This window comes from Thalassiella azotivora (assembly GCF_054781695.1).
Map to the genome: position 1 here is coordinate 57,672 of NZ_BAAGTX010000018.1, position 44,427 is coordinate 102,098.

Genomic DNA, 44,427 nt, shown 5'->3' on the forward strand with positions numbered 1-44,427 from the left:
ACCAGCGGCGTCCCGGTCACGGGGTCGGCGACGACCCGGGCCTCCAGGTCGAACACCGAGCGCAGCAGCCCCTCGGTGAGCACCTCCTGCGGCGGCCCCTGCGCGACGACGCGCCCGTCCCGGACGGCGACCAGCCGGTCGGCGTACCGGGCGGCGAGGTTGAGGTCGTGCAGCACCATCACGACGGTGCGCCCGCGCTCGGCGTGCAGCCGCCGCACCAGCTCCAGCACGTCCACCTGGTGCGCCAGGTCCAGGTACGTCGTGGGCTCGTCGAGCAGCAGCAGGTCCGTGCCCTGGGCCAGCGCCATGGACAGCCACGCCCGCTGGCGCTGCCCGCCGGACAGCTCGTCGACGCACCGGTCGGCCAGGTCGGTCAGGTCGGTCCACGCCAGCGCCTCGGCGACCACCATCTCGTCGTCGCGCGACCACTGGCGGTACCAGCGCTGGTGCGGGTGACGACCCCGCGACACCAGGTCGGCGACGGTGAGCCCCTCGGGCGCCACGGGCGTCTGCGGCAGCACCCCCAGCCGCTGGGCGACCTGCCGGGCCGGCAGCCGGCTGATGTCGTGGCCGTCGAGGAGCACGTGACCGCCGCGCGGCCGAAGCAACCGCGCCATCCCGCGCAGCAGCGTCGACTTGCCGCAGCCGTTCGGTCCGATCACCGCGGTGACGGAGTGCTCGACGACGTCGAGGTCGAGCTCGTGGACGACGGCGCGCTCGCCGTACCCGAGGGTCAGCGCCCGGGCGCTCAGCGGCGCCGGTGGGCCCGCCGTGGAGGCGGTCGCCGCGACGGCCGACGACCCCGCCGACGACCCGGTCTCGACGGCCCCCGCACCGCCGGTGGGAGCGGCGGACGCGACGGCGGGTGCGGTTAGGGCGGTGGAGGTCATGCGCTGGCCTTCCTCGAAGCGCGGGCGAGCAGCCACAGCAGGTAGGGGGCGCCGACGACGGCGGTGACGATGCCGACGGGCAGCTGGACCGGCAGGAGCTCGCGGGCCACGAGGTCCGAGGCGGTGACCAGCGCCGCGCCGACGAGCGCGGACGCGACCAGCGGTGGCCGCGGGGTGCGGGCGAGCAGCCGGGCGACCTGCGGGCTGACCAGCGCCACGAAGGCGACCGGGCCCGCGGCGGCGGTCGCCAGCGAGGCGAGCAGCACCGAGACCGCCAGCAGGGTGAACCGGACGCGCTCGACGCCGAGCCCCAGCGAGCGTGCGACGTCGTCCCCGAGCTGGAGCACGCCCAGGCGCGCGCCGAGCACCACCGCGAGGGGCAGGAGGACCACGAGCCCGACCACCACGGGCAGCGCCTCCGGCCATCCGCGGGCGTTCAGCGAACCGGTGAGCCAGACCGTGGCCCGGGTGGCGTCCTTGATGTCGGCCAGCACGAGCAGCCAGCTGACGACCGCGAACAGCGCGGACGCCAGCGCCACCCCGACGAGGACGAACCGGTAGCCGTCCACCCCCTGCCGCCACGCCAGGCCGTACACGAGCGCGGCGGCGACGGTGCCCCCGGCGAGCGCCGCAGCGGGCACCCCCACCTGACCGGCCAGACCGCCGGCCAGGCCGCCGGAGCCGGCGAGGACGATCACCGCGACCGCCCCCGCCCCGGCACCGGCGGTCACGCCCAGGAGGTCGGGGCTCGCCAACGGGTTGCGGACGACCGCCTGCATCAGCGCGCCCGCGACCGCGAGGGCGGCGCCCACGACGAGCCCGGTGACGGTCCGCGGCGCCCGCAGACCGGTGACGACGACCTGCTCGAACGGCTCCCCGCCCCCCAGCAGCACCTGCAGCACCCGCCACGGGGTGATCGGGTAGTCGCCGACCGCCATGCTCAGCGACGCGAGCACGGCGACGGCCGCGAGGGCCGCCACGACGACCGCCAGCGGGCGGGGCCGCAGGACCAGGCTGAGGGGCCCGACCCGCGCGGCCCGCCGTCCCCCCAGGCCGGCGGAGGGCGGCGCCGCAGGGTGCCCCGGGGCCGGCGGGGACGTCTGGGAGGACGGCTGCGGGAACGGCTGAGCGGACCGCGTCGCCGTGGCGGGTGCGCTCGACGGGGCGTTCACAGCCGCACCATCCGGCGCCGCCGCACGAGGGCGATGAAGAAGGGCGCGCCGACCAGGGCGAGGACCACGCCGACCTGCAGCTCCCCCGGCCGCACGAGGACGCGGCCGACGACGTCCGCGGCGACGACGAGCACGGCCCCGGCCAGGCCCGCGGTCGGCAGCAGCCAGCGGTGGTCCGGTCCGGTCAGGGCGCGCGCGACGTGCGGGACGACGAGACCCACGAACCCGAGCGGCCCGCACGAGGAGACCGCGGCGCCCACCAGCAGCGTGACCGCGGCGATCCCCACCAGGCGGGTGCGGGCCACGTCCTGGCCGAGCGCGCGGGCGACGTCCTCACCCATCCCGAGCAGGTTCAGCCCGGGCGCGTTGAGCGCGGCCAGCACCATCCCGGCGGCGAAGAAGGGCAGCAGCGGGACGAGCACGTCCAGCCCCCGGCCGGCCACGGACCCGACGGCCCAGAACCGGTAGCCGTCCAGCGTCGTCGCGTCGGAGACGACGACCGCGGTGGTCAGCGCGGTCAGCAGCGCCGTCAGGGCCGTCCCGGCGAGCGCGAGGGTCACCGGCGTCGCGGGCCCCGACCCGCCGGCCGACCCGACGAGGTACACGACGACGGCGGCGAGGGCCGCACCCCCGAAGGCGAACCACACGTAGGTCAGGGGGCTGCTCGCCCCGAGCAGGTAGATGGCCAGGACGACGGCGAGCGCCGCCCCGGCGCTGACGCCGAGGATGCCCGGGTCGGCCAGCGGGTTGCGGGTGTGCCCCTGCATCAACCCGCCCGCGACCCCGAGGGCCGCGCCGACCACGAGGGCGACGAGGGTCCGCGGCAGCCGCAGGGAGCGGACGACCACGGCCTCCTCGGTGCCCGCGTCGGCCCACAGCCCGGTCCACACCTGGGCGGGCGTGAGGCCCCGGGCGCCGACCGCCAGACTGGCGACGACGACGAGCAGGACCAGGAGGCCCAGGACGACGAGCGCCAGCAGCCGGCGGCGGCGGACGGACGGCCCGGCGGGCAGCGCGGGCAGCGCCGGGCCGGAGACGGCCCCGGGGGGCTGCGACGTCCAGGGGCCAGACGACGTCCCGGGTCCTGACGACGGCCCGGGTGCGGGTGACGGCGCGGAGGTCGCCGCGCTGCGCCCGGTGCTCACGAACCCGACCCCCACGCGTCTCGGCCGCAGCGGTCAGCGACCTGGTGAGGCAAGCCTAACCTGAGAACCGGGTGCGGGTCACCGAGGGCTCGGCGACCCGCACCCGGCGAGACAGCGGCTGCTCCGGCCGCCCGGACAGCGCGGACGCCGGCGCGGGTCGGACGTCAGTGCGCGGCGGCGTACGCCTGCTGGATCTCGGCGCTGATCCGGCCGCGGTCGCTGACCTCGTACCCGTTCGCTCGGGCCCACTCGCGCACCTCGGTGGTGGACGCGCCGTTCGCCGAGGCCGACGCGGAGGACGACCGGGCCCGGGACGAGCGGCGCCCGGAGCGCCCGCCGACCTTGCGCGCGTGGCCCACCCACGTGGCCAGGTCGTCACGCAGCTTCGCGGCGTTGTCGGCGTTCAGGTCGATCTCGTAGCTCACGCCGTCCAGCGCGAACGACACCGTCTCCTCGGCGTCACCGCCGTCGACGTCGTCCACCAGGATGACCTGGACCTTCTGAGCCATGGTTTCCCTCCTCACGGGACGCGGCGGCCGGGAATTCTGGGGAATTGACGTGGCCGGCCGCCGCGGTAATCAACGCGCCGATCATGACGGAATACCCGGGCAATGGCAAAAAGAAAGACCCGGACAGCGGACCGGGTCATTCTCGGGGTGGCGTTCAGTCGCCGGCGCCGGACGACGACGTGACGTCCTTTTCGGCACGCGCCCGCTCGTGCTCGCGCCGGTCGAGCTCGGCCATCGCCTGCCGCTCGCTGCGGTCGGCGTTGACCAGGGCCCGGATCACCCACCAGAACAGCAGGCCGACCCCGATGGACGGGACGAGCGCGGCGACAGCCTCCATGCCGTCGAGGATACGCCTGCCGCGGGCGCGCCCGGTCCAGCGGTGGCCACCCCCGCTCAGGACTGCTCGGGCCGTACCAGCGGAAAGAGGATCGTCTCCCGGATACCCAGGCCGGTGAGAGCCATCAGCAACCGGTCGATACCGATTCCGACGCCGCCCATCGGCGGCATTCCGTACTCCATCGCGCGCAGGAAGTCCTCGTCCACGCGCATCGCGTCGACGTCACCCAGGGAAGCCAGCCGGGCCTGCTCCTCGAAACGCGCCCGCTGAACCACCGGGTCGTTCAGCTCCGAGTAGCCGGTGCCCAGCTCGAAACCGCGCACGTACAGGTCCCACTTCTCCACCACGCCGTCCACCTCGCGGTGCGCCTTCACCAGCGGCGACGTCTCCACCGGGAAGTCGCGCACGAAGGTCGGGGCGTACAGGGTGTCGCCGACGGTCGCCTCCCACAGCTCCTCGACGAGCTTGCCGTGGGTGACGTGCTTGGGGTCCAGCTCCACGTCCAGCCGGGCCGCGTGGACCTGGAGGTCGGCCACGGACGTCGACGGCGTGACCTCCTCCCCGAGCGCCTCGGACAGCGACGGGTACATCGACAGCTGCGCCCACTGCCCACCGAGGTCGTACTCCTCACCGTCGGCGAGGGTGACCACCGTGCCGCCCGTCGCCTCCCGGGCGGCGGTCTGCACGAGCTCCTGGGTCAGGCGGGCCATCGCGTCGTAGTCGGCGTACGCCTCGTAGAACTCCAGCATCGCGAACTCCGGGGAGTGCGTGGAGTCCGCGCCCTCGTTGCGGAAGTTGCGGTTGATCTCGAAGACCCGGTCGATCCCGCCGATGGCCGCGCGCTTGAGGAACAGCTCGGGCGCGATCCGCAGGAACAGGTCGATGCCCAGGGCGTTCGAGCGGGTCACGAACGGGCGCGCGGCCGCCCCACCGTGCATCGTCTGCAGCATCGGCGTCTCCACCTCGACGTAGTCGTGGCGGTGGAAGGTGCCGCGCAGGCTGCGCACGACGTCCGCCCGCAGCCGGACCATCTCCCGCGCGCGGTCCCGGACGACGAGGTCGACGTAGCGCTGGCGGACCCGCGCCTCCTCGCTCATCTCCTTGTGCAGCACCGGCAGCGGCCGCAGCGCCTTGGACGCCATCCGCCACTCGTCGGCCATCACCGACAGCTGCCCGCGCCGGGAGGTGATGACGCGGCCGTGGGCGTACACGAAGTCGCCGAGGTCGACGTCCCGCTTCCAGTCGGCCAGCGCGTCCTGCCCGACCACGGCGAGGCTGAGCATCACCTGCAGCCGGGTCCCGTCGCCGTCCTGGAGCGTGGCGAAGCACAGCTTGCCGGTGTTGCGGACGAACACCACCCGGCCCGCGACCCCGACCACGTCGTCCGTCTCGGTACCCGGCTCGAGGTCGGGGTGGGCCTCGACCACCTGGCGCAGGCTGTGCGTGCGCGGCACCCCCACCGGGTACGGGCGACGGCCCGGTGCGTCGGTGAGCAGCCGGTCGCGCTTCTCCCGGCGGACCCGCAGCTGCTCGGGCAGGTCGGGCTCGTCCCCCGCCTCGACACGCTGGACGTCGGCCGCGCCGGTCGCGCTCTGCTGCTCGCTCACGGGGGGCAAGGCTAACGGCGCACCGGGCGGTCCCCCGCCGCGCGTCCCGTCCGCCCGTCGCCCCGCTCCCGGCGCTCAGGTGGCGACGGCCTCGAGGCGGCCGTCGAGCAGGCGGACCGTCGTGTCGACCGACCCGAGCGTGGACGCGTCGTGGGAGACCAGCAGGGTCGCGGCCCGCAGCTCCCGGGTGAGCCGGGTGATGAGCTCCACCACCTGGGTGCCCCGGTCGTGGTCCAGGGCGGACGTCGGCTCGTCGACGAGGAGGACGGCGGGCCGGCCGACGAGGGCCCGGGCGATGGCGACGCGCTGGCGCTGGCCGCCGGACAGCTGCGCCGGCCGCTTGTGCGCCTGGTCGGCCAGGCCGACCACGTCGAGGAGCTCCAGGGCCCGCCGGCGGACGGCGCGGCGGCGTCCGCCACGCAGGTGGGCGTGCAGCTCGAGCTGCTCGAGCGCCGTCAGGGACGCCAGCAGCTGGGGGAGCTGGAAGACCAGGCCGACGCGCTCCAGCCGCAGCCGGGCCGCGTCGGCGCGGGGGGTGGTCGGCGTCAGGACGACGTCACGCCCGAGGCGGACGGTGCCCGAGGTCGGGCGGGTCAGGCCGGCAGCGACGGCGAGCAGGCTCGACTTGCCGGCGCCGGAGGGCCCCAGGAGCGCCGTCGTCGTCCCGGCGGGCACCGACAGGGTGACGTCGTCGAGGGCCGAGAGCGTCGACTCCCCGTCGGGGTAGACGAGGGTGACGCGGTCGAGGTGCAGGTCCACGGTGGGCTCCCGGTTCAGCGGGCCGCGAGGGCGGCGTGGGGGTCGATGCGGGTGATCCGGGCGACCGCGGTCGTGGCGCCCCCCAGACCGAGGACGACGAGCACCGCGGCCGGTCCGAGGGTGGTCGCCGGCGACACGAGCACCGGCACCGCGCCGGCGGCCAGCGCGCCGAGACCGGCGGCGGCAGCGGTCCCGACGGCGACGCCGCCGACGAGGAGCACCGCCGCCTGCCCCACCGCGTCCCGCAGCAGGTAGCCGGTGGACGCCCCGAGCGCCTTGAGGACCGCCACGTCCCCCTGCCGGCCGATCGTCCAGACCGTGAAGAACGCGCCGACCACGAGGGCCGAGATGACGACGAGGAACACCTGGATGGTCGTCAGCGACAGGCTCTCCGCGGCGTAGGAGGCGATGGCGCCGCGCGCGTCGGCGCGCGAGACGGTCGTCGTGCCGAGGGCCTCGTCGGCCCTCCCGAGGTCGGCGGCGTCGAGGTCCGCGGACGCGTCGGCCGTCAGCGCCACGACGGTCGCGACCGGCTCGTCCGCGGAGACGCCCCGGGCGCCGACGGCCTGCCAGTCCCGCAGCGAGGTCCAGACCACCGGCGTGTGCGACAGGTGCTGCTCGGCGGCCGCCACCCGGGCGACCGCCAGGTCCGTGCCGTCGAGCGACACCACGTCCCCCGCCTGCAGGTCGAGCTGCTCGGCGGCCGGGCGGCTGAGCACCACCTCACCGTCGGACGGCGCACCACCCGGGACCAGCCCGCTGCCCGGACGCACGCCGAGCGCGGTGACGGACGCCGTCGTCGTGCGCGACGTCGCGCGGGTCGGGGCGACCCCGAGCGGCTCGGCGGCCCGGACGCCGGCGACCCGGCCCCAGCCGGACCACTGCTCCGGCGTGACCCGCGAGGAGGTCAGGTCCACGGCGTCCCCCGGCCCGGGCATCCCGAAAGCGAGGTGGTCGGCAGGCAGGTCGCTGACGGCGGACGCCGACTCGCGCGCCAGGCCGGCGGTCAACGCCGACAGCGCGGTGACGAGCAGCGCCACCATCGCGACGACGGCGGTGACGAGGGCGAAGCGGCCGCGGGCGTGCCGCAGGTCGGCCAGGGCGACGAGCACGGGTTCCTCCTGGTGGTCGGACGGCTCCAGCCTCGGGCCGCCGGGTCACAGCCGGATCGACCGACCGGCCCCTCGCCCGCGGCCGTCCGGACGAGTGCCGGGTCGTCCTTTCGGCCGATGCCGCGCCCCGGGGCGCGGTTAGCGTGGTGGGGTGCGCCGTCTCGTGCCGCGTCTCGCCGACACCCCGCAGGCCCTGCTGCGCGGCCTGGACGTCCTGCTCGCCGGGCTCGTCGTCCTCGCCGTGCTCCAGGCACCCGCGCCCTCGCGGGGCCCGGCGGCGGCGCTCGCGGCGGCCCTGCTGCTCGGCCACGCCGCGGTGCGGCGGCGACTGGCCGTGCACGACGGCGCCGTCGACGCCCCCCGAGGCGCGTGGTGGCCCGACGTCGCGGCGGTGGGGGCGCTCGTCGGCCTGTGGAGCGCCCTGCTGGCCGTCTCCGGGGCGGCGCTGTGGGCGGCCTTCCCGCTGATGCTCCTGACGGTGCACACCCTCGGGCCGCGCCGGGGCGGCGCCGTCGTCGCCGTGACGACAGCGGTCTGCGTCGCGCACGGCGTGCTCCGCTCCCCCGACCACGGACCCGTCCTCGGCTACGTGCTCGGTCCGGTGCTCGGCGCGCTGGTCGCCGTCGGCTTCGTGCTCGGGCTGGAGGCGATCGTGCGGGAGTCCCAGGCCCGCCAGCGCGCGCTCGACGAGCTCGGGGTCGCCCGCACCCACCTCGCCGAGGCCGAGCGGGCCCGACTCGTCGCGACCGAGCGCGAGCGCCTGGCCCGCGAGATCCACGACACCCTCGCCCAGGGGCTGTCCGCGATCGAGCTGCTGCTGCGCGCCGCGGGCACCACCGTCGGCTCGGACGACGCCCGCACCGCCGCGCTGCTGGGCCGGGCGCGCGCCGCCGCGCAGGACGACCTGGCCGAGGTCCGCCGCGTCGTGCGCGCGCTCGCGCCGCAGGAGCTGACCCGCTCCAGCCTGGTCGAGGCGCTCACCCGGGTCGCGGACCGCGCGAGCACCGGCACCCTCACCGTGCGGGTCCGCACGGTCGGCGAGGCGCGGCCGCTCGCCGTCGCGCTGGAGGCCACCCTGCTGCGGGTCGCGCAGTCGGCCGTGGCGAACGTCGTCCAGCACGCCGGGGCGACCCGGGCGCACGTCACGCTCACGTTCACCGACGAGCACGTCCTGCTGGACGTCGTGGACGACGGGCGGGGCTTCGACCCCGACGCACCACCGGCACCGGCCGGTGGGGGCTTCGGTCTCGTCGCGATGCGCTCACGCGTCCGGGAGCTCGCGGGGAGCCTCTGCGTGGAGAGCTCACCCGGCGGTGGCACCGCCGTCGCCGTCACCCTGCCGGCCCCGGAGCCTGTCGACGTGGCCCCGGCACGGCCCGCGGTCGCCGCCGGTGGCGGGCCCGCGTGATCGACGTCGCGATCGCCGACGACCACCCGGTCGTGCGCACCGGCCTGCGCGCCGTGGTCGAGAGCCAGCCGGGCATGCGGGTGGTCGCCGAGCTCGCGACCGCCGAGGAGCTGCTGCGCTGGGCGGCCACCCACCACGCCGACGTCGTCCTGCTCGACCTGCACTTCGGCCCCGGCCGCCTCGGGGGCGCGGAGGCGGCGCGGAGGCTCGCCGCGAGCGGGGGCCCACCGGTCCTGGTGGTCACGACGTACGGCTCGGACGCCGACATCCTGGCCGCCGTCGAGGCGGGGGCCACCGGCTACCTGCTGAAGGACGCGCCGACCGACGAGCTCGCCCGCGCCGTGCGGGCGGCCGCGTCCGGGCAGACCGCGCTCGGACCCGCCGTCCAGGCCCGGCTGCTGGGGCGGTTGCGGGCGCCGGGGGTCAGCCTCACCTCCCGGGAGGTCGACGTGCTGCGGCTCGTCGCGGCCGGCCGGTCCAACGACGAGGTCGCCCGGGAGCTGTTCATCTCCCGGGCCACGGTCAAGACGCACCTGGCGCACCTCTACGACAAGCTCGGCGTCCGCTCCCGCACCCAGGCCGTCGCCGTCGCCCGGGAGCGCTCCGTCCTCCCCCGGTGAGCGACCGGTGGCCGGCGGGTCAGCCCACCAGGTCCAGCGCGACGTCCAGGACGGGGCTGGAGTGCGTCAGCGCTCCCACCGACAGGTAGTCGACCCCCGTCGCCGCGTACGCCTCCGCCACGTCGAGCGTCAGCCCGCCGGTGGCCTCCAGCTCGACCCGGTCCGGCGTCGCGCCGCGAGCCGCGGCGACCGCCTCGGCCAGCACCTGCGGCGACATGTTGTCGCACAGCAGGAAGCGCGCCCCGGCCTCGACGGCCTCGACGGCCTCCTGCGGCGTCGTCACCTCCACCTGCACCTCGACGTCGGGGTAGCGCTCCCGCACCGCCGCGTACGCAGCGGCCACCGACCCCGCGGCCAGCTTGTGGTTGTCCTTGACCATCGCCACGTCGAACAGGCCCATCCGCTTGTTCGTGCCGCCGCCGCAGCGCACCGCGTACTTGTCGAGGAACCGCAGGCCGGGGGTGGTCTTGCGGGTGTCGAGCACCGTCGCGCCGCTGCCGGCCAGGGCGTCGGCCCAGGCCCGCGCGTGGGTGGCCACACCCGACGCCCGGCAGAGCAGGTTGAGGGCGGTGCGCTCGGCGACGAGCAGCACCTGGGTCCGGCCCCTGACCTCGGCGAGCACGTCCCCGCGGGTCACCCGCGAGCCGTCCGGGACGAGCAGCTCGCACGACGGCACGGGGAGGTCGAGGCGGCGGGCGACGTCGGCGAGCGCGACCGGCCAGACCGCCGAGGCAGCCAGCACACCGTCGGCGCGAGCCACCACGCGGGCGGTGCGCTCCTGCTCGACGGGGATCGTGGCGAGCACGGTGACGTCCCGGCCGGGGTCACCGCCGAGGTCCTCGTCGAGCGCGCGGCGCACCGTCTCGGTCAGGAGGTCGGGGTCCAGTCCCGGCGACCCGCTGGTGTCGGCGGGCGGCGCGGTGACCTCGATGGCGTGGCGTCCCACGGTGCGTCTCCTCCTCGTGGCGGGCGGCGTCCGGTCGGCGACCGGCGAGCCGCCGTGGCGCCCCCAGGGGCGCCGGTCGGGCAGCGGTCAGCGGGTGGCGGTGGCGGCCGGCGCCCCGCGCAGCGGGACGAACCGGTCCACGAGCGCGCCGTCGTCGTCCAGCCGCAGGTGGGTGCGGCCGAGCAGCCCGTCGTCCCGCTGCGGGTGGTCCAGCCGCTCGTGGCCGCCGCGCGTCTCCGGGCGCAGCGCGGCGGCCAGCGTCAGCGCGGTGGCGACCTGGTGCAGGTTGGTCGTCTCCCACTCGGCGGTCGAGGGCACCGAGGGGGCCCCATCAGGGGTGCCCGACAGGCCCGTCGGGACCGCGGCCAGGGCGGCGGCGGCGCGCTCGAGACCGGCGGCGGTGCGCACCACGCCCGGGCCGTCGGTCGCCGCCCGCTGGACGAGCAGCCGGGAGGCCGCCGCGACGAGGGCGGCGGGGCCGGACCGCTCCACCGGGTCGACCCGCCGCGGGCTCCCGGTCGCGAAGCGCGTCGCGACGTCGTCGGCGATGCGGTGCCCGAACACCAGGCCCTCGAGCAGGGAGTTGCTGGCCAGCCGGTTCGCACCGTGGACGCCGGTGCACGCCGTCTCCCCCACCGCGTACAGCCCGGGCACCCGGGTGCGACCGGCGAGGTCCACCGCCACGCCGCCCGAGTGGTAGTGCTGGGCGGGGGCCACCGGCACCAGGTCCTCCGCCGGGTCCAGGCCGTGCTCGGCCAGGCGCGCCACGATCGTGGGGAAGCGCCGGCGCAGCGTCGCCCGGCCCAGGTGCCGCGCGTCCAGCAGCACGTGGTCCGCGCCCGTGGCCGCCATCCGCCGCACGATCGCCTTGGCGACGACGTCGCGGGGCGCCAGCTCGGCGAGCTCGTGCACGCCGGGCATGAACCGGACGCCGTCGGCGTCGACGAGCCAGGCGCCCTCGCCGCGGACCGCCTCGGAGATGAGCGGCTGCTGGCCCTTCGCACCACTGCCCAGCCACAGCACCGTCGGGTGGAACTGGACGAACTCCAGGTCGGCGAGCTCGGCCCCGGCCCGCAGCGCCGCGGCCGTGCCGTCGCCGGTGGCCTCGCGCGGGTTCGTCGTCGAGACGTACACCTGGCCGATGCCGCCCGTGGCGAGCACCACGACGGGCGCCAGGACCGCCCCGACGCCGTCGCGGGTGCCCTCGCCGATGACGTGCAGGCTCACCCCCGCCACGGCGCCCGGCGCGCCGTCGGGGCCGGGCGGGCCGGTCAGGACGTCGAGCACGAGCGCGTGCTCGACCACCTCGATCCCCGGGTCGTCGAGCACCGCCTGCAACGCCGCCACCAGCGCGCGCGAGATCTCGGCACCGGTCGCGTCCCCGCCGGCGTGCGCGATCCGGTCGGCGTGGTGGCCGCCCTCGCGGGTCAGCGAGATGCCGCCGTCCGCGTCGGTGTCGAACCGGGCGCCGAGGTCGACGAGCTCACGGACCCGCGCCGGGCCCTCGGTGACCAGCGCGCGCACGGCGTCCTCGTCGCACAGGCCGACGCCGGCGACGAGCGTGTCGTGCAGGTGCGCCTGCGGGGAGTCGGTCTCCGCGAGCGCGGCGGCGACCCCGCCCTGCGCCCACAGGGTGGAGCCGCTGGACAGGACCGTCTTGGTGACGAGCAGGACCTTGCCGACCCGGCGGCGCAGCCGCAGGGCGGTCGTCAGCCCCGCGATCCCGGACCCGACGACGACGACGTCCGCCGTCGCCGTCCAGCCGGGTGCGGGGGCGTGCAGGCGGCGGGCCAGCCCCGGGCGCTCCGCGGCCGCCCCGGTCGGTCTCACACCCGGACGCCGGAGGGGAACACGCCGTACCCCTCGGGGACGTTCCCCGGGTCCTGCCCCAGGTCGACGACCTTGTTGTCGGCGTCGACGAACACCACGTGCGGACGGCGGGTGCGGGCCTCGACCTCGTCGAGCATCCCGTAGGCGATGATGATCACGGTGTCGCCGGGGTGGACGTGGTGGGCGGCGGCGCCGTTGATGCACATGACGCCGCTGCCGCGCTCGCCCGGGATGACGTACGTGGACAGCCGGGCGCCGTTGGTGACGTCGACGACGTCCACCTGCTGGCCGGGGATGAGGTCGGCCGCGTCGAGCAGGTCCTGGTCGACCGTGAGCGAGCCCACGTAGTGCAGGTCGGCGTCCGTGATCGTGGCCCGGTGGATCTTGCCGAGCAGCATCGGTCGCAGCATGGGTGGCTCTCCTTACGCGTGGGCGGCGGGGGCGCCGACCACGAGGGGAAGGTTGTCGATCAACCGGGTCGCGCCGACCCGGGCGGCCACGGCGAGCAGCGCCTCGCCCCGGTACCACTCGGGCACGTCCTCCAGGGTGTCCGGATGCACCAACGCCAGGTAGTCGACCCTGCTTCCCGGTTCGGCGACCAGGACGTCCCGGGCGGCACGGCGGATGGCGCTGGCGCCCTCCGCCGCGACGTCCCGCCCGGCGTGCAGGGCCCGGGACAGCACGAGCGCGACCTCGCGGTCGAACGGCGTCAGGTAGGTGTTGCGGCTGCTCATCGCCAGACCGTCCGGCTCGCGCACCGTCGGGACGGCCACGATCTCGACGGGGAAGTCCAGGTCCTTGACCATCCGGCGGATCAGCAGGAGCTGCTGGGCGTCCTTCTGACCGAAGAACGCCTGGTCGGGGCGGGTCAGGTGGAGCAGCTTGGCCACGACGGTGAGCACGCCGTCGAAGTGACCGGGCCGCGACGCGCCCTCGAGCACGTCCCCGAGGTGGCCGGCGCTGACCCGCACGCCGGGGTCGCCGTCGGGGTAGACGACGTCCGGGCCGGGCGCGAAGACGAGGTCGACGCCCTCGGCGCCGAGGAGCTGCAGGTCGGCGTCCAGCGTGCGCGGGTACTTCGCGAGGTCCTCGTTCGCGCCGAACTGCAGCGGGTTGAGGAAGATCGTCACCACGACGCTGCCGGCGGTGCGGCGGGCCTGGCGGACGAGCTCGGCGTGGCCCTCGTGCAGGGCGCCCATCGTCATCACCACGGCGACGGGCCCGGCGAGCGCGGAGCGGGCCTCGGCCAGCTCGTCGCGGGTGCGCACCAGGCGGGGGGTCGCGGTCACGGGCCACCACGGTACCGGCGGCCCACCCCTGCCCCCGCGTGACCTGCACCACCCACCCCTTTGCTCACCCAGGCGGGCTTTGCTCACCGGTTGCTCGGTTCAGAGCCCGCAAACCGAGCAACCGGTGAGCAAAGGGGGGTCAGTCGGCGAGGGCGTCCAGGAGGGCCTCGGCCGCCTCCGGGCGCAGCCGTCCGCTGGCCAGGGCCCGCTGGGCGGTCGCCCGGGCGAGGGCCTGGTAGGTCGCCAGGACGTCGGCGGCGTCCGTCGCCGCCGCCACGCCGGCCACGACCGACCGGTGCGCCGCCACCGTCCCGGCGTCGCCGCGCGCTACGGGCCCGGTGAGCGCGTCGTCGCCACGCTGCAGGGCGTTGTCCAGGGCCGCGTGCAGCAACGGCCCGAGCAGCCGGTCGGTGCTCTCCACCCCCGCCCCGCGCAGCAGCTGCGCCGCCTGCGCCACGAGCGTCACGAGGTGGTTGGACCCGTGCGCCAGCGCCGCGTGGTACAGCGCCCGGTGCTCCTCCGCGACGACGACCGGCTCGGCGCCCATCTCCACGACCAGCGCCTGCGCCACCGGCAGCACCGGCCCCGGTGCCGTCACCCCGAAGCAGCAGTCGGGCAGCCGGGACAGGTCCAGCGACGTCCCGGTGAAGGTCATCGCCGGGTGCAGGGCGAGCGGGATCGCGCCGCGGCGCAGCGCCGGCTCCAGGACCGCCGTCCCGTACCGGCCGCTGGTGTGCACGACCAGCTGGCCCGGCTGCCACGCGCCGGTGGCCGCGAGCCCGGCGACGAGGTCGGCCAGGGCGTCGTCCGGGACGCACAGCAGCACCAGCTCGGCGCGCTCGACGACCTCCGGCACCTCCAGCAGCGGGACGCCGGGCAGCAGCGACTCGACCCGGTCGCGACTGGCCTGGGACACCCCGCTGGCCCCGACGACGGCGTGCCCGGCGGCGCGCAGGGCGCTGCCCAGGACGGCACCCACCCGTCCGGCGCCGACGACGCCGACCCCGAGCCGTCCCGGGCGCTGCTGCGGCGGCTGTTCGCTCACCGACGCGAGGCTAGCCGCCGCACCGTCCCGCACTAGGCTCGGCCGCGTGGGACGGCACGACAGGGTGGCGGCGCTGGCGGACCTGCCAGGTGCCAGCGCGGCCCTCGAGGGCGAGGAGCTGGTGGTCGCCGACCTCGGCTGCGGCCAGGGGCGCACGGTGCGGGCGCTGCTCGCGCACGGCCCGGACGTCGTGCACGCCATCGACCACGTCTCCGACCTCGACGACGACCTGCTCACCGACGCGCGCGTGCGCAGCCGGATCGCCGACCTCGACGACCCGCGGCTGCCGCTCGAGCCCGGGACGGTCCACCGGGCCGTGTCCCTCAACGTCGCCGAGCACCTCACCGACCCCGTCGCCCACCTGCTGGCCTGCTACGAGGCGCTCGCCCCCGGCGGGCTGCTCGTACTGGCCCACAGCGACTGGGACACGGCCCTGTTCACCAGCACCGACGACGCGCTGACCCGGGAGCTGGTGGACCGCTTCGTCGCCGTGGTGCCCCGGTGGGCCGAGCGCGCGGACGGCTTCATGGGCCGCAAGCTGCTCGCCCTGGCGGACGCCTCGACGGCTCGCGGTGCGCCGTTCGAGCTCGTGACCGTGGACTCGTGGGCGGACCCGCACCGGCGGTTCGACGACGGGTCGGTGGCGTGGAAGGTCGCGATGGGGATGCTCGCCGCGGCCAAGGAGGACCCCGACCTGGCGGGGCGCGCTGCCGGCTGGGTCGAGGGTCTGCGCAGGCTCGCGGACGCCGGGCAGTTCCTGTTCGCCGTCACCGACGTCGCCCTCGTCCTGCGGCGTGCCTGAGGGCCCGGTCGTGGACGGCCGGCGCCCGTGGCGGGTCGCCTGGGACGACGCCCTGTACGGCGGCGACGGCTTCTACCGGCGCCCGGAGGGCCCGGCGGGGCACTTCCGGACGGCGTCCCACGCGGCCGCGGTACCGCTCGGTCGGGCCCTGGCGCGGCTCGCCAGGGCCGCGGGCTGCACGTCGGTGGTGGACGTGGGCGCCGGCCGGGGGGAGCTGCTGCGCGGCGTCGCCACGGCGGACCCCACGCTGCGGCTCGCGGCGGTGGAACGGGCGGACGCGCCCCCCGGGTGGCCGTCGCAGGTCGCCTGGACCGACCGGCTCCCGGAGCACCTGGACGACGCGCTCGTCGTCGGCTGGGAGCTGCTGGACGTGGTCCCGTGCACGGTGCTGGAGGTCGATGGGGACGGCGTCGCGCGCGAGGTGCTGGTCGGCACCGACGGGTCGGAGCGGCTGGGTGGCGGGGCGGCACCGGAGGACCTGGCCTGGTGCGACCGGTGGTGGCCCCTGGACGCGGCGGAGCCGGGTGACAGGGTCGAGGTGGGCCGAACCCGTGACGAGCTGTGGCGGTCGGTGGTCGACCGGCTGGGGTCCGGGGTGGCGCTCGCCGTGGACTACGCGCACGACCACGCCGCGCGCCCCGCACCGGGGACGCTGACGGGGTACCGGCGCGGGCAGCAGGTGCTGCCGGTGCCGGACGGCGCGTGCGACCTGACCGCGCACGTCGCCCTGGACGCCGTCGCGGCCGGGCTGACGGACGGCGCCACGGCGCCGGTGTCCCGTTCGAGGGCGCCTGCGTCGACGGTGTCGGTGCCGACGGTGCTGACGGTGTTGACGGTGCTGACGACGCAGCGGCAGGCGCTGCGGGCGCTCGGGGTGGACGCCGCCCGGCCCCCGCTCGCGGTCGCGTCGTCCGACCCCGCCGGGTACCTGGCGGGGCTGTCCGCCGCCGGCGAGGCGGCGGAGCTGCTCGACCCGGGCGGGCTCGGCGGGTTCGGCTGGCTCCTGCACGCCGTCGGGGCACCCGCCGTCGAGGGGGTGGCCGGGCTGCTCGGCACGTGACCAGGACCGACACGACCCGGCCCGACCCCCTCGGGTCGGGCCGGGTCCTGTCCGCGGCCGGGTCGACAGTCGGGTCAGCCGCCGGCCAGCCGGTGGTCTGCCGCGGGGTCAGCGGGCGGGACGCAGCTCCTGCGTGCAGCACTTGACGCTGCCGCCGCCCTTGAGCAGCTCGGACAGGTCGACCGGCACCGGGACGTAGCCGCGCTCGGCGACCTGGGCGGCGAGCTTCTCCGCCCGCTGCGGGATGACGACGTGCTCGCCGTCGCTGACGAGGTTGAGGCCCATCACCTCGGCGTCGGTGTCGGACGCGACGACGGCGTCCGGGAACATCCGCCGCAGGATCGCCTGGCTGCCCGCGCTGAACGCCGGCGGGTACCAGGCGATGTTGCCGGCGCCCGGGGTGTCGTCGAGGACCGCGAGGGCGACGTCGAGGTGGTAGTAGCGGGGGTCGACGAGGCGCAGACCGACCACGGGGACGCCGACGGTGTCGGCGAGCTCGGCGTGCCCGCGGGGGTCGGTGCGGAACCCGTAACCCGCCAGGACGACGTCGCCGAGGACGGCGAAGTCGCCCTCGGCCTCGTTGACGTGCTCGGCCTCGGTGACGGACTCCCACCCGAGCTCCGCGGCGTGCGCCCGGTGCCAGGCGACGTGGTGGGCGGCCTCGGCGGTGCGCTCGGCGTTGGCGAAGCGCGCACCGAGCACCCGGCCCCCGACGACCGTGGAGCCGTTGGCCGCGTACACCATGTCGGGCAGCCCGGGCTGCGGCTCGAGCAGGTCGACGCGGTGCCCGAGGCCTCGGTACGTGTCCACGAGGGTCTGCCACTGGGTCAGGGCCAGGTCGTGGTCGACGCGGGTGCCCGCGGTCATCCAGGGGTTGATCTCGTAGAGGACGTCGAAGTGCTGGGGTGCGCACATCAGGTAGTGCCGTGGGGTCGCCATGGTGAACGACGGTAAGGTCAGCGTGGCGCAACGCCAAGCCGCTCCATGGACGTCAGGGGTCAACGATCATGCGTCTTGACGCGACCGACCGTCGAATCATTGCGGAGCTCGTCGAGGACGGTCGGCGCAGCTTCGCCGCCATCGGCGAACAGGTGAACCTCAGCGCACCGGCGGTCAAGCGCCGGGTCGACCGGCTACGGGCGGACGGCGTGCTGCGCGGCTTCACGGCGCTGGTGGACCCCGACGCGCTGGGCTGGACCGTGGAGGCCTTCGTCGAGCTGTTCTGCGAGGGGCGGGTCCCGCCGCCGCGGATCCGGGCGATGCTCGTCGACATCCCGGAGGTGCACGCGGCCTTCACGGTCACCGGCGACGCCGACGCGATCCTGCACATCCGCGCGGCGGACATGGCCCACTTCGAGCGCGTGCTGGAGACGGTGCGGGAGCGGGACCTGGTCCGGATGACCCGCTCGACGGTGGTGCTGTCCCGGCTGTGACGGGCGGTCCGGCCGGTGGCTCAGGCGCCGGGCGGCCGCATCCACTGCTCCGGCCCGGCCGTCGACCGGGCCGCGCGGGCACGCCGGGACTGCTCGAGGAGAAGCTCCCCGGCGGTGGCGGCGTCGAGGTGCGCCACCCGGGGAGACACCGGCCCCGGCGTGGAGTGCACCACGAGCGAGGCGACGTCGAGGCGACGCTGCAGCGGCCCCTGGCTGACGGCGAGCGACTGGGTGCGCTCGTGCGGCACGACGACGAGGTGCCGGGTCAGCCGCCCGCTGCGCAGCACCAGCCCCCGCCCCGTCACGCGGAACCCGTTGCGGCGCCAGGCCACCAGGTCGACCCACCGGGACCTGGGCGGCGCGCAGGTGAAGCCGCCGGCCGCGGTCGTCCCCTCCATCCCCTCGTCGAGGACGTGCTGCGGGCTGTCGACCCCGAGGTCGGGCAGCACCAGGGCGAGCACCGACAAGGCGTCCTGGCGGGTCCCGACCGGCAGCAGCGTGGACTCCGTGCTGTTGCCCATCTCGTCGGCGCCGTAGCCGGCGACGTTGACGTCGACCTTCCACCAGTCCGGCCCGCGCCACAGCAGAGGCTGGGTCAGGCGCACGGCCTGCACCCGGCCGGGTGGGACGGTCTGCGCGCGCGACTCCAGGAGCCCGTGCCGCAGGCGCACGCCGTCCGGCGACTCGGCCACCCGGAAGGCGAACCCGCGCGAGAACGACGACCAGTGCGCTCCGGCGACGCCGAGCACCGCCGGCCCGATGCCGATGAGCACCCCCGGTTGGTCGAAGACGACCACCGCGACGACCAGACCCACCACCGCGACGGCCAGCGCGATGGTGGCGGAGGAGCGCACCAGGCTCATCACCAGGCGGTCGGTGGGGACGTCGAGGACCGGCCGCTCCGGGGCCTCGGGTGCCTCGGAGCCCTCCTCGTACCTCACCCCGGCGGCCCGGGCGAGGAGGGTGTTGCGCAGGCGCTGCGCCTCGGCCTCCCGCAGGTACGCCAGGCGCACCTCGGACCCGGGTCCCCCCGCGACCTCGAGCTTCAGCTCGGACAACCCGAGCAGCCGCGCGAGCAGGGGCTGGACGACGTCCACGGCCTGCAGGCGGTCCAGCCGCGCCTGGCGCTGCTGGCGGAAGAGCACGCCGGTGTGCAGGTGCACCGCCTCGGCCGCCACCTGGTAGCGCATCATCCGCCAGGACAGCCACGAGTACGCCGCCGCGACGAGGGTGGCCGCGAGCAGCAGCCCGCCCGTGACCAGAAGCTCGGTCCGGCCCGGGACGCCGTTGCCGGCGAACAGGTCGTCGGAGCGCTGCTGGACGAAGATCGCCAGCAGGACGGCCAGGACCTTCCACCCGCGCACGACGGGCGTCACCGGGTGCAGCCGGTGCCACTGGCCGTCCGCCTCGGGGGCGCCGTCCGCGCCGCGAGCGCCACTCGCCTCGTGACCCGTCGTGGACGCCGGCGACCCCTCGGCGGGAGGCGGACCGATGGACGACGGGCCATCGGCCGGCGTCGGACCCGGAGGCGGCGTCGGACCCGGGGGCGGCGTCGGACCCGGGGGCGGCGGGAAGGCGAGGGGCGGCGTCGCCGGGGGCGGGAGGTCCACCTCCGGCTCGCGGTGGCGGTGGCCGTCGGGTGGCTGCGTCACAGTCCGGCCAGCCTCGCCTCACCACGTGTGGCCAGGCGCTCGCGCAGGCGCGCCGCCTCCTCCGGCGGCAGGCCCGGGATCGCGGCGTCGGTGCCGGGCGAGGCGGTGTGCAGCTGCACGCGCGCCAGGCCCAGGGCGCGGTCCAGGGGGCCGGCTTGGACGTCGACGTACTGCATCCGGCCGTAGGGGACCACGACGAGGGTCCGGAACATCACGCCCGTGCGGATCAGCAGGTCGTCCTCCTGCTCGGCGTAACCGATGGCCCGCACCTGCCGGCCGATCAGCCACAGGAGCCAGCCGGCCAGCGCCGTCAGCGCGGCCGCGCCGGCCCAGAACCAGGGGGAGACGAGGACGGCCAGGACCACCAGGGCGACCAGGGGCAGGACGACGGTGACGGCGAGGACGAGCCGACGGGCGGTCACCAGCCTCGGCGAGACCGGCGTCCAGCGGACCCCGGCGGGGTCGAACGGGGAGCGCGTCGCCGTCGCCTCGGGGTGGTCGGCCCGGGTTCCGTGGTCGTCGTCCGTGCTCACGCGGTCGATCCTGTCAGACGCCGCCGACGGGCGGGCCGCGGGCGGGGACGCGCAGTGGCAGACTCGCGGGCGTGGTGGACCAGCCGGGGACGTCGGGCACGCGCGAGGTGTCGCTGAGCGTGGGGACGGCGGTGGGGGTCAGCGAGCACGAGCGGGACCTCCCGACCACCGAGATGGTGCTGAACATCGGCCCGCAGCACCCTGCGACCCACGGCGTGCTGCGGCTGCGGCTGCGGCTGGACGGCGAGCGCATCGTGGCCGCCGAACCGGTCGTGGGCTACATGCACCGCGGCGCCGAGAAGCTGTTCGAGGCCCGGGACTACCGGCAGATCCTGGTCCTGGCGAACCGTCACGACTGGCTGTCCGCCTTCGCCAACGAGCTGGGCGTCGTCCTCGGCGTCGAGCACCTGCTGGGGATGGAGGTGCCCGAGCGTGCGGTGTGGGCGCGGACCCTCCTGGCCGAGCTCAACCGGGTGCTCAACCACCTCATGTTCCTCGGGTCCTACCCGCTGGAGCTCGGCGCGATCTCACCCATGTTCTACGCGTTCACCGAGCGCGAGGAGCTGCAGGCGGTGATGGAGGAGGTCTCCGGCGGGCGCCTGCACTACATGTTCAACCGGGTCGGTGGTCTCAAGGAGGACCTGCCGGCCGGGTGGACCGGCCGGGTGGCCGACGCCGTGGCCGGGGTCCGCCGCCGGCTGCCCGACCTCGAGGGCCTGCTGGTGGGCAACGAGATCCTGCGCGCTCGCACCCGTGGTGTCGGCGTGCTGGACCGGCCCACCGCCCTGGCCTACGGCGTCAGCGGGCCGATCGCACGGGCCAGCGGCGTGGACCTGGACCTGCGGCGGGACGAGCCGTACCTCGCCTACGGGGAGCTGTTCGCCCCGGGCGGGCCGGGCCGGGTGGTGACGCGCACCGAGGGTGACTCGCTGGCCCGCTTCGAGTGCCTGCTGGAGCAGGTGCACGTGAGCCTGGACCTCGCCGAGGCGTGCGTCGACCGGCTCCGGTCGCTGCCCCGCGGTCCGGTGAACGTGCGGCTGCCGAAGGTGCTGCGGGTGCCCGAGGGGCACCGTTACACGTGGACGGAGAACCCGCTCGGGATCAACGGCTACTACCTGGTCTCCCGCGGCGACAAGACCCCGTGGCGGCTGAAGCTGCGGTCGGCGTCGTTCAACAACGTGCAGGTCCTCACCCAGCTGCTGCCGGGGTGCCTGATCGCGGACATGGTCGCGATCCTGGGGTCGACGTTCTTCGTCGTCGGCGACGTCGACAAGTGACCGCACCGGCGGCGCGGCCGAGCGACCGAGCCGGCGCGGGGCCGGTCGCCCCCGGGTCCGGGGCGGCCCGCGCAGCGGTCAGGCGGCGTGCCGTCCGCGGCGACGCGAACCCTGCTCGCTCCCCGCGGGCAGCGCCAGGCGCTCCCCGTGCGGCGCCAGCGCGTCGGAGGTCGTGGGTCCTCCCGCGCTGACGGCCGAGTCCAGCAGCCGGGTCAGCTCCACGTGGTCGTGGCGGGCGAGGGCGTCGAACACCCTGTCCTGCAACGTGCCGTGGCGCTTGCGACGGGACGGGACGACCACCTGGGCGCTCGACAGGCCCTGCACGAGCACCGCCTGCTTGCCCTCGGGTGCGGCGGTGACCAGCTGCCCGTCCTCGATGATCGGGACGGCCGGGATGACCGGGAGCGGCCCGGTGTCGGGTCCGGTCCCTGCGTCCCACATGCGCTGCAGCTCGGCCGTGTCGACCCGGTAGTCGACCGGCGTGACGTCGCCGGCGTGACGGCCCCCCGACACGGAGGAGCCGTCCTCGGGCTCGTCGTCGGCGACCGCCTCCGGGGCGTCGTCCAGCGCGTCGTCCAGGTCGACATCCAGGTCGACGTCGAGCCCGTCGTCCACCCCGGCGAGGAGCAGGTCGTCGTCGTGCTCCACGTCCCCGAGCTCCACGTCGGCGTCCGCAGCGGCACTCGCAGCGGGCACGTGCTCCCCGCGGAGGGCGGTCTCCCCGCCGGGCACCAGGGCCACGTCGTCCACCACGCCGTCGTCGAGGACCGGGTCCGCGGCGGCCACGAGGTCGTGCCGCGAGTGGACCACGGGGGCCTCGTCGGCCAGCGGGACCTCGAGCAGGGCACGGCGACGTGCCACGCGCTCGGCGTGACGACGGTGGCGAGCGCGCCCGGCTCGCAGGTCCTGGACGGCGCCGGTGACGCCCGCGGCAGCCAGGCCGGCGGCGCCCCAGAGCGGACGGTCGACGAGGACGCCGGCGACTCCCGCGCCCACGCCGAGCGCGGCCGTCACGGGGGCTGTCATGGACGCCAGCAGAGCGGTGGGTCCCCACCCTCGCCCCGTGCGAGGAGCACGGTGGCGACCACGCGTCGTCGCACCAGACGTCACAGGACTACTCACGAGTCACACCTTATGGGCTCTGGGTCGGCTCCGGGGAGAACTGTGCACCCCGTGTCACGGACACGCCGGAGGCGACACGCCGACGCTTTCGTGACCAACGGTCACCTGTCACTTGTCGTCACACCTACCTTACGGAGCGCCTTCGGCCCGGGGCTGGGAGAGTCGGTCCATGTCGCTCTCGCTCCTGGACTGGCGGCGCCGCGTGTCGGACCTCTACCGCGACGTCAGGGCCCTGTCGGTCGATGACCCACAGGGCGCGCACACGCTGTGGGCGCGCACGCGCTCCGACCTGCTGATGACGCACGAGCAGTCCCCCGTCGCCGCCGCGCACCGCGGTGCCGGCGGGGTGCCGGTGCACCCCTACGACTCGTCGTTCCGCTTCGAGGTGGAGCTGCAGCCGGTCGAGCCGATGCCGCTGGAGGTCCCGACCGGCACGGACGGCGTCGTCCGGTTCGACCGGATCGGCCGGGTGGAGCTGCCGGACCTCGGCGGTCTGGACGTCTGGTGGTTGGCCGGTTACGGCGGTGGCGTGTTCGTGCCGCTGCGGGACGGCACGTCCGGGAACGACGGCTACGGCGGTGGCAGGTACCTCCTGGACACGGTCAAGGGCGCGGACCTGGGCACGTCGCAGGACGGGACCCTGCTGGTCGTCGACCTGAACTTCGCCTACCACCCGTCCTGCGCGTACGACCCTGCGTGGGCCTGCCCCCTCGCCCCCGCCGGCAACCGCCTGGAGGCGGACGCGCCGGTCGGGGAACGGTACGAGGGACCCTGGGCGCACACGTGACGAACCGGACCGGCTCGTCCGTGCCGTCGCCCGAGGGCCCCTCGCCCGGACGCGACGGGTCTCAGCCGATGAGGCCCTTCTCCTCGAGGTAGGCGCGCGCGACGTCGGCTGCCTGCTGCCGCTCGGCGTCCACCTGGGCGTTGAGCTCGGCCAGGTCCTCGGTGGTCAGCACCTCGGCGAGCTGGTTCAGGGCCTCGACGAGCTCCTCGTCCTGCGCCACCTCGGAGTTGACGGCCGGCACGAGGTTGTCGGCGAGCTGCAGCTGCTTGTCGTCCTCGAGCACGACGAGTCCGAACTGCTCGACGGTGGCGTCGGTGCTGCCGACGAGGCCGAGCTGCGCCTCACCGGACTCGACGGCCTGCTTGGTCTGCGGGCTGCTGAAGCCGGTCGGGAGCACCTGGCTGACCTGGATCCCGTACGTCTCGGTCAGACCGGGAGCGCAGAAGGGGCGCTCCGGGCACTCCTCGGTGGCAGCGAGGACCACCGGCTGCCCCAGGGCCCCGAGGTCGGACAGGGTCGTCAGCGAGTTCGCGTCCGCGAAGGCCTGGGTGACCGCGAACGCGTTCTGGCTGGCCGCGTCGGCCGGCTCCAGGATCGTCACGCCCTCCTCCTCGGCCAGCGGGCGCATCGCCTCGACCGTCTCCTGGGCGTCGTTCGTCGCGATCGGCTCGGCGTCCGCCCCGTTCGCGCCGATGTTGAGGTACTCGGCGAGGGTGGCGGCGTACTCGGGGACGACGTCGATGGCCCCGCTCGCGAGCTCGGGGAAGTACACCTCGCGCTGGTCGGCCGTGACGGTCTCCGTGTCGTAACCGGCGTCCTCGAGCAGCTCGACGTACATCGCCTGCATGACGAGCATCTCGGTGAAGTTCGCGCCGCCGACGACGACCGTCTCGCCGCCACCGGAGCCGTTGCCGCCGTCCCCGCCCTCCTCGAACGGGTCGTCACCTCCGCCGCACGCGGTCAGCGTGAGCGCCGCCGCCGTCGCCAGCGCGGCCAGGGAGAACCTCCTGCGCACGATGCGCCACCACCTTCTGTGTCCCGCGGCCGGGCCGCGCGTGTCCGGGGGGCGCCGAGCGGCACCCGTGACCCCACGAGTGAACAACCCTGCACCGACAACGGCACGCCGAGACGATCACGATCGCGTCACACCTGCCGCCCCAGTCGCCGCACCTTTCCACCACGGTGCGGTCCCAGGACCCCACCGACCCGCAGGTCGGTGGAAAGGTGCGGTTCCCGGACGGGACCGACGCGCAGGTCGGTGGAAAGGTGCGGTCGAGGCGGGGGGCGGGTCAGCCACCGCCGGGCCCGACCGGCGACGTCTGCGCCACCACGGCCGGACGGCGGTCGGCGGCGCGGCGCACCCGTCGTCCCGGGTCGACCCGGGCCGAGACCGCCTCGAAGAGCAGCTCGGTGACCAGCGCCAGCAGCGCGATGAGCACCGCGCCGGCGACCACCTGCCCGGTGTCCTGGTTGGCGAACCCCCGGGTGACGATCCGGCCGAGCCCGCCGAAGGCCGCGATCGCGGCGATCGAGACCGTGGCGACGAGCTGGACGGCGGCCAGCCGCACCCCGTTGAGGATCAGCGGCGCGGCCAGAGGCAGCTCCACCCGGCGCAGCACCTGCCAGCCGGTCATCCCCATCCCCCTTGCCGCGTCCACGGCGCCGCGGTCGACCTCGCGCATCCCGACGTAGGTGTTCGTCACGATCGGCGGGATCCCGAACAGCGTGAACGCGGTGATCGCGGTCAGGTCCGAGAACCCGAACGGCTCCCCCGCCACGACGAGGACGACGAGGACGGCGAGCGTCGGCACCGCCCGCCCGATGTTGCTGACCTGCACCGCGAGGACGCCGCCGCGGCCCAGGTGCCCCAGCCACACCGACACCGGCAGCGCCACCACGCACGCGACGAGCAACGAGACCACCGTGAGCCGCAGGTGCTCGACGAGCAGGTTCAGGACCCCCGCCGGACCCGTCCAGTTCGACCCGTCGGCCAGCCACCCGACGGTGTCCCCGACCCACCCCATCAGGCCGCCCTCCCCCGCTGCCACGGTGTGACCGCCCGTTGGGCGAGCAGCAGCAGCAGGTCGGCGACGACGGCGAGCACCACGCAGAGCACGGAGGCCGTCAGCACCTCCGCCTTGAAGTTGGAGCGCAGCCCGCGGGTCAGCACGTCACCGAGCCCGCCGTAGCCGACGATCGTCCCGACCGTGGTGAGCGCGATCGTCGACACGGTGGCGACCCGCAGCCCGGCGAAACCGGCGGGCAGCGCCAACGGCAGCTCGACCCGCCACAGCATCCGCCAGCGCCCGAACCCCATGCCGCGCGCGGCGTCCCGGACCTCCTCGTCGACCGCGTCGAAACCGGCCAGCAGGTTCCGCACCAGGATCGTCAGCGAGTACAGGACCAGGCCGGTGATCGTGGTGGCCGCGGACAGGCCGCTGACCGGCAGCAGCAGGGAGAACATCGCCAGCGACGGGATCGTGTACAGGGCGGTCGAGAACCCCAGCGTCAGGGGCCGCGCTCGGCGCCACTGCTGCGCGAGCACCGCCAGCGGCACCGCCACCAGCACCCCCAGCAGGACCGCGACACCGGTGATGAACAGGTGCTCCTGGGTCTCGGCGAGCAGCTCGTCGGCGCGCGTCCGCACGTACTCGGCGCACACCCACTCGTTGCGGACGAGGCAGTTGTCGGCGAGGGTTGCGGCGTGGACTCCCGGGACGCGCACGGCGTCGACGCTAACGGCTCCGTGATGATCCGGCTCGACGGTGTGGGCAAGACCTACCCCGACGGGACCGTCGCGGTGCAGTCACTCGACCTCGAGGTGAACCGCGGCGAGCTCGTCGCACTCGTCGGCCCGTCCGGGTGCGGCAAGTCCACGACCCTGCGGATGGTCAACCGGCTGATCGAGCCGACGTCCGGCCGGATCGTCATCGACGGCGAGGACGTCACCGACGTCGACGCCGTCGAGCTGCGCCGCACCATCGGCTACGTCATCCAGCGGGTCGGGCTGTTCCCGCACCTGACCGTCGGCGACAACGTGGCCGTCGTCCCGCGCCTGCTCGGCTGGGACCGTCAGCGCACCCGCGAGCGCGTCGACGAGCTGCTCGAGCTCGTGGGCCTCGAGCCCGGCACGTACGCGAAGCGGTACCCCCACGAGCTGTCCGGCGGCCAGCAGCAGCGCGTCGGCGTCGCCCGCGGCCTGGCCGCCGACCCGCCCGTGCTGCTGATGGACGAGCCGTTCGGCGCGGTCGACCCGATCGCCCGCGACCGGTTGCAGTCGGAGTTCCGCCGGATCCAGGCCGACCTGCACAAGACGGTGCTGTTCGTCACCCACGACATCGACGAGGCGGTGCGGCTCGCGGACCGGATCGCCGTGTTCAGCGTCGGCGGCAGGCTCGAGCAGTACGCCGACCCCACGACGGTCCTCGGCGCGCCGGCCAACGACTTCGTCGCGGACTTCGTCGGCTCCGACCGCGGGCTGCGGCGCCTGGCCGTGACACCGATCGAGCGCGAGGACCTCGAGCACCCGCCGACCGTCCTGCTCGGCGACCCGGCGACCGTCGCGCGGCAGGCGATCGGCGACGCGCCCGAGCCGTACGCCGTCGTCCTGGACGACGACGGGCGGCTGCGCGGGTGGGTCTCCGCCCGGCACGTCCAGGGCGGGACGGGCACGGTCGCGGACCACGCCCGCCGGTTCGAGGAGACCGCCGAGCTCGGCGACTCGCTGCGTCGCGGGCTCAGCGAGATCGTCCAGCACGACGCCGGGTGGCTGCCCGTCGTCGAGCGCGGCCGGTACGTCGGCGTGCTGACCCCCGCCTCGGTCTACAACGCCTTGCGCCGCACCGTGCCCGACGGGGGCCACGAGCCCGAGCCGGCGCCGATCGGTGAGCCGGCCTGACCCACCCTGCCCCATCACCAGGGCGCCCTTGCTCACGGGTTGCTCGGTTCAGCGACGTGCAGCCGAGCAACCGGTGAGCAAACCAGGGCCGGGTGAGCAAAGGTCAGGGAAGGGAGGGCCGTCCTGGCTCGCCGTCGGGGTCGTCGTCCCCGTCGGGCAGGCGGCACCACCGCTCCGCCACCAGCCCCGCGGCGACCATGAGGCCCGCGCACAGCACCGCGACACCGGCCAGCAGCAGCCGCTCCCGCAGCGGCTCGATCGCCCAGTCCGGCACCAGGTCGAGGGCCTGGCCCAGGTACCAGCCGACGAGCAGCGCCCCCGAGTGGCTCGACGCCTTCGCCAGGACGGCGGTGCGCGCCGCGCGCAGCGGGTCCAGCCGGCGGGTCCGGTCGCCGCGGTTCCACCGCCGCACGGGCCAGCCGAAGACCAGCACCGCGCCGGCGATCACGACCATCGCCGCCAGGGCCGTGACCGGCAGCGGCATCGACGCGCCGTTGGACGCCAGCGCCCGGACCACCAGCCAGCCGGCCACCACCCCGGCGAGCGCCAGCAGCAGCAGCGTCCGGGGACGCGACGGGCTCACGCCCCCTCCCCCGGCACGACGAGCCGGACGTCGTCACGCGGGCGCACGCCGTCGGCGTCCGCCGCCCGGGCCGCCAGCAGCGCGACGGGCCCGCCGTCCGGTCCGGGCAGCGCCGCCCGGGGGTCCAGCCGCGCCCACGGGGCGAGGACGAACGCCCGGTCGTGGGCGCGCGGGTGCGGCAGGGTCAGCTCCGCGTCGGAGCTGACCAGGTCACCGAAGGCGACCACGTCGACGTCGAGGGTGCGGGGACCCCAGCGGACGGCGCGCTCGCGCCCGAACCGCGCCTCGACGCGGTGGCAGGCGGCGAGCAACCGGCGGGGGGACAGCCCGGTCCGCACCGCCACCACGGCGTTGAGGTAGTCGTCCTGCTCCGGACCGCCGACCGGGTCCGTCTCCACGACCGGGGACACGGCGACGACGTCCACGTCCGGCTCGGCGGCCAGGGCGTCCACCGCGCCCTGCAGCGTCGCGACCCGGTCACCGAGGTTCGAGCCGAGCGCCAGGACGGCGTCCACCGCGGCCCGCGGCGTCGCGTCCAGGTCGACCGGTCGCACCGGGCTCGTCACGGCGCCTCCCGGCGTCGGTGGATGCGCAGGACGACGTCCGAGAAGGGCACCTCGATCGGGGCCTGCGGCTTGTGCACCGCGACGTCGACCGCCTGCACCCGCTCGTGGGCGAGCACCCGGTCGGCGACGCGCTGCGCGAGCGTCTCCACCAGGTCGACCGGGTCGCCGGCGACGACGTCGTGGACCTCCTGGGCGATGACCCCGTAGTGGACGGTGTCGGTCAGGTCGTCCGACGCCGCGGCCGGCCGGGTGTCGACGTGCAGCACCAGGTCGACGACGAAGTCCTGGCCCTCCCGGCGCTCGTGGTCGAACACCCCGTGGTGCCCCCGGGCCCGCAGACCGTGCAGCTCGATCCGGTCCGTCACGACGTCCCTCCCCTGCGCCAGGCTGTGCCGACCTTGACCGCGTCCACCGTCGACGGCACCTCGTGCACGCGCACCCCCCACACGCCGGCGGCGGCGGCGAGGGCGCTCGTGGCCGCCGTCGCGGCGTCCCGTTCGGTCGGTGGCACCGGCTCGCCGTCCGCGCCGGCCAGCAGCGAGCCGAGGAAGCGCTTGCGCGACGTCCCGACGAGCAGCGGCAGCCCGAGCGCGTCGAGCTCGCCGAGCCGGTGGAGGACCTGCCAGTTGTGCTCGCCGGTCTTGGAGAACCCGAGCCCGGGGTCGAGGACGAGCTGCTCCGGCGAGGCGCCCGCGGCGACGAGGTGCTCGACCCGCACGGCCAGCTCGTCCCGCACCTCGGCGACGACGTCGTCGTACACCGCCAGGTCGTCCATCGTGACGCTGTGGCCGCGCCAGTGCATCACCACGTACGCGGCGCCCGACGACGCGACGAACGCGGCCATCCGCTCGTCCGCCAACCCGCCGGACACGTCGTTCACCAGCCGCGCGCCGGCGTCCAGCGCAGCCTCCGCGACGAGCGCGCGGGTCGTGTCCACGGACACCGCGACGCCCTGCGCGGCCAGCGCGGACACGACGGGGACGACGCGGCGCAGCTCCTCCTCGGGCTGGACGCGCGGTGCCCCCGGCCGGGTCGACTCGCCCCCGACGTCGACGACGTCGGCGCCCTGCGCGACGAGCTCCAGGCCGTGCGCGACGGCGGCGTCCTCGTCGAACCAGCGGCCGCCGTCGCTGAACGAGTCCGGGGTCACGTTGACCACGCCCATGACGAGCGTGCGCTGCGCCGCGCCGGGTGCGAGGTCCTGGACCCGCACGGTCAGCGCCCCAGGATCAGGCTGAGCGCCTCCGCCCGGCTCGCCGGGTCGCGCAGCTGCCCGCGCATGGCCGACGTGGTGGTGCGCGAACCCGGCTTGCGGACCCCGCGCATCGACATGCACAGGTGCTCGCACTCGATGACGACGATGACGCCGCGCGGCTCCAAAATCTCCATCAGCGAGTCGGCGACCTGCGAGGTCAGGCGCTCCTGCACCTGCGGGCGACGCGCGAACACGTCCACCAGCCGGGCCAGCTTGGACAGCCCGGTGATCTTGCCGTTGACGGCGGGGATGTACCCGATGTGCGCCACGCCGTGGAACGGCACCAGGTGGTGCTCGCAGGTCGAGAAGACCTCGATGTCCTTGACCAGCACCATCTCGTCGTGGCCGAGGTCGAACGTCGTCGTCAGGACGTCCTCGGGACGCTGGCGCAGCCCCGCGAACGTCTCGGCGTAGGCGCGGGCGACCCGCGCCGGCGTCTCCTGGAGGCCGTCGCGGTCGGGGTCCTCGCCGATCGCCAGGAGGATCTCGCGGACGGCGGCCTCGATCCGCGGCCCGTCGAACCCGTCGGGGACGGCGGCCTGGACGTCGACCGGGGCGCCGGGCTCCAGCGGCAGGTCCGTCTCCGGGTCCGCCCCGGTGCGGGTCTCCTGCGCCACGTCAGCCCTGCTCGCCGGCCGACGGTCCCTCGGCGGACCACGGCTGGGGTGACCAGCCGGGGGTCGCACCGGGGACGTTCGGCTCACCGGCCTCGGCGGCCTCGTCCTGCGGCGCGGGACGGCCGTTGCGCTGCGCGGCGGCCTCCGCGGGCGTGAGGATCGGCGGCTGGTCGGACACGTGCCGGCGGTCGCTGGACAGCCACACCGGGCGCAGCGGGCGCTTGTGCACGGGACGGAAGATCTCGGCCAGCTGCTCCTTGTTGAGCGTCTCGTGCTCGAACAGCTGGCGGACCAGCTCGTCGAGGACGGGACGGTGCTCCATGAGCACCTCCCACGCCTCGTCGTGCGCGGCCTCGATGAGTCGGCGGACCTCGTCGTCGACGACGGAGGCGACCTCCTCGGAGTAGTCGCGCTCGTGGCCCATGTCGCGGCCGAGGAACACCTCGCCGGAGCCCTGCCCGAGCTTGATCGCGCCGACGCGCTCGCTCATCCCGTACTGGGTGACCATCTTGCGGGCGAGCCCGGTGGCCTTCTCGATGTCGTTGCTGGCACCGGTGGTGGGGTCGTGGAAGACGAGCTCCTCGGCGACCCGGCCGCCCAGGGCGTACGCGAGCTGGTCGAGCAGCTCGTTGCGGGTGGTCGAGTACTTGTCCTCCGAGGGCATCACCATCGTGTACCCGAGCGCGCGACCGCGCGGCAGGATCGTCACCTTCGTGACCGGGTCGGTGTGCCGCATCGCCGCCGCCACCAGGGCGTGGCCGCCCTCGTGGTAGGCGGTGATCTTCTTCTCCTTGTCGTTCATCAGCCGGGTCCGCTTCTGCGGGCCGGCGATGACGCGGTCGATCGCCTCGTCGAGCGCCTCGTTGTCGATGACCTTGGCGTTCGACCGGGCCGTCAGCAGCGCCGCCTCGTTGAGGACGTTGGCCAGGTCGGCGCCGGAGAAGCCGGGGGTGCGCCGCGCGACGGCCATGAGGTCGACGTCCGGGTGCATCGGCTTGCCCTTGGCGTGCACCTCCAGGATCTTCGCCCGGCCCTGCATGTCCGGCGGCTCGACGGCGATCTGGCGGTCGAAGCGGCCGGGCCGCAGCAGCGCCGGATCGAGGATGTCGGGGCGGTTCGTCGCGGCGATGAGGATGACGTTCGTCTTGACGTCGAAGCCGTCCATCTCGACGAGCAGCTGGTTCAGGGTCTGCTCGCGCTCGTCGTGGCCGCCGCCCATGCCGGCACCGCGGTGGCGGCCGACGGCGTCGATCTCGTCGACGAAGATGATCGCGGGGGCGTTGTTCTTCGCCTGCTCGAACAGGTCGCGGACGCGGGAGGCGCCGACGCCGACGAACATCTCGACGAAGTCGGACCCGGAGATCGAGTAGAAGGGGACGCCGGCCTCGCCGGCGACCGCGCGGGCGAGCAGCGTCTTGCCGGTACCCGGGGAGCCGTACAGCAGCACGCCCTTGGGGATCTTGGCGCCGACGGCCTGAAACTTGGCCGGCTCGGAGAGGAACTCCTTGATCTCGTAGAGCTCCTCGACGGCCTCCTCGGCCCCGGCCACGTCGGCGAAGGTGACCTTGGGGGCCTCCTTGCTGACGAGCTTGGCCTTGGACTTGCCGAACTGCATGACCCGCGAGCCGCCGCCCTGCATCTGGCTGAGCAGGAACCAGAAGAGGGCGAGGATGATGATCAGCGGGAGCAGGGTGATGAGCAGGCTGCCGAGCAGGGAGTCCTGCGGCACCTCGTCGGTGAACTCCTGCTCGATGTCGGCGGAGTTGACGGCGTCGACCACGTCCGGCCCGCGCGGTGCGACGTAGTAGAACTGCACCTGCTCGCCGAGCTCGTCGCCGTCCTCGGTCGTGTACGGCTCGGTGAGGGTGAGCTCGACGCGCTGCTCGCGGTCGACGATCTTCGCCTGCTCGACCTTGCCCTCGTCGAGGAGCTCGAGGCCCACCGCGGTGTCGACGCGCTGGAAGCCGCCGCCGGAGAAGAACTGGCTGCCGACGAGCAGCACGAGCACGGCGATGAGGATCCAGACCACCGGCCCGCGGAGAATGCGCTTGACGTCCATTGATGCGGGGCTGACGCCCCGTCCCTCCTGCTCGTTACGACGTTGATCGACGGTACACCGCACGCCCGTCCGGCCCGTCGGCCGTGCAGGCCGCGCACGGGCGGTCCGACCGCGTCGTCCGGTCCTGTCGTGCAGAACGGTCCGCACCGACGCCCTGTTCCGGTGCGGGCCGTGTTCGCTGTGGGCGAGCACGGCGTCCACCGGGCCCGGCACGTCCCGCGGGGACCGCCCGCCGGCTCAGGACGCGTACACGTGCGGGGCCAGCGTCCCCACGAACCGCAGCGAGCGGTAGCGCTCGGCGAAGTCCAGGCCGTAGCCGACGACGAACTCGTTCGGGATCTCGAAGCCCGTGTAGCGGACGTCGACCTCGACCTTCGCCGCGTCGGGCTTGCGCAGCAGCGTCAGCACCTCCACCGACGCCGGGCCGCGGGAGCCGAGGTTGGACTTCAGCCAGGACAGCGTCAGGCCGGAGTCGATGATGTCCTCGACGATGAGCACGTGCCGGCCGGTCAGGTCGCTGTCGAGGTCCTTGAGGATGCGGACGACGCCGGAGGACTTGGTGCCCGACCCGTAGCTCGACACCGCCATCCAGTCCATCTGCGCGCCGGGGTGGTGCAGGGCGCGGGCGAAGTCGGCCATCACCATCACGGCGCCCTTGAGCACCCCCACGAGGAGCAGGTCCTTGCCGGCGTAGTCCTCGTCGACCTGAGCGGCGAGCTCGGCGAGACGCTGCTGGATCTGCTCCTCGCTGATCAGGACCTTCTCGAGGTCCCGCCCCATGTCGTTCGCGTCCACGCGCGCGTCACTCCCGCGGTCCGTACCCGGCGGCGGCGGTCTGCTCGTCGCCGACACCGCTCGGCGGCGGCGCCAGGCGAAGCCTCCCACACGCCCGACCGGCCCGGACACGGCCGGGCAGGTGCACCTCCCCCTGGCCGTGCCAGCGGGTGACGAGGGCGTCGAGGGCGCGCACGTGCGCGTGCGAGAGGGTCCCGGCGGGCGCGCCGGCGTCCAGGGCGGCGCGTCGCAGCACCCGGTGCCGGACGGCGTCCGCGAGCCCCGCGAGCGCCGCCACGTCCAGCTCGACGCCGTGCTCGACGCCGTGCTCGACGCCGTGCTCGACGCCGTGCCCGACGGCCAGGAGCGCCTCCCCCGCCAGGGCGTCGAGGGCGTCGGCGTCGGCCCGCAGCAGCGCGGCGGTGCGGGCCAGCGCCTCGGCGACCCCGGGGCCCAGGGCCCGTTCGAGGGCGGGCAGCGCGTCCACCCGCACCCGCACCCGCGCGTACGCGGGGTCGGCGTTGGCCGGGTCGGACCACACGGGCAGCCCCGACGCGGTGCACGCGGCGAGCAGGTCGGCCCGGCGCAGGCCGAGCAGCGGGCGGCGCAGCAGTCCACGCCGCGGCGCCATCCCGGCCAGCGAGCGCGCCCCGGCCCCGCGGGCCAGGCCGAGCAGCACGGTCTCGGCCTGGTCGTCGAGCGTGTGCCCCAGCAGGACGGCGGCCGCCCCGGTCCGCGCCGCGACCTGCTCCAGCGCCGCGTACCGGGCGTCGCGCGCGGCGGCCTCCGGACCTCCCCGCCCGGTGCCGTCGACGGCGACGACCTGGACCGGGGACAGCCCCAGGTCGCGGCACGTCCGCGCGGCCCGCTCGGCGACGTCCGAGGACCCCGGCGACCAGCCGTGGTCGACGACGACGGCACCTGCGCGCAGTCCCGCGCGCGGCGCGACGAACGCGGTGGCGGCGGCGAGCGCCACCGAGTCCGGGCCGCCGCTGCAGGCGACGAGGACGACGTCCCCCGCCTCCAGGTCGGCCAGGGCCGAGCGGACGGCGAGCCGCGTCGCGGCGACGGCCGGAGCCGGACCGCTCACCCGGGCCCCCGCCGACTCACCCGGTCACCCGGTCACCCGTGCACACGGCGCACCCACGCGCCGGGGTCGGGGATCTCCTCGGCCCGCGGGAGCGTCTCCGGCCCCGTCCAGACGGCGTTGAACCCCTCGGTGCCGACGGTGTCGACGACGCCGCGGACGAACTGGGCGCCGTCGGCGTACTGGCGCATCTTCGCGTCGAGGCCGAGCAGCCGGCGCAGCACCCGGTCCAGCCCGGGCTTGCCGGCGCGGCGGGCGGTGAAGCGCTTGCGGATGGTGGCGACGCTCGGGACCACCTGCGGTCCGACGTCGTCCATGACGACGTCGGCGTGCCCCTCGAGCAGGGACATCAGGGCGGTCAGCTCGGCCAGCGCGGCCCGCTGCTCAGGGGTCTGCAGCAGGTCGAGGACGCTGGCGTCACCGGTCCCGCGCAGCACCTCCGGCAGGTGCCGCACGGCCGCGCCGAGCCGGTCGACGAGCGCGCCGGGCTCGCCGAGAAGGTCCCCGACGAGGGACCGGATCCGGCCGACGAGGTGCTCGCGCAGCCACGGGTTGGCGACGAACTGGACCCGGTGGGTCTCCTCGTGCAGGCACACCCAGAGCCGGAAGTCGCGGGGGTCGAGCTCGAGCTCGCGCTCGACGTGGACGACGTTCGGCGCGACGAGCAGCAGCCGGCCCTGCCCGGTGCTGGTGCCGCCCGGGTCGGCGAAGGGGTCGAACTGGCCGAGGACCTTGGACGCCAGGAACGCGAGCAGGGAGCCGACCTCGGCGCCGGTGACCCGCGAGCCCACCGCGGAGACCACCTGGTTGGGCTGCTTCTCGCGGCGGGCGGTGGCCTCGGCGACCGGCGGGGCGAGCAGGCTGCGGAACGCGGCGACGTTGGCTGTGGCCCACCCGACGCGGTCGACGACGAGGACGTCCTCGCCCGGTCGGGCGTGCAGGCCGGTGGTGGCGCCGACGTGGCCGGTGGACGTCGCCGCGTGCGCGCGCAGCTCCTCGACGGCGTCCTGCGCCTCCTGGGCGGAGACGACGGGACCGGGCCGGACGAGGCGCGCGGCGGTGCGGACGGCCAGGTCCCAGTCGACGAGGGCGTCGACGGCGGCCGTGTCCGCGGTCCCGGGGCTCTGGGCGGACGGCGCGGTGGAGGTCACCGGCTCACCGTACGCGGCGTCGTCCCCCGCCGACGCGGGCGCGCTCGGCGCCCGGTGGGAGGACGGGGCGCGCTCAGCGGCAGCCGCAGGCCACCAGCGCGGCGGCGAACGCGTCGGTCGCGGCGCGGGCCGGCAGCGTCTGCGGCGCCTGGTCGGCGAGGACGGCGAACACCAGCAGCCGCCCGTCGGCGGTGACGACGGTGCCGGCGAGGGTCGTCACCCCGGTCAGGCTGCCGGTCTTGGCGCGCACCTGGCCGGCCGCCGCCACCTGGCCGCCGAAGCGGTCGCCCAGGGTGCCGTCCAGGCCCGCGACGGGCAGTCCGGTCAGCAGCGGTCGCAGCCGCGGGTGGTCGTCCGAGGCCGCGGCGGTCAGCAGCTCGGTGAGCGTGCCGGCCGGCAGGGCCGAGCCGTCCGCCAGGCCGCTGCCGTCGGCCAGCCGCGCGCCGGTCGTGTCCACGCCGAGCGCGGCGACCTGCTCGAGCACCGCGGGCGCGGCGTCGGCGAACGTGGCCGGGCGTCCGAGGTCCAGGGCCACGAGCCGGGCGAGCACCTCCGCGACCGTGTTGTCGCTCGCCCGCAGCATGTGCCCCACGACGTCGCCGAGCGGGGCGGACTCGACCTCCGCGAGGACGGGGGCGTCGGGGGGCGCGACTGCCCGGGCCACCGGCCCTGCGACCGTCACGCCGCGCTCGGCGAGCAGGGCCGCGAACGTCGTCGCCGCGGACAGGGCCGGGTCGGCCTGGCGCGGGGCGTAGTTCTCGGCGCTGGTGCGGCCGGCGTCCACGGCGACCGAGGTGACCGGCGCGACGTACCCGGCCGCGACGTCGGAGGGGGACCACCCGGGACTGGTCGCCGGTCCGGTGAAGAGGGTGTCGTCGAGGCGGACGCCGACCGTCGTGCGCCCCTCGGCGGCGAGCGCGGCGGCCGTGGCGTCGGCGAGGTCGGCCAGCCCGGCGCGGCCCACGACGGCGTCGGGGTCCCCCTCGCCGACCGCGAGCAGGACGTCGCCACCACCGACCAGCACCACCTCGTCGGGCGTCACACCCGAGACGACGCGGGTCCGGGTCACGGCGGCGGGTCCGAGCTGCTCGAGGACGGCGGCGCCGGTCAGCAGCTTGACGACCGACGCGGGCTCACGGGGGACGGAGCCGTCCCGCGTCCACAGCACGTCGCCGGTGAGGGCGTCGACCACCTCGGCGGACACCGACGGGCCGAGCGCGGGGTCGGCCGCGAGCGGGGCGAGCACGGCGCCGAGGGCGTCGGGCGCGGGCACCGGCGCCGACGCGTCGACGGCGTCCACGACCGGTTCTGGCTGGTCGGGGGCCCGCGCCCCCGGGGCGGTCGGGAACGGTTCGGGCGGTGGTGGGAGCGGTGCGTCGGTGAGGACGCCGGGGACGACGTCCGCGACGTCCGCGACGGCGTAGCCGCCGACGAGCGCCACGCCCAGCGCGAGGGCACCCGCGACCAGCCGCCGTCCCACCGTGCCTCCTCGTCACCGCCCGCGTGCCCAACGTCACCCCGGGGAGACCCCCGGCGCGCGGCGCGGCCGTCCCCCGTGGTGGACACTAGCGTTCCGTCGCCGGCCAGCAGCGACCCGCACACGACGCCTCGACCGGGAGGGCACTGATGGAGTTCGACGTCACGATCGAGATCCCCAAGGGGACGCGGAACAAGTACGAGGTCGACCACGTGACCGGCCGCATGAAGCTGGACCGGACGCTGTTCACCGCGACCCGCTACCCCAGCGACTACGGCTTCATCGACAACACCCTCGGCGAGGACGGCGACCCGTTGGACGCCCTCGTCATCATCGACGAGCCGACGTTCCCCGGCTGCCTGATCCGCTGCCGCGCGATCGGCATGTTCCACATGCGCGACGAGGCCGGCGGCGACGACAAGGTGATGTGCGTCCCGGCGGGCGACCCGCGGCTGGACCACATCCAGGACCTCGACGACCTCGGCAGGTTCCACCGGCTCGAGATCCAGCACTTCTTCGAGACGTACAAGGACCTCGAGCCCGGCAAGTCCGTCGAGGGCGCGCACTGGACCGGCCGGGAGGGCGCCGAGGAGGAGATCCGGCGCTCCTTCCAGCGGCTGAAGGACCAGGGCGGCGACGGCCACTGACTCCAGGCCCCGCCCGGCACGACGCGCGACGGCCCCCGACCTCGGTCGGGGGCCGTCGTCGTCCCGGCGCGCTGGCCGGCCGTCGTGGTCGGTCAGCTGCCGTCGCCGCGGTGGGCCGCCCGGCCCTCCGCGAGCAGCACCAGCCGGCGCAGCGCCTCGTCGTTGCGGATCCTCAGCGCCGGGTGCCGCAGCACCCCGGGGACGAGCGTGCCCGGCCCCTCGCTGGCGTCCTCGGTGATGGTGACGAGGCAGCCGTCCGCGTTCGGCTCGACCTCGACGAGGACGTCGGCCTCGCCCGCCGGCCAGCCGCGGGCCGTGAGCCGGATCCGGCGACCCCGCTCGTACTCCACGCAGGACGTCGTGTCGTCGATGAGCAGCGGCCACAGGCCCACCGAGTGGTGCAGCCGCGCACCCGGCTCCGGCCAGCCCGGGTCCACGTCGCGCATCCGCGACGCCCCGACCACCCACAGCGGGTAGGTCCAGCCGTCGTCCAGGACGTCGAACACCTGGTCGGGCGTGCAGCGCGCGGGCTTGCTGGTGGTGGCCACGCGCTCAGTGTCGGCGCGGTCGACCCGGCCCGCCACCGCGCGGCTGCGGACCGCCGCCCGCGGCCGCCCGTCGTCCCCTCGTGGCCGCGCGGCAGCGACCTGCTGTCCCAGCGGGGCGGACGCACACGCCGTGACCGGTTCGCCGCTGACGGCGTGTCCGTCCGTCTCGCGGGTGGGGTCCGACGGCACCAGACTGCCCCGGAGACCGCCAGCGACCGACTGCCGCACCGGAGGACGACGATGCCCACCGCGCGCGAGCCCGCTCCGTCGGAGCGGCTGGTCCGCGTCGGCCGGATGGCCTGGGCGGTGGTCGGCCTGCTCGCCGTCGCCTGGGCCGTCCTCTACGTCGCCGGGCGCGTCAGCGTCGTCGTGGTGGCCGTGGTCATCGCCCTGTTCCCCGCCGCGCTGCTCGACCCGGTCGCGGCCCGTGTGCGGCGCAGCCGGGTGCCCGGTGCCCTCGGCGCCCTCCTGCTCGTCCTGCTGCTCGTGCTGGTCTTCGCCGTCCCGGCGTGGCTCGTGGTCCCCCGGGTGGTCGACCAGGTGCCTGCGCTGGCCGACTCCGTGGTGCGGGGGCTGGAGCAGCTGGAGGACGCGGTGGACCTGCGCTCGCTGCCCGGCAGCCCGGGCAGCCCGGGCGAGCTCGCGCAGCAGGCCTTCGACCGGATCGGCAGCGGCACCGTCGTCGACCAGGGGCTGGCCGCCGTCGCCGCGGTGACCCGCGGCCTGACCGGCACGCTGCTCGTCCTGGTCGTGCTCTTCTTCTGCCTCAAGGACGGACCGCGGCTGTGGCGCCCGTTCGTGGAGCTGGCGCCCGCCCGTCACCGCCGGACGGTGGACGCGGTCGGCGGGCAGGTGTGGTGGACCCTCGGCGCGTTCCTGCGCGGGCAGCTGCTGGTCGCCTTCTTCGACGCGCTCTTCATCGGGCTCGGCCTGTGGCTGCTCGACGTCCCGCTCGTCCTGCCGCTCGCGGTCCTCGTGCTGTTCGGCGGGCTGTTCCCGATCGTCGGCGCGTTCGTCTCCGGGCTGGTCGCGGTGCTGGTCGCCCTGGCCGACGGCGGGCCGGTGAAGGCGCTGCTCGTCCTGGGCCTCGTGCTGCTCGTGCAGCAGATCGAGGGCAACGTCTTCCAGCCCTACGTGATGAGCAGCATGATCTCGCTCCACCCGCTGCTCATCATCCTCGCCGTGACCTCCGGCGGACTGGTGCTGGGGGTGCTGGGGGCCTTCCTCGCGGTGCCGGTGGCCGCGGCCGTGTCGCGGACCGTGGACATGGCGCGGGGTCGGACGCCGTCCACCGGTCCCGTCGGCCGCGAGGCGGCGACCAGCGTGACCGCACCACGGGAAGCAGGGCCACGAGGAGCGGACGCGCGACCACCCGACCCGGCCTAGGGTTTGTGGGACGAGCAGCACCACACCGACCACGGAGGTGAGGCACGTGACCGAGGCACCGATGGAGCGGCGGGACGACGTCGACCCGGCGGACCGCTGGGAGCAGGAGCTGCCCGCCGGTGGCCCTCAGGACGACGAGGAGGTGCCGGCGCCGGAGGCGAGCGAGCACGCCGTCCCGGAGGCGTCCGAGGGCGACCTCGCGGAGTCCGCGGTCGAGGTCCCGCTGGACGAGGACGACGAGGCCCGCTGACCCCGTCGGGTGCCGGCGTCCGGTTCGGGACCTCGGTCCCCTCGCGCGGGGTGGTGGGCCACGGGATGCTGGCGGCGGTCCGCGGTGGAGCCGCGGCCCGCACACCGGTGACCGACGAGCGCGCCACCAGGAGGCCCCGTGTCCACCGCCACGAGCGACACCGCGAACCGCCCCGCCCCCCGACCGCTCGACGACGAGCAGGTCGACGCCCTGGAACGGTGGTGGCGAGCCGCCAACTACCTGTCCGTCGGGCAGATCTACCTGCTGGACAACCCGCTGCTGCGCGAGCCGCTGCGGACGGAGCACGTCAAGCCGCGGCTGCTCGGGCACTGGGGCACGACACCGGGCCTGAACCTGCTGTGGGCGCACGCGAACCGCTGCATCCGCGAACGCGACCTCGACGCCCTGTTCGTCACGGGCCCGGGTCACGGCGGTCCGGCGGTCGTGGCGAGCACCTGGCTGGAGGGCACGTGGTCCGAGGTGTACCCGGACGTCACCCGGGACGCCGCGGGGATGCGGAAGCTGTTCCGGCAGTTCTCCTTCCCCGGCGGGATCCCCAGCCACGTCGCGGCCGAGGTCCCGGGCTCGATCCACGAGGGCGGTGAGCTCGGGTACGCCCTCGCCCACGCCTTCGGGGCGGCGTTCGACCACCCGGACCTGACGGTGTTCTGCGTCGTCGGCGACGGGGAGGCCGAGACCGGGCCGCTGGCGACGTCGTGGCACTCGAACAAGTTCATCGACCCGCGCCGTGACGGCGCGGTCGTGCCGATCCTGCACCTCAACGGCTGGAAGATCGCCAACCCGACGCTCCTGGCCCGCATCCCCGAGGAGGAGCTCGTCGCGCTGTTCCGCGGGTACGGGTACCGGCCGGTGCTGGTCAGCGGACCACAGGACGGCGAGACGAGCGCCGACGTCCACCGGCGGCTGGCCGCGGCGATGGACGAGTGCCTGGACGAGGTGGCGCGGATCCAGTCGGACTTCCGCGACGGTGACGTCCCCGCCGACCGCCCGGCGTGGCCGATGATCGTGCTGCGCACGCCGAAGGGGTGGACGGGCCCGCAGGTCGTCGACGGCCACCGGGTCGAGGGCTCGTGGCGCTCGCACCAGGTCCCGGTCTCCGACATCCGCGAGAACCCCGAGCACCTGGCCGAGCTGGAGCGGTGGCTGCGCTCCTACCGGCCGGAGGAGCTGTTCGACGACGACGGCCGGCCCGTCGACGACGTCCTCGCGCAGGCGCCGCGCGGCGAGCGGCGGATGAGCGCCAACCCCGTCACCAACGGCGGCGCGGTGACCCGCCCGTTCGAGCTGCCCGACGTCCACCCGTTCGCGGTCGAGGTGACGGAGCCGGGGACGACGTTGCACAGCCCCACCGGGGTGATGGGCGGCTGGCTGCGCGAGGTGGCTCGCGCCAACCCGACGACCTTCCGGCTGTTCGGCCCGGACGAGGTGGCGTCGAACCGGTTGCAGGCGGTGCTGGAGGTCACCGGTCGCACCTGGGCCGAGGACGCCGCGGACGACGACGCGCACCTCGCGCTCGACGGCCGGGTGATGGAGGTGCTGTCCGAGCACCTGTGCCAGGGCTGGCTCGAGGGCTACCTCCTGACCGGGCGGCACGGGCTGTTCACGAGCTACGAGGCGTTCATCCACATCGTCGACTCGATGGTCAACCAGCACGCGAAGTGGCTGAAGGTGACGCGGGGGCTGGACTGGCGCGAACCGCTGCCGTCGCTGAACTACCTGCTGTCGTCGCACGTGTGGCGCCAGGACCACAACGGCTTCTCCCACCAGGACCCCGGCTTCCTCGACCACGTGGCGAACAAGAAGTCCGAGGTGGTGCGGATCTACCTGCCGCCGGACGCGAACACCCTGCTGTCGACGACCGACCACTGCCTGCGCAGCCGGCACTACGTGAACGTCGTCGTCGCCGGCAAGCAGCTCGCCCACGACTACCTGTCGATGGACGACGCGAACGAGCACTGCCGCCTCGGCCTCGGCCGGTGGGCGTGGGCGAGCACCGACTCCGGCGACGGTGACGACTGCGACGTCGTCCTCGCGTGCGCCGGGGACGTGCCCACCCTGGAGGCGCTGGCCGCGGCCGACCTGCTGCGCACGCACCTGCCGGACCTGCGGGTGCGGTTCGTCAACGTCGTCGACCTGATGCGCCTGCAGCCGGACACCGAGCACCCGCACGGGATGAGCGACGAGGACTTCGACGCGGTGTTCACCACGGACAAGCAGGTGCTGTTCGCGTGGCACGGCTACCCGTCGCTGGTGCACCAGCTGACGTACCGGCGCACGAACCACCGCAACATCCACGTCCGCGGGTACAAGGAGGAGGGCACCACCACGACGCCGTTCGACATGGTGATGCTGAACGACCTGGACCGCTTCCGGCTCGTGATGGACGTCATCGACCGGGTGCCCGGTCTGGCCGGGCGGGCGGGCGACGTCCGGGCGGAGATGGAGCGGTTGCGGGCCGCGGCGCACCAGCACACGCGCGACCACGGCGAGGACGACCCGGCGATCAGCGGGTGGCGCTGGCCGCACGGGACGTCGGCATGAGGGTCCTGACCGTCAACGCGGGGTCGTCGTCGCTGAAGCTGCGGGTGCTGCGCGAGGACGGTTCCGCGGCACCGGGTTTCGCCGACGAGGGGACGTTCGAGGACCTGGACGGCGCGCTGGGCGCCGGGCCGTTCGACGCGGTCGGTCACCGGGTCGTGCACGGCGGCCCGCACGTGAGCGCCCCGACGGTCGTGGACGCGGAGGTGCTGTCGGCACTGGAGCGTCTGACCCCGTTGGCGCCGCTGCACCAGCCGACGGCGGTGAGGGCGGTCCGCGCGGTCGCGGACCGCCTCCCCGGTGTGCCGCAGGTGGTGTGCCCGGACACCGCCTTCCACCGGGACCTGCCGCCGGAGGTGGCGACGCCGGCCGTGCCGGTCGAGTGGCGGGAGCGGTGGGACCTGCGCCGCTACGGGTTCCACGGCCTGTCGGTGCGGTGGGCGGTGCGGCGGGTCGGCGAGCTGGTCCCGGACGCGCGGCGGGTGGTCGTCGCTCACCTGGGGTCCGGCGCGTCGCTGACCGCGGTGCGGGACGGGCGCAGCGTCGACACGACGATGGGCTTCACGCCCCTGGAGGGCCTGGTGATGGCGACCCGCAGCGGCACCCTCGACCCGGGGCTGCTGCTGTGGCTGGTGCAGCAGGGCGAGGCGCCGCACGACCTCGTGCACGCGCTGGAGACCCGCTCGGGTCTCGCCGCGCTGGCGGGGACGAAGGACATGCGCGAGGTGCTGGCCCGCCGCGAGGCGGGGGACGCCGACGCGGCGCTCGGCCTCGACGCCTGGGTGTGGTCGTTGACGCGGCACCTCGGAGGCCTGGTCGCCGTCCTGGGCGGGCTCGACGTCCTCGTCCTGACCGGCGGGATCGGCGAGCGCTCACCGGTCGTGCGGGCGGCCGCCGCCGACGCGCTCGGCTTCGCGGGCGTCCGGCTCGACGTCACGGCGAACGACGCCCTGGCCGACGGCAGCGGCGTGGACGACGTCGAGGACCTCACCGGTGAGGGCTCGACCGCCCGCGTCCTGTGCCTCGCCGCGCGCGAGGACGTCGAGATCGCGCGCGGGACCTGCGAGGCGCTCGCCCGCGCGTGAGCGCGCGGCCCCCCGGACGAGTGAGGGGGACCGGTCTGCACGCGGGCGAGGTGCGGCGCTGACAGGATCGACAGGTGTCCGTCAGACCGCTCGCCGACGAGCTGGCCGCAGCGCGCCGCCACCTGGCCGCGCTCGATCCCACCGCCCCGCAGGCCCTCCCCGACAATCGCCCCGGAGACGTGGCGAGCTGGCTGGCCACCGCGCACGCCGCCGCCGAGCAGCACCTCGAGGACTCGGGGACCTTCTACGTATGGCTCAACGACCTCGGCATCAACCACGACCAGTGGTTCGTCACTGCGATCGCCAACGGGCCGGGCCGTACGCAGCGCGGTGTAGGGGACTACCGGGACTCTCGCACCGGTGACCAGGTCACCGAGCTGCTGGGCGTGCCAGACCTGACCGTCACCGGGGTGAAGCCCGTCCAGGCATGGTTGTCGAGCGCCCCCTTCGACACCCCGGAGCGGGACGCGGTCGAGGCGGTCGCCGTCCTCGCCGTGTTCGACCTGGTGCAGCGCGGCCTGCGCAACCTGCCCGCACCCCCCGCCCACCGGGTGGCGATGAGCCGCGGTGAGGAGTGGCGGGTGTGCGTCTGGGAGGACCCCACCGCGGTGCCCGTGGTCCACACCTGGCACCCGTCAGCACCGGACTGACCGCAGAGCCGAAGTCAGCGGGTGACGAAGACGTGCACCCCGATCCACTGGCCGCGGGAGTTCTTCACCGCGGCGCTGCCGATGGCCGTGTAGGAGCCGCGCAGGATGTTCTCGCGGTGCCCCTGCGAGTTCATCCACATCTGGACCATCGACGGCGCGCTGCCCGACGTCATGGCGATGTTCTCGCCGACGCCGCGGACGCCGCACTGGCGCAGGATCGTGCCCATGTCCTGGTGCTCGAACCTGCCGGTCGCCGCGAGGTGCTCCGCCCACTTCTGCGCGGACTGCTGGGCGCACTCGTCGACGGTCAGCGGCCGCAGGCCCCGAGCCGTCCGCTCGGCGTTGACCCCGTCGACGAGCTCCGCGGCGTAGCCGCTGACGCCCGGGGCCGGTGCGGGTGCCGGGGGCGCCGGGGCGGGCGCCGGCGCGGGTGCGGGCGCCGGGGCGGGCCGCTCCTCGGGGACGGGCGTGGGCGTGGGGGTCGCGGCCGCCTCAGCGGC

At 75.3% G+C, this 44,427-nt stretch carries 46 protein-coding genes (1 of these 46 cut by a window edge); 14 read left to right on the plus strand and 32 right to left on the minus strand.

Features of this window, described 5'->3' with window-relative positions:
- The 8 genes from ACYVQV_RS13350 to ACYVQV_RS13385 form a co-directional block, all read right to left on the minus strand.
- Nucleotides 1-890, minus strand: the 5' portion of a protein-coding gene (locus tag ACYVQV_RS13350; RefSeq protein ID WP_461023795.1) for an ABC transporter ATP-binding protein. It extends 25 nt beyond the left edge of the window; 890 of the gene's 915 nt are visible here — the first part of the coding sequence; it begins with the start codon at nucleotides 888-890; its stop codon lies off the left edge, out of view.
- Entirely contained in the window at nucleotides 887-2,062 is a 1,176-nt protein-coding gene (locus ACYVQV_RS13355; protein ID WP_461023796.1) for a FecCD family ABC transporter permease, read from the minus strand. The genes ACYVQV_RS13350 and ACYVQV_RS13355 overlap by 4 nt, the downstream gene beginning before the upstream one ends.
- Nucleotides 2,059-3,207: a FecCD family ABC transporter permease gene (locus ACYVQV_RS13360; RefSeq protein ID WP_461023797.1), complete on the minus strand. Its 1,149-nt coding sequence runs from the start codon at nucleotides 3,205-3,207 to the stop codon at nucleotides 2,059-2,061. The genes ACYVQV_RS13355 and ACYVQV_RS13360 overlap by 4 nt, the downstream gene beginning before the upstream one ends.
- 164 nt (nucleotides 3,208-3,371) lie before the next feature.
- The gene (locus ACYVQV_RS13365; protein WP_461023798.1) at nucleotides 3,372-3,716 is read right to left on the minus strand and encodes a histone-like nucleoid-structuring protein Lsr2; all 345 of its coding nucleotides are present in this window, start codon (nucleotides 3,714-3,716) and stop codon (nucleotides 3,372-3,374) included.
- A gap of 154 nt (nucleotides 3,717-3,870) precedes the next feature.
- A complete protein-coding gene (locus ACYVQV_RS13370; RefSeq protein ID WP_461023799.1) occupies nucleotides 3,871-4,053 on the minus strand; it encodes a hypothetical protein in 183 nt (60 codons plus the stop codon).
- 56 nt (nucleotides 4,054-4,109) lie between these two features.
- Nucleotides 4,110-5,660: a lysine--tRNA ligase gene (gene lysS, locus ACYVQV_RS13375; RefSeq protein ID WP_461023800.1), complete on the minus strand. Its 1,551-nt coding sequence runs from the start codon at nucleotides 5,658-5,660 to the stop codon at nucleotides 4,110-4,112.
- A 75-nt stretch (nucleotides 5,661-5,735) separates the two neighbouring features.
- A complete protein-coding gene (locus ACYVQV_RS13380; protein WP_461023801.1) occupies nucleotides 5,736-6,419 on the minus strand; it encodes an ABC transporter ATP-binding protein in 684 nt (227 codons plus the stop codon).
- 14 nt (nucleotides 6,420-6,433) lie between these two features.
- Complete coding sequence (locus ACYVQV_RS13385; RefSeq protein ID WP_461023802.1) at nucleotides 6,434-7,531, minus strand: ABC transporter permease; 1,098 nt, start codon at nucleotides 7,529-7,531, stop codon at nucleotides 6,434-6,436.
- A gap of 151 nt (nucleotides 7,532-7,682) precedes the next feature.
- On the opposite strand from ACYVQV_RS13385, the gene ACYVQV_RS13390 reads away from it, so the two are divergent.
- Nucleotides 7,683-8,939, plus strand: a complete 1,257-nt coding sequence (locus ACYVQV_RS13390; RefSeq protein ID WP_461023803.1) for a sensor histidine kinase — start codon at nucleotides 7,683-7,685, stop codon at nucleotides 8,937-8,939.
- Nucleotides 8,936-9,559: a LuxR C-terminal-related transcriptional regulator gene (locus tag ACYVQV_RS13395; protein WP_461023804.1), complete on the plus strand. Its 624-nt coding sequence runs from the start codon at nucleotides 8,936-8,938 to the stop codon at nucleotides 9,557-9,559. The genes ACYVQV_RS13390 and ACYVQV_RS13395 overlap by 4 nt, the downstream gene beginning before the upstream one ends.
- 19 nt (nucleotides 9,560-9,578) lie before the next feature.
- Here ACYVQV_RS13395 and nadC read toward each other — a convergent pair whose 3' ends face one another.
- The 5 genes from nadC to ACYVQV_RS13420 form a co-directional block, all read right to left on the minus strand.
- Entirely contained in the window at nucleotides 9,579-10,505 is a 927-nt protein-coding gene (gene nadC / locus ACYVQV_RS13400) for a carboxylating nicotinate-nucleotide diphosphorylase (protein WP_461023805.1), read from the minus strand.
- 87 nt (nucleotides 10,506-10,592) lie between these two features.
- Nucleotides 10,593-12,335 (minus strand): L-aspartate oxidase, encoded by a 1,743-nt coding sequence (locus tag ACYVQV_RS13405; protein WP_461023806.1) that lies wholly within the window; start codon nucleotides 12,333-12,335, stop codon nucleotides 10,593-10,595.
- On the minus strand, nucleotides 12,332-12,745 hold the full coding sequence (panD, locus tag ACYVQV_RS13410; protein ID WP_461023807.1) for an aspartate 1-decarboxylase: 414 nt from the start codon (nucleotides 12,743-12,745) through the stop codon (nucleotides 12,332-12,334). Before panD ends, ACYVQV_RS13405 begins: the two co-directional genes overlap by 4 nt.
- Before the next feature lie 12 nt (nucleotides 12,746-12,757).
- Entirely contained in the window at nucleotides 12,758-13,624 is an 867-nt protein-coding gene (panC, locus tag ACYVQV_RS13415; protein WP_461023808.1) for a pantoate--beta-alanine ligase, read from the minus strand.
- Between the two features lie 139 nt (nucleotides 13,625-13,763).
- Nucleotides 13,764-14,669 (minus strand): Rossmann-like and DUF2520 domain-containing protein, encoded by a 906-nt coding sequence (locus tag ACYVQV_RS13420; protein WP_461023809.1) that lies wholly within the window; start codon nucleotides 14,667-14,669, stop codon nucleotides 13,764-13,766.
- Nucleotides 14,670-14,715: 46 nt separating this feature from the next.
- Here ACYVQV_RS13420 and ACYVQV_RS13425 point away from each other — a divergent pair, with 46 nt between their 5' ends.
- Together ACYVQV_RS13425 and ACYVQV_RS13430 are read left to right on the plus strand one after the other, a co-directional pair.
- Nucleotides 14,716-15,471 carry a methyltransferase domain-containing protein gene (locus tag ACYVQV_RS13425; protein ID WP_461023810.1) on the plus strand — a complete coding sequence of 252 codons (756 nt, stop codon included), beginning with the start codon at nucleotides 14,716-14,718 and terminating at the stop codon, nucleotides 15,469-15,471.
- Nucleotides 15,464-16,531, plus strand: a complete 1,068-nt coding sequence (locus ACYVQV_RS13430) for an SAM-dependent methyltransferase (protein WP_461023811.1) — start codon at nucleotides 15,464-15,466, stop codon at nucleotides 16,529-16,531. Before ACYVQV_RS13425 ends, ACYVQV_RS13430 begins: the two co-directional genes overlap by 8 nt.
- Before the next feature lie 108 nt (nucleotides 16,532-16,639).
- Here ACYVQV_RS13430 and ddaH read toward each other — a convergent pair whose 3' ends face one another.
- Nucleotides 16,640-17,470: a dimethylargininase gene (gene ddaH / locus ACYVQV_RS13435; protein WP_461023812.1), complete on the minus strand. Its 831-nt coding sequence runs from the start codon at nucleotides 17,468-17,470 to the stop codon at nucleotides 16,640-16,642.
- A 68-nt stretch (nucleotides 17,471-17,538) separates the two neighbouring features.
- Between ddaH and ACYVQV_RS13440 the strand changes: the two genes are divergently transcribed.
- Nucleotides 17,539-17,964 (plus strand): Lrp/AsnC family transcriptional regulator, encoded by a 426-nt coding sequence (locus ACYVQV_RS13440; protein WP_461023813.1) that lies wholly within the window; start codon nucleotides 17,539-17,541, stop codon nucleotides 17,962-17,964.
- A 20-nt stretch (nucleotides 17,965-17,984) separates the two neighbouring features.
- Here the strand turns inward: ACYVQV_RS13440 and ACYVQV_RS13445 are convergent, their stop codons facing one another.
- Both ACYVQV_RS13445 and ACYVQV_RS13450 read right to left on the minus strand, forming a co-directional pair.
- Nucleotides 17,985-19,340: a PH domain-containing protein gene (locus tag ACYVQV_RS13445; RefSeq protein ID WP_461023814.1), complete on the minus strand. Its 1,356-nt coding sequence runs from the start codon at nucleotides 19,338-19,340 to the stop codon at nucleotides 17,985-17,987.
- 272 nt (nucleotides 19,341-19,612) lie between these two features.
- Nucleotides 19,613-20,149 (minus strand): PH domain-containing protein, encoded by a 537-nt coding sequence (locus tag ACYVQV_RS13450; protein WP_461023815.1) that lies wholly within the window; start codon nucleotides 20,147-20,149, stop codon nucleotides 19,613-19,615.
- 173 nt (nucleotides 20,150-20,322) lie between these two features.
- Between ACYVQV_RS13450 and ACYVQV_RS13455 the strand changes: the two genes are divergently transcribed.
- On the plus strand, nucleotides 20,323-21,426 hold the full coding sequence (locus ACYVQV_RS13455) for an NADH-quinone oxidoreductase subunit D (RefSeq protein WP_461023836.1): 1,104 nt from the start codon (nucleotides 20,323-20,325) through the stop codon (nucleotides 21,424-21,426).
- A gap of 78 nt (nucleotides 21,427-21,504) precedes the next feature.
- Here ACYVQV_RS13455 and ACYVQV_RS13460 read toward each other — a convergent pair whose 3' ends face one another.
- Nucleotides 21,505-22,452: a hypothetical protein gene (locus ACYVQV_RS13460; protein ID WP_461023816.1), complete on the minus strand. Its 948-nt coding sequence runs from the start codon at nucleotides 22,450-22,452 to the stop codon at nucleotides 21,505-21,507.
- A 265-nt stretch (nucleotides 22,453-22,717) separates the two neighbouring features.
- On the opposite strand from ACYVQV_RS13460, the gene ACYVQV_RS13465 reads away from it, so the two are divergent.
- The gene (locus ACYVQV_RS13465) at nucleotides 22,718-23,335 is read left to right on the plus strand and encodes a DUF1684 domain-containing protein (protein WP_461023817.1); all 618 of its coding nucleotides are present in this window, start codon (nucleotides 22,718-22,720) and stop codon (nucleotides 23,333-23,335) included.
- 61 nt (nucleotides 23,336-23,396) lie between these two features.
- Here the strand turns inward: ACYVQV_RS13465 and ACYVQV_RS13470 are convergent, their stop codons facing one another.
- The 3 genes from ACYVQV_RS13470 to ACYVQV_RS13480 all read right to left on the minus strand — a co-directional run bounded on the left by ACYVQV_RS13470 (nucleotide 23,397) and on the right by ACYVQV_RS13480 (nucleotide 26,060).
- A complete protein-coding gene (locus ACYVQV_RS13470) occupies nucleotides 23,397-24,350 on the minus strand; it encodes an ABC transporter substrate-binding protein (RefSeq protein ID WP_461023818.1) in 954 nt (317 codons plus the stop codon).
- A gap of 274 nt (nucleotides 24,351-24,624) precedes the next feature.
- Nucleotides 24,625-25,359, minus strand: a complete 735-nt coding sequence (locus tag ACYVQV_RS13475; RefSeq protein ID WP_461023837.1) for an ABC transporter permease — start codon at nucleotides 25,357-25,359, stop codon at nucleotides 24,625-24,627.
- Entirely contained in the window at nucleotides 25,359-26,060 is a 702-nt protein-coding gene (locus ACYVQV_RS13480; protein WP_461023819.1) for an ABC transporter permease, read from the minus strand. Before ACYVQV_RS13480 ends, ACYVQV_RS13475 begins: the two co-directional genes overlap by 1 nt.
- A 24-nt stretch (nucleotides 26,061-26,084) precedes the next feature.
- Here ACYVQV_RS13480 and ACYVQV_RS13485 point away from each other — a divergent pair, with 24 nt between their 5' ends.
- Nucleotides 26,085-27,233, plus strand: coding sequence for an ABC transporter ATP-binding protein (locus ACYVQV_RS13485; protein WP_461023838.1), 1,149 nt, complete (start codon nucleotides 26,085-26,087; stop codon nucleotides 27,231-27,233).
- A 103-nt stretch (nucleotides 27,234-27,336) separates the two neighbouring features.
- Here ACYVQV_RS13485 and ACYVQV_RS13490 read toward each other — a convergent pair whose 3' ends face one another.
- From ACYVQV_RS13490 to dacB, 10 genes are all read right to left on the minus strand, one after another.
- Nucleotides 27,337-27,816 (minus strand): DUF3180 domain-containing protein, encoded by a 480-nt coding sequence (locus ACYVQV_RS13490; RefSeq protein ID WP_461023820.1) that lies wholly within the window; start codon nucleotides 27,814-27,816, stop codon nucleotides 27,337-27,339.
- Nucleotides 27,813-28,382 (minus strand): 2-amino-4-hydroxy-6-hydroxymethyldihydropteridine diphosphokinase, encoded by a 570-nt coding sequence (folK, locus tag ACYVQV_RS13495; RefSeq protein ID WP_461023821.1) that lies wholly within the window; start codon nucleotides 28,380-28,382, stop codon nucleotides 27,813-27,815. Before folK ends, ACYVQV_RS13490 begins: the two co-directional genes overlap by 4 nt.
- Nucleotides 28,379-28,747, minus strand: a complete 369-nt coding sequence (folB, locus tag ACYVQV_RS13500; protein ID WP_461023822.1) for a dihydroneopterin aldolase — start codon at nucleotides 28,745-28,747, stop codon at nucleotides 28,379-28,381. The genes folK and folB overlap by 4 nt, the downstream gene beginning before the upstream one ends.
- A complete protein-coding gene (gene folP, locus ACYVQV_RS13505) occupies nucleotides 28,744-29,547 on the minus strand; it encodes a dihydropteroate synthase (RefSeq protein ID WP_461023839.1) in 804 nt (267 codons plus the stop codon). Before folP ends, folB begins: the two co-directional genes overlap by 4 nt.
- 50 nt (nucleotides 29,548-29,597) lie before the next feature.
- Nucleotides 29,598-30,206, minus strand: a complete 609-nt coding sequence (folE, locus tag ACYVQV_RS13510; protein ID WP_461023840.1) for a GTP cyclohydrolase I FolE — start codon at nucleotides 30,204-30,206, stop codon at nucleotides 29,598-29,600.
- A gap of 49 nt (nucleotides 30,207-30,255) precedes the next feature.
- A complete protein-coding gene (gene ftsH / locus ACYVQV_RS13515) occupies nucleotides 30,256-32,313 on the minus strand; it encodes an ATP-dependent zinc metalloprotease FtsH (RefSeq protein WP_461023823.1) in 2,058 nt (685 codons plus the stop codon).
- A gap of 237 nt (nucleotides 32,314-32,550) precedes the next feature.
- Nucleotides 32,551-33,108 carry a hypoxanthine phosphoribosyltransferase gene (hpt, locus tag ACYVQV_RS13520; RefSeq protein ID WP_461023824.1) on the minus strand — a complete coding sequence of 186 codons (558 nt, stop codon included), beginning with the start codon at nucleotides 33,106-33,108 and terminating at the stop codon, nucleotides 32,551-32,553.
- Nucleotides 33,109-33,115: 7 nt separating this feature from the next.
- Nucleotides 33,116-34,177 (minus strand): tRNA lysidine(34) synthetase TilS, encoded by a 1,062-nt coding sequence (tilS, locus tag ACYVQV_RS13525; protein WP_461023825.1) that lies wholly within the window; start codon nucleotides 34,175-34,177, stop codon nucleotides 33,116-33,118.
- A gap of 32 nt (nucleotides 34,178-34,209) precedes the next feature.
- On the minus strand, nucleotides 34,210-35,247 hold the full coding sequence (locus tag ACYVQV_RS13530; RefSeq protein WP_461023841.1) for a zinc-dependent metalloprotease: 1,038 nt from the start codon (nucleotides 35,245-35,247) through the stop codon (nucleotides 34,210-34,212).
- A 151-nt stretch (nucleotides 35,248-35,398) separates the two neighbouring features.
- The gene (dacB, locus tag ACYVQV_RS13535) at nucleotides 35,399-36,805 is read right to left on the minus strand and encodes a D-alanyl-D-alanine carboxypeptidase/D-alanyl-D-alanine endopeptidase (protein WP_461023826.1); all 1,407 of its coding nucleotides are present in this window, start codon (nucleotides 36,803-36,805) and stop codon (nucleotides 35,399-35,401) included.
- A 146-nt stretch (nucleotides 36,806-36,951) separates the two neighbouring features.
- On the opposite strand from dacB, the gene ACYVQV_RS13540 reads away from it, so the two are divergent.
- Entirely contained in the window at nucleotides 36,952-37,449 is a 498-nt protein-coding gene (locus tag ACYVQV_RS13540; RefSeq protein ID WP_461023827.1) for an inorganic diphosphatase, read from the plus strand.
- 92 nt (nucleotides 37,450-37,541) lie between these two features.
- Here the strand turns inward: ACYVQV_RS13540 and ACYVQV_RS13545 are convergent, their stop codons facing one another.
- Nucleotides 37,542-37,997: an SRPBCC family protein gene (locus tag ACYVQV_RS13545; RefSeq protein ID WP_461023828.1), complete on the minus strand. Its 456-nt coding sequence runs from the start codon at nucleotides 37,995-37,997 to the stop codon at nucleotides 37,542-37,544.
- Between the two features lie 240 nt (nucleotides 37,998-38,237).
- Here ACYVQV_RS13545 and ACYVQV_RS13550 point away from each other — a divergent pair, with 240 nt between their 5' ends.
- The 5 genes from ACYVQV_RS13550 to ACYVQV_RS13570 all read left to right on the plus strand — a co-directional run bounded on the left by ACYVQV_RS13550 (nucleotide 38,238) and on the right by ACYVQV_RS13570 (nucleotide 43,927).
- Nucleotides 38,238-39,383 carry an AI-2E family transporter gene (locus tag ACYVQV_RS13550; protein ID WP_461023829.1) on the plus strand — a complete coding sequence of 382 codons (1,146 nt, stop codon included), beginning with the start codon at nucleotides 38,238-38,240 and terminating at the stop codon, nucleotides 39,381-39,383.
- Nucleotides 39,384-39,429: 46 nt separating this feature from the next.
- The gene (locus tag ACYVQV_RS13555; protein ID WP_461023830.1) at nucleotides 39,430-39,633 is read left to right on the plus strand and encodes a hypothetical protein; all 204 of its coding nucleotides are present in this window, start codon (nucleotides 39,430-39,432) and stop codon (nucleotides 39,631-39,633) included.
- A gap of 138 nt (nucleotides 39,634-39,771) precedes the next feature.
- On the plus strand, nucleotides 39,772-42,195 hold the full coding sequence (locus ACYVQV_RS13560; protein WP_461023831.1) for a phosphoketolase family protein: 2,424 nt from the start codon (nucleotides 39,772-39,774) through the stop codon (nucleotides 42,193-42,195).
- Nucleotides 42,192-43,277: an acetate/propionate family kinase gene (locus ACYVQV_RS13565; RefSeq protein WP_461023832.1), complete on the plus strand. Its 1,086-nt coding sequence runs from the start codon at nucleotides 42,192-42,194 to the stop codon at nucleotides 43,275-43,277. The genes ACYVQV_RS13560 and ACYVQV_RS13565 overlap by 4 nt, the downstream gene beginning before the upstream one ends.
- A 74-nt stretch (nucleotides 43,278-43,351) precedes the next feature.
- Nucleotides 43,352-43,927, plus strand: a complete 576-nt coding sequence (locus tag ACYVQV_RS13570) for a hypothetical protein (protein WP_461023833.1) — start codon at nucleotides 43,352-43,354, stop codon at nucleotides 43,925-43,927.
- 14 nt (nucleotides 43,928-43,941) lie between these two features.
- Here ACYVQV_RS13570 and ACYVQV_RS13575 read toward each other — a convergent pair.
- Nucleotides 43,942-44,427 (minus strand): CAP domain-containing protein (locus tag ACYVQV_RS13575; RefSeq protein WP_461023834.1); only part of this gene is annotated, 486 nt, incomplete at its 5' end.

Coding starts and splice junctions, on each gene's coding strand:
- ACYVQV_RS13365 (WP_461023798.1), bottom strand. CDS start 3,716: ATGGCTCAGAAGGTCCAGGTCATCCTGGTGGACGACGTCGACGGCGGT.
- ACYVQV_RS13370 (WP_461023799.1), bottom strand. CDS start 4,053: ATGGAGGCTGTCGCCGCGCTCGTCCCGTCCATCGGGGTCGGCCTGCTG.
- panD (WP_461023807.1), bottom strand. CDS start 12,745: ATGCTGCGACCGATGCTGCTCGGCAAGATCCACCGGGCCACGATCACG.
- ddaH (WP_461023812.1), bottom strand. CDS start 17,470: ATGGCGACCCCACGGCACTACCTGATGTGCGCACCCCAGCACTTCGAC.
- ACYVQV_RS13440 (WP_461023813.1), top strand. CDS start 17,539: ATGCGTCTTGACGCGACCGACCGTCGAATCATTGCGGAGCTCGTCGAG.
- ACYVQV_RS13455 (WP_461023836.1), top strand. CDS start 20,323: ATGGTGCTGAACATCGGCCCGCAGCACCCTGCGACCCACGGCGTGCTG.
- ACYVQV_RS13460 (WP_461023816.1), bottom strand. CDS start 22,452: ATGACAGCCCCCGTGACGGCCGCGCTCGGCGTGGGCGCGGGAGTCGCC.
- ACYVQV_RS13465 (WP_461023817.1), top strand. CDS start 22,718: ATGTCGCTCTCGCTCCTGGACTGGCGGCGCCGCGTGTCGGACCTCTAC.
- ACYVQV_RS13475 (WP_461023837.1), bottom strand. CDS start 25,359: ATGGGGTGGGTCGGGGACACCGTCGGGTGGCTGGCCGACGGGTCGAAC.
- ACYVQV_RS13485 (WP_461023838.1), top strand. CDS start 26,085: ATGATCCGGCTCGACGGTGTGGGCAAGACCTACCCCGACGGGACCGTC.
- folP (WP_461023839.1), bottom strand. CDS start 29,547: ATGGGCGTGGTCAACGTGACCCCGGACTCGTTCAGCGACGGCGGCCGC.
- ftsH (WP_461023823.1), bottom strand. CDS start 32,313: ATGGACGTCAAGCGCATTCTCCGCGGGCCGGTGGTCTGGATCCTCATC.
- ACYVQV_RS13540 (WP_461023827.1), top strand. CDS start 36,952: ATGGAGTTCGACGTCACGATCGAGATCCCCAAGGGGACGCGGAACAAG.
- ACYVQV_RS13550 (WP_461023829.1), top strand. CDS start 38,238: ATGCCCACCGCGCGCGAGCCCGCTCCGTCGGAGCGGCTGGTCCGCGTC.
- ACYVQV_RS13565 (WP_461023832.1), top strand. CDS start 42,192: ATGAGGGTCCTGACCGTCAACGCGGGGTCGTCGTCGCTGAAGCTGCGG.